The sequence below is a fragment of the Vreelandella glaciei genome (assembly GCF_013415125.1).
Taxonomy (GTDB): Bacteria; Pseudomonadota; Gammaproteobacteria; order Pseudomonadales; family Halomonadaceae; genus Vreelandella; species Vreelandella glaciei.
Map to the genome: position 1 here is coordinate 57672 of NZ_JACCDE010000010.1, position 56843 is coordinate 114514.

The 56843-nt window shown below is 53.7% G+C and carries 57 protein-coding genes, 3 tRNA genes and 2 pseudogenes (2 of these 62 cut by a window edge); 23 read left to right on the plus strand and 39 right to left on the minus strand.

Annotation, left to right across the window (positions count from 1 at the left end; genetic code table 11):
• From rplI to rnr, 6 genes are all read right to left on the minus strand, one after another.
• On the minus strand, window position 1 holds a 1-nt sliver of the coding sequence (gene rplI / locus HZS80_RS08610) for a 50S ribosomal protein L9 (protein ID WP_022522724.1). It extends 446 nt beyond the left edge of the window; just 1 of its 447 coding nucleotides falls inside the window; only part of the start codon is in view: it crosses the left edge, with 1 base visible at window position 1; its stop codon lies off the left edge, out of view.
• Window positions 2-16: 15 nt separating this feature from the next.
• On the minus strand, window positions 17-868 hold the full coding sequence (locus tag HZS80_RS08615; RefSeq protein ID WP_133730237.1) for a hypothetical protein: 852 nt from the start codon (window positions 866-868) through the stop codon (window positions 17-19).
• A gap of 12 nt (window positions 869-880) precedes the next feature.
• Window positions 881-1108 carry a 30S ribosomal protein S18 gene (gene rpsR / locus HZS80_RS08620; protein ID WP_008958980.1) on the minus strand — a complete coding sequence of 76 codons (228 nt, stop codon included), beginning with the start codon at window positions 1106-1108 and terminating at the stop codon, window positions 881-883.
• Window positions 1109-1141: 33 nt separating this feature from the next.
• Window positions 1142-1519: a 30S ribosomal protein S6 gene (rpsF, locus tag HZS80_RS08625; RefSeq protein WP_007113338.1), complete on the minus strand. Its 378-nt coding sequence runs from the start codon at window positions 1517-1519 to the stop codon at window positions 1142-1144.
• 219 nt (window positions 1520-1738) lie between these two features.
• Window positions 1739-2524, minus strand: a complete 786-nt coding sequence (gene rlmB, locus HZS80_RS08630) for a 23S rRNA (guanosine(2251)-2'-O)-methyltransferase RlmB (RefSeq protein ID WP_009287665.1) — start codon at window positions 2522-2524, stop codon at window positions 1739-1741.
• A 2-nt stretch (window positions 2525-2526) separates the two neighbouring features.
• On the minus strand, window positions 2527-4944 hold the full coding sequence (gene rnr / locus HZS80_RS08635) for a ribonuclease R (RefSeq protein ID WP_179915839.1): 2418 nt from the start codon (window positions 4942-4944) through the stop codon (window positions 2527-2529).
• A 249-nt stretch (window positions 4945-5193) separates the two neighbouring features.
• Between rnr and HZS80_RS08640 the strand changes: the two genes are divergently transcribed.
• From HZS80_RS08640 to HZS80_RS08650, 3 genes are all read left to right on the plus strand, one after another.
• Window positions 5194-5280 (plus strand) — tRNA-Leu (locus HZS80_RS08640).
• A 64-nt stretch (window positions 5281-5344) separates the two neighbouring features.
• Window positions 5345-5431: transfer RNA gene (locus HZS80_RS08645), tRNA-Leu, on the plus strand.
• 45 nt (window positions 5432-5476) lie between these two features.
• Window positions 5477-5563 (plus strand) — tRNA-Leu (locus HZS80_RS08650).
• 91 nt (window positions 5564-5654) lie between these two features.
• Here the strand turns inward: HZS80_RS08650 and HZS80_RS08655 are convergent.
• The 6 genes and pseudogenes from HZS80_RS08655 to HZS80_RS08675 all read right to left on the minus strand — a co-directional run bounded on the left by HZS80_RS08655 (window position 5655) and on the right by HZS80_RS08675 (window position 10028).
• Entirely contained in the window at window positions 5655-6515 is an 861-nt protein-coding gene (locus HZS80_RS08655; RefSeq protein WP_246361831.1) for a DNA/RNA non-specific endonuclease, read from the minus strand.
• A gap of 56 nt (window positions 6516-6571) precedes the next feature.
• Window positions 6572-7633, minus strand: coding sequence for a DUF559 domain-containing protein (locus HZS80_RS08660; protein ID WP_179915807.1), 1062 nt, complete (start codon window positions 7631-7633; stop codon window positions 6572-6574).
• A gap of 168 nt (window positions 7634-7801) precedes the next feature.
• Window positions 7802-8289 (minus strand): annotated as a pseudogene (locus HZS80_RS24115) (transposase).
• Between the two features lie 28 nt (window positions 8290-8317).
• The gene (locus HZS80_RS24120; protein WP_339935390.1) at window positions 8318-8542 is read right to left on the minus strand and encodes a helix-turn-helix domain-containing protein; all 225 of its coding nucleotides are present in this window, start codon (window positions 8540-8542) and stop codon (window positions 8318-8320) included.
• Between the two features lie 256 nt (window positions 8543-8798).
• Entirely contained in the window at window positions 8799-9656 is an 858-nt protein-coding gene (locus HZS80_RS08670) for a DNA/RNA non-specific endonuclease (RefSeq protein ID WP_179915840.1), read from the minus strand.
• Window positions 9657-9752: 96 nt separating this feature from the next.
• Window positions 9753-10028, minus strand: coding sequence for an Lrp/AsnC family transcriptional regulator (locus tag HZS80_RS08675; RefSeq protein WP_008958975.1), 276 nt, complete (start codon window positions 10026-10028; stop codon window positions 9753-9755).
• 320 nt (window positions 10029-10348) lie between these two features.
• Between HZS80_RS08675 and HZS80_RS08680 the strand changes: the two genes are divergently transcribed.
• Window positions 10349-10663 (plus strand): high-potential iron-sulfur protein, encoded by a 315-nt coding sequence (locus tag HZS80_RS08680; RefSeq protein WP_022522716.1) that lies wholly within the window; start codon window positions 10349-10351, stop codon window positions 10661-10663.
• A gap of 80 nt (window positions 10664-10743) precedes the next feature.
• On the opposite strand, the gene HZS80_RS08685 is transcribed toward HZS80_RS08680, so the two are convergent.
• The 5 genes from HZS80_RS08685 to HZS80_RS08705 form a co-directional block, all read right to left on the minus strand.
• Window positions 10744-12312, minus strand: coding sequence for a SpoVR family protein (locus HZS80_RS08685; protein ID WP_179915808.1), 1569 nt, complete (start codon window positions 12310-12312; stop codon window positions 10744-10746).
• A gap of 41 nt (window positions 12313-12353) precedes the next feature.
• Window positions 12354-13643, minus strand: a complete 1290-nt coding sequence (locus tag HZS80_RS08690; RefSeq protein WP_179915809.1) for a YeaH/YhbH family protein — start codon at window positions 13641-13643, stop codon at window positions 12354-12356.
• A 35-nt stretch (window positions 13644-13678) separates the two neighbouring features.
• On the minus strand, window positions 13679-15601 hold the full coding sequence (locus tag HZS80_RS08695) for a PrkA family serine protein kinase (protein ID WP_179915810.1): 1923 nt from the start codon (window positions 15599-15601) through the stop codon (window positions 13679-13681).
• 294 nt (window positions 15602-15895) lie between these two features.
• Window positions 15896-16942 carry a threonine aldolase family protein gene (locus HZS80_RS08700; protein WP_008958970.1) on the minus strand — a complete coding sequence of 349 codons (1047 nt, stop codon included), beginning with the start codon at window positions 16940-16942 and terminating at the stop codon, window positions 15896-15898.
• Window positions 16943-17299: 357 nt separating this feature from the next.
• On the minus strand, window positions 17300-19321 hold the full coding sequence (locus HZS80_RS08705) for an NADPH-dependent 2,4-dienoyl-CoA reductase (RefSeq protein WP_179915811.1): 2022 nt from the start codon (window positions 19319-19321) through the stop codon (window positions 17300-17302).
• Window positions 19322-19519: 198 nt separating this feature from the next.
• Between HZS80_RS08705 and HZS80_RS08710 the strand changes: the two genes are divergently transcribed.
• Both HZS80_RS08710 and HZS80_RS08715 read left to right on the plus strand, forming a co-directional pair.
• A complete protein-coding gene (locus HZS80_RS08710; protein WP_035565022.1) occupies window positions 19520-20434 on the plus strand; it encodes a DMT family transporter in 915 nt (304 codons plus the stop codon).
• Window positions 20435-20476: 42 nt separating this feature from the next.
• Window positions 20477-22045, plus strand: a complete 1569-nt coding sequence (locus HZS80_RS08715; RefSeq protein ID WP_179915812.1) for a bifunctional GNAT family N-acetyltransferase/carbon-nitrogen hydrolase family protein — start codon at window positions 20477-20479, stop codon at window positions 22043-22045.
• 95 nt (window positions 22046-22140) lie between these two features.
• Here the strand turns inward: HZS80_RS08715 and HZS80_RS08720 are convergent, their stop codons facing one another.
• From HZS80_RS08720 to HZS80_RS08755, 8 genes are all read right to left on the minus strand, one after another.
• Window positions 22141-22449 carry a hypothetical protein gene (locus HZS80_RS08720; RefSeq protein WP_179915813.1) on the minus strand — a complete coding sequence of 103 codons (309 nt, stop codon included), beginning with the start codon at window positions 22447-22449 and terminating at the stop codon, window positions 22141-22143.
• 376 nt (window positions 22450-22825) lie between these two features.
• Window positions 22826-23578 (minus strand): hypothetical protein, encoded by a 753-nt coding sequence (locus HZS80_RS08725; RefSeq protein ID WP_179915814.1) that lies wholly within the window; start codon window positions 23576-23578, stop codon window positions 22826-22828.
• A 660-nt stretch (window positions 23579-24238) separates the two neighbouring features.
• Window positions 24239-24382: a hypothetical protein gene (locus tag HZS80_RS08730; protein WP_179915815.1), complete on the minus strand. Its 144-nt coding sequence runs from the start codon at window positions 24380-24382 to the stop codon at window positions 24239-24241.
• 132 nt (window positions 24383-24514) lie between these two features.
• Window positions 24515-24664, minus strand: coding sequence for a hypothetical protein (locus HZS80_RS08735; protein WP_179915816.1), 150 nt, complete (start codon window positions 24662-24664; stop codon window positions 24515-24517).
• Window positions 24665-24819: 155 nt separating this feature from the next.
• Window positions 24820-25344 carry a hypothetical protein gene (locus HZS80_RS08740; RefSeq protein ID WP_179915817.1) on the minus strand — a complete coding sequence of 175 codons (525 nt, stop codon included), beginning with the start codon at window positions 25342-25344 and terminating at the stop codon, window positions 24820-24822.
• Between the two features lie 408 nt (window positions 25345-25752).
• Window positions 25753-26052, minus strand: coding sequence for an MGMT family protein (locus tag HZS80_RS08745; protein WP_179915818.1), 300 nt, complete (start codon window positions 26050-26052; stop codon window positions 25753-25755).
• A gap of 50 nt (window positions 26053-26102) precedes the next feature.
• Window positions 26103-26711 (minus strand): FMN-dependent NADH-azoreductase, encoded by a 609-nt coding sequence (locus tag HZS80_RS08750; protein ID WP_179915819.1) that lies wholly within the window; start codon window positions 26709-26711, stop codon window positions 26103-26105.
• Window positions 26712-26900: 189 nt separating this feature from the next.
• Window positions 26901-27767, minus strand: coding sequence for a LysR substrate-binding domain-containing protein (locus HZS80_RS08755; RefSeq protein WP_179915820.1), 867 nt, complete (start codon window positions 27765-27767; stop codon window positions 26901-26903).
• A gap of 153 nt (window positions 27768-27920) precedes the next feature.
• Between HZS80_RS08755 and HZS80_RS08760 the strand changes: the two genes are divergently transcribed.
• From HZS80_RS08760 to HZS80_RS08770, 3 genes are all read left to right on the plus strand, one after another.
• Entirely contained in the window at window positions 27921-29111 is a 1191-nt protein-coding gene (locus HZS80_RS08760; RefSeq protein WP_246361827.1) for a TauD/TfdA family dioxygenase, read from the plus strand.
• A gap of 85 nt (window positions 29112-29196) precedes the next feature.
• Window positions 29197-30135 carry an ABC transporter substrate-binding protein gene (locus HZS80_RS08765; RefSeq protein WP_179915821.1) on the plus strand — a complete coding sequence of 313 codons (939 nt, stop codon included), beginning with the start codon at window positions 29197-29199 and terminating at the stop codon, window positions 30133-30135.
• Window positions 30136-30210: 75 nt separating this feature from the next.
• Window positions 30211-30933: a TVP38/TMEM64 family protein gene (locus HZS80_RS08770; RefSeq protein WP_179915822.1), complete on the plus strand. Its 723-nt coding sequence runs from the start codon at window positions 30211-30213 to the stop codon at window positions 30931-30933.
• Here HZS80_RS08770 and HZS80_RS08775 read toward each other — a convergent pair.
• Window positions 30915-33161, minus strand: coding sequence for a glycosyltransferase (locus tag HZS80_RS08775; protein ID WP_035556770.1), 2247 nt, complete (start codon window positions 33159-33161; stop codon window positions 30915-30917). The two genes, HZS80_RS08770 and HZS80_RS08775, sit on opposite strands and share 19 nt — an antisense overlap.
• A 110-nt stretch (window positions 33162-33271) precedes the next feature.
• On the minus strand, window positions 33272-33700 hold the full coding sequence (locus tag HZS80_RS08780) for a secondary thiamine-phosphate synthase enzyme YjbQ (RefSeq protein WP_035556767.1): 429 nt from the start codon (window positions 33698-33700) through the stop codon (window positions 33272-33274).
• 140 nt (window positions 33701-33840) lie between these two features.
• Here HZS80_RS08780 and HZS80_RS08785 point away from each other — a divergent pair, with 140 nt between their 5' ends.
• Window positions 33841-34377, plus strand: a complete 537-nt coding sequence (locus HZS80_RS08785; RefSeq protein ID WP_035556763.1) for a lipocalin family protein — start codon at window positions 33841-33843, stop codon at window positions 34375-34377.
• On the opposite strand, the gene HZS80_RS08790 is transcribed toward HZS80_RS08785, so the two are convergent.
• The gene (locus HZS80_RS08790; RefSeq protein ID WP_035556761.1) at window positions 34378-35304 is read right to left on the minus strand and encodes a LysR family transcriptional regulator; all 927 of its coding nucleotides are present in this window, start codon (window positions 35302-35304) and stop codon (window positions 34378-34380) included. It abuts the gene before it with no gap.
• Between the two features lie 151 nt (window positions 35305-35455).
• Between HZS80_RS08790 and HZS80_RS08795 the strand changes: the two genes are divergently transcribed.
• Both HZS80_RS08795 and HZS80_RS08800 read left to right on the plus strand, forming a co-directional pair.
• On the plus strand, window positions 35456-36529 hold the full coding sequence (locus HZS80_RS08795) for a tartrate dehydrogenase (protein WP_179915823.1): 1074 nt from the start codon (window positions 35456-35458) through the stop codon (window positions 36527-36529).
• Between the two features lie 158 nt (window positions 36530-36687).
• Entirely contained in the window at window positions 36688-37716 is a 1029-nt protein-coding gene (locus HZS80_RS08800) for an SMP-30/gluconolactonase/LRE family protein (RefSeq protein WP_179915824.1), read from the plus strand.
• A 77-nt stretch (window positions 37717-37793) separates the two neighbouring features.
• Here the strand turns inward: HZS80_RS08800 and wrbA are convergent, their stop codons facing one another.
• On the minus strand, window positions 37794-38393 hold the full coding sequence (gene wrbA, locus HZS80_RS08805; RefSeq protein ID WP_008958954.1) for an NAD(P)H:quinone oxidoreductase: 600 nt from the start codon (window positions 38391-38393) through the stop codon (window positions 37794-37796).
• 216 nt (window positions 38394-38609) lie between these two features.
• Between wrbA and HZS80_RS08810 the strand changes: the two genes are divergently transcribed.
• The 7 genes and pseudogenes from HZS80_RS08810 (at window position 38610) to HZS80_RS08840 (ending at window position 44701) form a co-directional block, all read left to right on the plus strand.
• Window positions 38610-39050 (plus strand): hemerythrin domain-containing protein, encoded by a 441-nt coding sequence (locus HZS80_RS08810; RefSeq protein ID WP_179915825.1) that lies wholly within the window; start codon window positions 38610-38612, stop codon window positions 39048-39050.
• A gap of 199 nt (window positions 39051-39249) precedes the next feature.
• A complete protein-coding gene (locus HZS80_RS08815; protein WP_035556749.1) occupies window positions 39250-40227 on the plus strand; it encodes a succinylglutamate desuccinylase in 978 nt (325 codons plus the stop codon).
• Window positions 40228-40471: 244 nt separating this feature from the next.
• Window positions 40472-41242 carry an ABC transporter ATP-binding protein gene (locus tag HZS80_RS08820; RefSeq protein WP_035556746.1) on the plus strand — a complete coding sequence of 257 codons (771 nt, stop codon included), beginning with the start codon at window positions 40472-40474 and terminating at the stop codon, window positions 41240-41242.
• A 14-nt stretch (window positions 41243-41256) separates the two neighbouring features.
• A complete protein-coding gene (locus HZS80_RS08825) occupies window positions 41257-41958 on the plus strand; it encodes an ABC transporter permease (RefSeq protein WP_035556743.1) in 702 nt (233 codons plus the stop codon).
• 1 nt (window position 41959) lies between these two features.
• The gene (locus HZS80_RS08830; protein WP_035556740.1) at window positions 41960-42691 is read left to right on the plus strand and encodes an ABC transporter permease; all 732 of its coding nucleotides are present in this window, start codon (window positions 41960-41962) and stop codon (window positions 42689-42691) included.
• 143 nt (window positions 42692-42834) lie between these two features.
• The gene (locus tag HZS80_RS08835; RefSeq protein ID WP_035556737.1) at window positions 42835-43614 is read left to right on the plus strand and encodes a transporter substrate-binding domain-containing protein; all 780 of its coding nucleotides are present in this window, start codon (window positions 42835-42837) and stop codon (window positions 43612-43614) included.
• A gap of 269 nt (window positions 43615-43883) precedes the next feature.
• Window positions 43884-44701, plus strand: a pseudogene (locus HZS80_RS08840) (TraX family protein).
• Window positions 44702-44721: 20 nt separating this feature from the next.
• Here HZS80_RS08840 and HZS80_RS08845 read toward each other — a convergent pair.
• The 3 genes from HZS80_RS08845 to purE form a co-directional block, all read right to left on the minus strand.
• The gene (locus HZS80_RS08845; RefSeq protein WP_179915826.1) at window positions 44722-46296 is read right to left on the minus strand and encodes a diguanylate cyclase domain-containing protein; all 1575 of its coding nucleotides are present in this window, start codon (window positions 46294-46296) and stop codon (window positions 44722-44724) included.
• Between the two features lie 177 nt (window positions 46297-46473).
• Entirely contained in the window at window positions 46474-47595 is a 1122-nt protein-coding gene (locus HZS80_RS08850) for a 5-(carboxyamino)imidazole ribonucleotide synthase (protein ID WP_179915827.1), read from the minus strand.
• Between the two features lie 11 nt (window positions 47596-47606).
• Window positions 47607-48122: a 5-(carboxyamino)imidazole ribonucleotide mutase gene (purE, locus tag HZS80_RS08855; protein WP_179915828.1), complete on the minus strand. Its 516-nt coding sequence runs from the start codon at window positions 48120-48122 to the stop codon at window positions 47607-47609.
• 219 nt (window positions 48123-48341) lie between these two features.
• On the opposite strand from purE, the gene HZS80_RS08860 reads away from it, so the two are divergent.
• A complete protein-coding gene (locus tag HZS80_RS08860) occupies window positions 48342-48614 on the plus strand; it encodes an XRE family transcriptional regulator (protein ID WP_035556722.1) in 273 nt (90 codons plus the stop codon).
• Window positions 48615-48718: 104 nt separating this feature from the next.
• Here the strand turns inward: HZS80_RS08860 and HZS80_RS08865 are convergent, their stop codons facing one another.
• The 4 genes from HZS80_RS08865 to ilvD form a co-directional block, all read right to left on the minus strand.
• On the minus strand, window positions 48719-48895 hold the full coding sequence (locus HZS80_RS08865) for a hypothetical protein (protein WP_008958941.1): 177 nt from the start codon (window positions 48893-48895) through the stop codon (window positions 48719-48721).
• A 43-nt stretch (window positions 48896-48938) separates the two neighbouring features.
• Entirely contained in the window at window positions 48939-49172 is a 234-nt protein-coding gene (locus HZS80_RS08870; protein WP_218927646.1) for a metallothionein, read from the minus strand.
• Window positions 49173-49309: 137 nt separating this feature from the next.
• A complete protein-coding gene (gene chrA, locus HZS80_RS08875) occupies window positions 49310-50506 on the minus strand; it encodes a chromate efflux transporter (RefSeq protein ID WP_179915829.1) in 1197 nt (398 codons plus the stop codon).
• Window positions 50507-50594: 88 nt separating this feature from the next.
• Entirely contained in the window at window positions 50595-52277 is a 1683-nt protein-coding gene (gene ilvD, locus HZS80_RS08880) for a dihydroxy-acid dehydratase (RefSeq protein WP_035556720.1), read from the minus strand.
• 199 nt (window positions 52278-52476) lie between these two features.
• Here ilvD and HZS80_RS08885 point away from each other — a divergent pair, with 199 nt between their 5' ends.
• Window positions 52477-52773, plus strand: a complete 297-nt coding sequence (locus tag HZS80_RS08885; protein ID WP_035556854.1) for a type II toxin-antitoxin system RelE/ParE family toxin — start codon at window positions 52477-52479, stop codon at window positions 52771-52773.
• Between the two features lie 4 nt (window positions 52774-52777).
• Window positions 52778-53092: an addiction module antidote protein gene (locus tag HZS80_RS08890; protein WP_035556717.1), complete on the plus strand. Its 315-nt coding sequence runs from the start codon at window positions 52778-52780 to the stop codon at window positions 53090-53092.
• Between the two features lie 78 nt (window positions 53093-53170).
• Here HZS80_RS08890 and HZS80_RS08895 read toward each other — a convergent pair whose 3' ends face one another.
• From HZS80_RS08895 to HZS80_RS08905, 3 genes are all read right to left on the minus strand, one after another.
• Window positions 53171-53461, minus strand: coding sequence for a helix-turn-helix domain-containing protein (locus HZS80_RS08895; RefSeq protein WP_235272531.1), 291 nt, complete (start codon window positions 53459-53461; stop codon window positions 53171-53173).
• A 204-nt stretch (window positions 53462-53665) separates the two neighbouring features.
• On the minus strand, window positions 53666-54184 hold the full coding sequence (locus tag HZS80_RS08900) for an RES family NAD+ phosphorylase (protein ID WP_179915830.1): 519 nt from the start codon (window positions 54182-54184) through the stop codon (window positions 53666-53668).
• Window positions 54181-54612: a DUF2384 domain-containing protein gene (locus tag HZS80_RS08905; RefSeq protein ID WP_008958938.1), complete on the minus strand. Its 432-nt coding sequence runs from the start codon at window positions 54610-54612 to the stop codon at window positions 54181-54183. Before HZS80_RS08905 ends, HZS80_RS08900 begins: the two co-directional genes overlap by 4 nt.
• A gap of 178 nt (window positions 54613-54790) precedes the next feature.
• Here HZS80_RS08905 and recC point away from each other — a divergent pair, with 178 nt between their 5' ends.
• Window positions 54791-56843, plus strand: the 5' portion of a protein-coding gene (gene recC, locus HZS80_RS08910; RefSeq protein ID WP_179915831.1) for an exodeoxyribonuclease V subunit gamma. 1562 nt of this gene lie beyond the right edge of the window; 2053 of the gene's 3615 nt are visible here — the first part of the coding sequence; it begins with the start codon at window positions 54791-54793; its stop codon lies off the right edge, out of view.

Here is a 56843-nt window from a genome sequence, read left to right on the forward strand (position 1 = left end):
TCTCGTAAACCTCTTGTCAGTTGCTGCGGGCAAGGCGTGCGCGAACGTTCGCGAATGTATCAATCAGCCCCAACAGCAGCACAATGAGAATCGTGGGCCAGGTCGTGATCAGTAGCACATAAAATGCTACCAGCCACAGCCCGTTCATCCCCTTTATTCCAATAAACCCGTGCACTAACGCAACGCCAGCTACCAACAGCGGAATCCAACCAAGCATCGCCAGCGCATGAGCGCCTAGCAGCATACCTATCACCCCAATGACGACCAGCACGGCTAGCTCTTTAGGGGTCAAGCGCAGTGCGTGAAACTCTTCGCGAAAGCCACCTGGGTTGTACAACCCAGCTTGCCAACTCCGCGCAAGTGCCAAGCACACTATGGCTGCCAACAGCACCACAAGCCCGGTTACTCCACCCACCACCAGTGCGGCAATGGTTTGAGTATCGTAGCCTTGATTGGCAAATTCCGTGAGCATGCGATCCACTTCTTCTGAACCTTCTCGCAACTGCTCAAGCATTAGCTCAGTGCCACCTGGCGGACTGAAGATGCCGAGTTGAACCATGACGGCGGCGACCAACGTCCCCACAATCAAGGTTTCCCCCCAACGCATCCTCTCGCGCAGGATAACGGCCATCAGCGTAACCAGCAGTAAGCTGGCAAGCGGAATCACATCACCCTGAGCCCACCACCAACCGGCTGGTAGTGCTGCGGCGATGATGACCGGTAGCGCAGGGGCAAAACCTCTGCGCAGCGTCATCAACGCAGCGATGGCTGCTCCTAACCAGAACAGCCAAGGCACTAGCGTTGCCAAGGCCGCCCCGCCTGCAGCGTAAGGCGTGCCCCGCATTAGCCATCGGGCTAGTGCCAGCATCACGTTAAACGCTTACTGGTGGCTATCGGAGTAGGGCAGCAGTGCCAGATAACGCGAACGCTTGATAGCGGTCGCCAACTGACGCTGATAGCGTGCTTTGGTGCCGGTAATACGGCTTGGAACGATCTTGCCGGTTTCGGTGATGTAAGCCTTCAGCGTGTCCAGATCTTTGTAATCGATCTGCTTGATGCCTTCAGCGGTGAAGCGGCAAAACTTACGGCGACGGAAAAAACGTGCCATGGACTAGCTCCTTAAAACGTGCAGTGAATAAAATCAGGCAGTTTCTTCTTCTTCAGCGCGCGGTTTTTCTTCGCGACGCGGACGTTTTTCTTCTGCCGGTTTCATCATCGGGGAAGCTTCAGTAACAGCTTCTTTGCAGCGAACAACCAGGCTGCGGATAATGGCGTCGTTGTAACGGAAGATGTTCTCGATCTCGTCGAGAGTCTCGCCGCTACATTCAACGTTCATCAGCACGTAGTGGGCTTTGTGGATCTTGTTGATTGGGTAAGCCAAGTGACGACGGCCCCAATCTTCTAGACGATGCACAGTGCCGCTGTTTTCGGTAACGATGCTGGTGTAGCGCTCGACCATTGCCGGCACCTGCTCGCTTTGATCCGGGTGGACCATAAACACGATTTCGTAATGACGCATGGGATCTCCTTGCGGTTTGACAGCTTCCTTTGTGTGCCATTGCTTAACGCAATAAACGACGACAGGGAAGCAAGGAGTTAACTGAAGTGCTCCGCCACCGCGCTAGGCGGCCACAGGGGCATCAAACAGAACTTTTCATTTCAGCAAAAGCTAATACTTCAACGACAGCTAACACCCGCTTGCAGACAAACGGGCGCGTGTATCTTAGTAGCACGGCGGTTAACTTGCAAGCTGGCGCTGACGGACAGCCTCGAACAGGCAAATACCAGTAGCCACCGAGACATTAAGGCTAGAGACCTCCCCCGCCATGGGAAGCTTGGCAAGATTATCGCAGGCTTCGCGAGTCAAGCGCCGCATGCCCTTGCCTTCCGCCCCCATCACCAGCGCGGTGGGGCCGGTCATATCAATGTCAAAAACGCTGGCCTCAGCTTCACCAGCCGTACCGGTTATCCAGACACCGGCATCTTTTAGCTTGGCCAGGGTGCGAGCCAAGTTAGTCACTTGATAAACCGGCACCACTTCGGCGGCGCCACAAGCGACTTTACGCACCGTTGCATTGAGCGGTGCGGCTTTATCTTTCGCCACAATCACGCCGTGGGCACCGGCGGCATCCGCGCTACGCAGGCAGGCACCAAAGTTATGCACATCCGTCACGCCATCCAAAATCAGCAACAGCGGTGGTGTATTCGAGGGCCAGGCGCGTAGCTTAAGCCAGAGCGACTCTTCACCTTCAGGAGTTAACGGCGGACAAAACGCCACCACTCCCTGATGAGCCGCCCCCTGGGTTAGCTGATCAAGCAAATCCCGGGGCTGCTCTTTTACTCGAGCACCATGCGCCTGGGCCTGGGTAATCAGCTCTTTTAAGCGGCTCCCTGCCCCCTGCTGCACCCAAAGCTCTCGGGGCGCTTCGCCTCTGTCTAACAAGCTTTGCAATGCATGAACGCCATATACCTGATCCAAACCATCAGGGGTCTTGGGGCCCCGCCGTGAAGACGCCGACTTCATACTCAGCCCTTATTCGGTGATGGTTTGCGTGGGCCATTTCGCGTACGGCGTGGGCCGCGACGCGTAGCAGGCTTCTCGCTATTGGATGGTTTGTTACCAGATGCCTTAGCACCACCACCTTTAGCACCAGCGCCCCCTTCCCCACCGCGGCTCTTACGCGGCTGGCGGCGTGGGCGCGGCTTTTCATCACCCAGCCCAAAGTCAATCTTACGATCGTCCATATCGACACGCGCCACTTGGACGGTAAGACCATCGCCCAAACGGTAGGTCGTGCCGGTGCGCTCACCTTTAAGACGGTGCTTCTCAGCTTCGTAGTGGTAATAATCCGAAGGCAGCGACGTCACGTGAACCAAGCCTTCCACGAAGAACTCATCCAGACGCACAAACAGACCAAACTGAGTGACCGACGCGATGGTACCTTCGAACATCTCGCCAAGCTTGTCAGACATAAACTCACACTTCAGCCAACTCTCTACATCACGGGTGGCTTCATCGGCGCGACGTTCAGTCATTGAGCAGTGTTCACCCAGTTCAAGCATCTGCTCGAAGGTATACGGACACCACTTGCTGGGCGGCTCAACCGGCGCACCCTCCACGCGCAACACCGTGTTGGTCTGGCGCGGACCGCGGATCACCGAACGAATAGCACGGTGTACCAGCAGATCAGGATAGCGGCGAATCGGCGAAGTAAAATGAGCGTAGGCTTGATAAGCTAGGCCAAAGTGACCTTCATTCTGTGGCGAATAGACCGCCTGATTCATCGAACGCAGCATGACTGTTTGGATGATATCGAAGTCAGGGCGATCAGCAATCGCCTCACGCAGCGCCTGATAATCCTGTGGCGTCGGCATATCACCACCGCCAACAGAAAGCCCCAGCTCGTTTAAGAAGAGGCGCAGCTTGTCTAGGCGTTCTGGCGTTGGCCGCTCATGAATTCGGTAGAGCGCAGGCAAATCATGTTTATCCAGAAAGCGAGCAGTCGCCACGTTGGCGGCCAGCATGCACTCTTCAATAAGCTTATGAGCATTGTTACGGCTACGTGGAACGATTTTTTCGATTTTGCGCTCGTCGTTGAAGATGATCGCCGTTTCAGTAGTATCAAAATCAATTGCGCCACGCTCCGCACGTGCTTCGCGCAACAAGTAGTAAAGCTCTTCAAGATTTTTCAGCGGTTTCACTAGCTCGTTATGCTCGGCGCGTAGCGCCTCACCCTCTTCACTCTTCTCATCGAGAATCGCGGCCACCTTGTTGTAGGTAAGGCGGGCGTGGGAATTCATGACGGCTTCGTAGAAGCGGTAGCGGCTAATAGCACCGGTTTGCGAAATATTCATCTCGCACACCAGCACCAGGCGATCCACATGGGGGTTCAGCGAACAGAGCCCGTTAGACAGCAGTTCGGGCAGCATGGGAACGACTTGGCCAGGGAAATAGACAGAGTTACCCCGGGTGCGGCCTTCATTATCCAGCGGCGTGCCTGGGCGAACGTAGTGGGAAACATCCGCGATGGCGACAAGCAGCTTCCAACTACCCGATTTGGTTTTCCAGGCACACACCGCATCGTCAAAGTCTTTGGCGGACTCATCGTCGATGGTAACCAGCGGCACATCGCGCAGATCAACGCGGTGCTGCTTATCCTCTTCCAGCACTTCTGCTGAAATACCGGCGATCTGATCGAGCACTTCAGGCGGAAACTCTGCAGGAATATCGTAACTGCGAATCGCAATATCAATTTCCATACCAGGATCCATACGCTCCCCCAGCACTTCGACCACTTCGCCCACCGGCTGCACTCGGGTGGCCGGCTGCTGGACAATCTTGGCCGAGATCACCTGGCCATCTTTAGCGCCACCGCAGGCGCTATGCGGAATAATCACTTCCTGAGTAATACGCGGGTTTTCCGGTATTAGAATACCAAACTCAGGGGTATTGCTACGGTAAACACCGACGATAGTCTGGGTGTTACGCGCAATCACATCGGCAATGGTCGCTTCATCACGACCACGACGATCACGCCCGCTAACGCGTGCCAACACATGGTCGCCGTGAAAAACGCGCCGCATTTGACGAGGCGGCAGCACCAAATCAGGCTTTTTACCATCATCACGCAGCAGGAAACCAAAGCCATCACGATGGCCAAGCACTTTGCCTTTGACGAGATCGAGCTTGTCGATCAACGCATAGGCACCTCGGCGGTCGCGCAGCACTTGACCATCGCGCTCCATCGCCGCCAAACGGCGACGGACAGCTTCGATCAACTCTTCGTCTTCCAGACCCAGCAGGCGGCTCATATTTTCATGGGTAATCGGCTTGCCATAGCTTTCTAAGGCTGCAAGCAAATACTCCCTGCTTGGCGCCGGGTTGCCATATTTATGCGCCTCGCGCTCGGCGTGCGGATCATCACTTAACGTCCAGTACTTCATGCGATCAACATCCTTGATGGCGTCATTTGCGAGAGGCATAAAAAAGGCGCAAACGCGTTGCGTTGCGGGCTGGATATTTCAACGCTTGATAGGCTGAAATGAATAGGGTTTTGTTTAGTCATAGGCGCAGTATAGCGCTGCACGTTCAATCACCCAACCGTCTTAGACGTAGTTTATACAATTTGCTTTATAAAAAGCGCATAAGGGGTCTTGCATTTAACCATGACCCCGGTATTATACGCGCCACTTGCCCAGATGGCGGAATTGGTAGACGCGCTAGCTTCAGGTGCTAGTGTCCGTATGGACGTGGAGGTTCAAGTCCTCTTCTGGGCACCAAACTGCTTTTATGCTATCTATTGGTATAAGCAGTACGGTGTTAGCCAAGGCAAGGTTTGTGTTCGCCCAGGTGGCGGAATTGGTAGACGCGCTAGCTTCAGGTGCTAGTGTCTGTATGGACGTGGAGGTTCAAGTCCTCTCCTGGGCACCATACGAACACAAACGGTAAGTAGTTAATCCAAGCGTTAGATGATGCGCCCAGGTGGCGGAATTGGTAGACGCGCTAGCTTCAGGTGCTAGTGTCCGTATGGACGTGGAGGTTCAAGTCCTCTCCTGGGCACCATGATTTACATGGGCCATGTCCGCATCATTATTACTATCTCCCCTGATTATACTCCGTTCACTTTACCCCCCTTCTTCTTAGTATCCCCAGCTTATTGATATCGCCCCGGGCGCCTTGCCACTTCGTCAAGTGCCCATCCCTGTATACGCAACTCCCCTTCCAACACAGACTCTACTTCCGTCGCTAACTCTGGGAAGAAGTTAAGCCCTGTGCGCGCCTCAATCTCATCAATGGTCACCAAATAGTCATCCAGCGGCTCATTGCCTCGAACGTCTTGTGGCATGATGAACGACAACGCTAATGGTGCCTCGTTGTGCGGCGCCACTATAATCTTGTAAAAAGCCGAAGGCACTTCGACCAGCCCTACCCGGTTGAACACGTTATCCATAAAGTGTTCTGGGTAAATGGGGCCGGTAATCACCTGCAAGCGGTCAAAACGTGGCGCAAAGTGATCCATCACCGCTTCTTCTAACCGCTGCCAGAGCTGTCGGTTCAGATTGGGCCGTTGCGGAGTCATATTGCTCATTAGGAAGGTATCGACCTGAGCGCTGCGCCCATGCACCGCTGCAATGGCGTAGTTTGGCGCTAAATGGCCCCGGTCGTAGCCGCTACCGGCATAGCTGTCGGTGCCAACTGGCCATAGCGTGCGCCAATCGGCTTGAAAATTTGGCCGCGGGCCAATGCTCGAGTCCTGCACGGCTTCAACTTGATAACTTACCCATAGAGGATTGATTCGCACATCAGACCAGCCTACCAAGTAACCATCATTGCGCAGCACTCGGTGCATTGTGGTGGGGCGAAACTCCTCCCAAGTGGGCACCCCCATCCAGGTATAAGCATCTTTGTGCTGGCGCGCTTGAAATTCCCAAAGACCGGCACCTACAACAACATACAGCAAAACAATACCAAAGCGTCGACCCTGCCAACGCCAGTGCGAAACCAACTTCCCCAACAAACTTAACCCCTCCCAAACAAAAACATTTATCATGCAGTATAATTCACATAATTTTAGTTAATAGTTAGTTGTTCTGGATCCTGCAATTGTATCTGAAAGCTACCTTGATACTCACTTAGTTCACCGGTAACGCACGCTATATTACCAAGGAGATTGAGGGTAATTTTTGGCTCAAACTGAGAGCGATTGTCACCCCAGATCAACAGTGTCAACCTATCAGGGTCAGGAAAAACACTACCAACTTCAATCCAAGTTGGCTTTCCAGTGATATCGGGCCTGTAGTTAATACGTGTTATCGGCCCTTCAACTTTTATAGTTTGACCTAAATGACCCATTACTTCACTCCAATGAACTGCATCAGTACATATTTGTGGTGATGTAACAAAATATGAAAAGGCCAATTGCAACTGCGTCTGAAGCCATAGCGGGTTAAAAAAATAAACACAAGTCAAGAAACCTATCGCTAAAATTATCGGCAAACCAATCTTCTTAAGAGCCCTTATAAAAAAGTAATCTATTTTTTTTTCATCTTTTAGCTTTGAGTATCGTGCTATATCTTTTTGAGCTAAAGCAGATGGCAATGAGCCAATTTTTTGCTCATTTGAAAACGTTGAATATTGGTTAATATTTTTTTCAGTCAACAATACTGAAGCTTTATATTTTTCTTGCAAAGCATGAGCTTTCAGTAAAATCCTAGCTTCGGATCGTCCAGCCTCTTTTTGACGAAGTTTAGTAAGAAGTGCACTAATATTTTTACAACAACGGAGAGGTTCATTAACAACATCACGGTTAGCAAAGCGCAGTACATGCCAGCCCTGTGATGTTAAAGCTGTCTGTCGTCTTTGCCAATCCACGAACTCAGCGTGGGTCATCCCACCTCCAGTACCACGCTTGTCGTAACCATCGACTTCTATCGCGATACGAACCTCTTGACCTTCAGCAATTGTAAAATCACAGTAGCGCTGCTTACCATCGTCATCAATGAAGCCCGTCTGTGCTTGTAGGTAAGAAAAGTTTAGCTCTGCAATATTACTAAGCACATTATCAAAGAATAAGTGCTCAAACTGGCTATCGAGTAAGTCACTATTTTTCTGATACCACAGTTGAGGCGTCATCAAGGCATCCTACTTATAAGGCTTTTTTTCAATAAAAAAGCATTAGAAAAAACGATAAACATCACTAAAAATTGTGATACTTACTAACATTTTACCCCTATTAAGTAGTCATGTAAAAGTTATCGAGTTATTTATTCCATAGTTATTACACACATTTCTGACCACGTTTCAGAGCTTATCGAAGGAACGGCAGGCTGTCAGCGGTAACCATCGATATTTTATTTCACGCCAAAGAATTTCGATCAGGTTCAGCTCCTGTGAATAAGTCGACAGATATACCAGATGAATGCGCTGGAGCGGTGTATTCTGGTGTTGTCCAGCACAACGATAGCGAACGCGTCAGAATCTTTCTGGGCGGCGAACTGATCAAACGCTTCTATCACAATATCCGTCGTCACTGCCTCGGTGGTCATACGATGAAAAAAGTCAACTTTTCTGGAAAGAACCCCTAGTACGTTCAAGCTTTTGCTATGTGAGTAAGCGGTTATTCCCCATGGCTTGCTGATCGGACTCCAGGCATAAGGAAGTGATGATGATGGGTAGAAACCGGCTTCATCAAAGAAGTAGAGATTACACTCGCCGCTATCTTCCCACTCTTTCAAAACATTGATCAGACCTTGTGTATGACGGAAATCCGTTTCGTCACGCCTTGCCATCAATGAGCGTCGTACCCACTTACAGCTGTTACCGTTTTTTTAATGCACGGCGCAGCGTGTCCCGACTGACAATTTTGCCGGTCTGCTCCTGAAATTTCGCATGAAGGACGGGGATCTGCTGGGGATGCACTTCTACCAGTTGCTGTAACACCACAAAGTCGCTTTTATTGAACAGGTTGGGCCAGCCTTCGCGAGGCTTGTCATAAAGACCCTCAATACCCTCGGCTTCCCATTGGGTTAACCAAGTAGACACAGTATCTAGTTTCACCCCGGCAATGTCGCGAACCTAGTTAATCGTATGACCATTAAGGCTAAGCAGGATGGCGTGAGCGCGACGACTTAGCCCTCTTTTTTACCATACTGGTAGACCTCATTGAGCATATGCTGCTGCTCGGATGTCAAACAAAGCGTAGGTGTCGAGACCTGCTACGTCCCTCTTCGGTATTGAGCTTTATCCTTTATACGCCAAAATTTATACAGAGTCACATAACTGACTAATCATTCCACTACTAAAAACGCCCTTGGCGTTTTGACACATCTTCAAGTGCCCAACCCTGTAGTCGTAGCTCCCCTTCTAGTACAGACTCTACTTCCGTCGTTAACTCTGGAAAGAAGTTAAGCCCCGTGCGGGATTCAATTTCATCAATGGTCACTAAGTAGTCATCCAGCGGCTCATTACCACGGACATCCTGCGGCATGATGAACGCCAGCGCTAATGGTGCTTCACTATGCGGGGCGACAATGATCTTGTAAAACGCTTCGGGCACTTCAGCCAGTCCTACCCGATTAAAGACGTTATCCATAAAACGTTCAGGGAATACCGGGCCAGTAATTACCTGCAAGCGATCAAAGCGCGGTGCAAAGTGATCCATCACCACTTCTTCTAAACGCTGCCAGAGCTGACGATTTAGCTCAGGCTGCTGTGGGGTAATATTACTCATTAAAAAAGTATCTACTTGGGCACTTCGCCCATGTACAGCGGCAATCGCGTAATTGGGCGCCATGAGCCCCCGATCATAACCGCTACCGGCATAGCTGTCGGTGCCAACTAGCCATAGCGTGCGCCAATCCGCTTGAAAATTTGGCCGCGGGCCAATACTCGAGTCCTCCACTGCTTCAACCTGATAGCTTACCCACAGCGGATTGACCCGTACATCAGACCATCCCACCAAGTAACCATCATTGCGCAGCACTCGGTGCATCGTAGTGGGGTGGAACGCCTCCCAAGTGGGCACCCCCATCCAGGTGTAGGCATCTTTATGCTGGCGCTCCTGAAACTCCCACAGCCCTGTGCCTACCACAATAAACAGCACGGCGATGCCAAGGCGTCGACCTTGACGACGCCAGCTCGAAAGCGATATTCCCAACACTCTTACTCCCTGGCTAGCGCTTACGAGCGCCTATCGTTTTATGTCACTCTTATAATGAAAATAACTACAGCAAAGGCGATAAAGCTCTTCAGATTACCAGCCTAATGAAAACATCGTTTCGAGATCGTGGCGGGAGTGAACCTGCATGGCATTCAAGGTTTCTGTATCGCTAATCCCTTCCACGGCGTTCAAGCGCTCAGTCACCAATTCGGCCAAGCTTTCAAAATCACGGGTGCGGGCAATTGCCACCAAGTCGTAGCGGCCGCAGGTGGAGTACACCTCGCTAATGCCCTCTACATCGGCCAGACGCTCGGCCACGGCCTTGACCTGACCTTTATCGGTATTGATTAAAATGACTGCGTTTTGCATGGCGCGCCCCTTAAGAGAAAATGGTCATAAAAGTAGTATCAAAGCTGGGCAGAGTATAGCAGCGACGAGGAAGCGAGCGCAGCACCCGGCGACAGCGTGACCAATTGTCGCTATTCAAGCTGCACTATTCGCACAACCCTTATACATCCGCTAGCATGTAGTTGAAGTATAGGAATGAAAAAATATAGCTGGTTGGAAAATATAGCTGATTAAAAGATGCAGCGGAGAGCTCCGGCTAATAAGATGATGCGGAGCACAAAGAGGTGGATAACCACCCGATAACGTGACCAAACGTCAGACCGTGACGATAAGGAGAAATCATGGCTAATAAGAGCCGTCGTGACTTTATGCGCAACAGCATGTTGGGCCTTGCAGCCCTTCCACTGGGAGCGGGCATTCTTTCTAAAACTGCTTTCGCCCAAGAGCTGCCGCGCCTTGATCCTTCCGCAAGCAACGCCCAAGCGCTTAACTATGTAGAAGACGCCAGTGAAGCCAGCGATCACCCCGCTTATGAAGAGGGCGAACGCTGCGATAACTGCATGTTCTTCAATGCAGATACTGAGGGTTGTCAGCTATTTCCGGAAAATAGCGTAGCACCCGCTGGCTGGTGCCAATCCTGGACTGCTCAAGCTTAAGCATTTAAAACCTGATAGTCGTATAAGCACCTCTACCCCGCCATTTGAGCGGGGTAGTTTTGTTTTAAGCACACTCGCAGTTAAGAAGCTGGGCTTTCATCCTCTACCGGCCAATGAAAACGCCGCGTTACCCGTCCCTCTTCCAAAGAGACAAGATGAACAGGGAAGCCCCATAGCTGCTGAAGATGGCGAATCACCGGATAAACACTGCGGCCTAGGGGGCGGCGGCTATCCTGGACGTGATGAAGTGTTAGCGAACGATCCCCACGAATGGCCGCTTCGACCACTTGAATATTGGGTTCGCGGACAGAGAGCGCGTACTGGGTCGCAAGCGCTTCCCGAACCTGGCGGTAGCCCTGTTCATTATGAATTGCTGCGACTTCAAGGGTCTCCACCTGATCGTCATCCACCACCAAAAACAGCTTATGGTCGCGCATTACTTTCGGCGATAAAAACTGCTGGATAAACGACTCATCCTTGAAGTTGCGCATCGCAAACTCCAGCGTTTCCCGCCATGGAGTGCCTGCAATATCAGGGAACCACTCGCGATCCTCATCGGTGGGTGCTTCGCAGATCCGTTTAATATCCATAAAGATTGCAAAGCCAAGGGCATAGGGGTTAATCCCACTGAAGTGAGGATGATCAAACGCTGGCTGGTTAATGACCGCCGCATGAGACTGGAGAAACTCCAGCATTAATCCCTCATCGACATTGCCATCATCGTAGAGCCGGTTCATCAGCGTGTAGTGCCAAAAGCACGCCCAGCCCTCATTCATGACCTGTGTTTGCCGTTGAGGGTAAAAATATTGCGCAAGCTTGCGCACAATGCGCACGATTTCACGCTGCCAGGGCGCCAAAAGCGGGGCGTTTTTCTCAATAAAGTAGAGCAGGTTCTCCTGGGGTTCCGAAGGGTAGCGCCCGCCACTATGCAGCCCGAGCGGATCATCCTCTTCGGGTAATAAACTGCCTGGTAGCCGTTCGCCGTGCTCAGCGTTATCGGGAATCGTACGCCACAGCAAGTTTACCTGGGTTTGCAGGTAGCTTTCGCGCTCATCCTGGCGCTTCGCTTCCTCTTCGGCAGAAATCGGCGAGGGGCGTTTATAACGGTCGACACCGTAGTTTTGCAGTGCATGGCAGGCATCTAGCAGCTGCTCAACGGCCTGCACACCGTGGCGCTCTTCACACTTGGCAATATACTGTCGCGCGAACACTAGGTAATCAACAATTGAAGAGGCGTCGGTCCAGGTGCGGAATAGATAGTTACCCTTAAAAAAAGAGTTGTGACCATAGCAGGCGTGGGCCATCACCAGCACCTGCATCATCAGCGTATTCTCCTCCATCAAGTAGGCGATGCAGGGGTCAGAATTAATCACTAGCTCATAGGCCAGGCCCATTTGGCCACGTTTATAAGCCTGCTCAACGGCCAGGAATTGCTTGCCAAACGACCAGTGATGATAGCCCACCGGCATGCCGACACTGGCGTAGGCGTCCATCATTTGCTCGGTTGTGATGACTTCTATCTGGTTGGGATAGGTGTCCAACCGATACTCATCGGCGAGTCTGGCCAGCTCCGCATCAAAACGCTCCAGCACGCTGAAGTTCCAATCAGAGCCGGTGGCAATCGGCTTACGCTTGCGGGTCGCACTCATAGCCCACTCCTCTGTACACGGTCACTAACCTGTATATAAGGTCACTGGGACTGGCTTAAGCGACGCTTAAACAGTTCACGAAAGACCGGATAAATATCGCCCGCCTCCACGATTTGGCGCATGGCAAAGCGTTCGGGGAACTCTTTCACCACGCTTTCATACTCCTGCCACAGCGACTGATGGTCGTGGGGCGTGATTTCCACGTAGGCGTAGTACTGCAGCTGCGGCATAAGCTGTTTGACCAGTAAGTCGCGGCAGATATTCGAGTCATCGTCCCAGTTGTCGCCATCAGATGCCTGGGCCACATACAGATTCCATTGGCCAACGGGATAGCGCTTTTCGATGATTTTATTCACCAGATTCAGCGCACTGGAAACTATCGTGCCGCCGGTTTCCCTTGAGTAGAAAAACTCCTCCTCGCTAACCTCGCGGGCGGCCGTATGGTGTCGAACAAACACCAACTCGACTTTCTTGTAGTGCTTCTCCAAGAACAGATAGAGCAGCAGGAAAAACCGCTTGGCGATGTCTTTATGGTTTTGGGTCATTGAGCCGGAGACATCCATGACGCAAAACATCACTGCTTGATTGGAGGGCTGCGGCTGGGCGCTTAGTTGGTGGTAGCGCAGGTCGTAGGTGTCAATAAACGGCACCCCGGCGATGCGCTTCTCCAGGCGCTCAATTTCGGCTTTCAGCTCAGTGATGCGGGCAGGGTTGCGCAGCACTGGGTCTTTGCGCTCTTCGGCCTCCAGCGCTTCCTGCGCCTCTTTTAGCGCCCGCTTAATCGGCGCGCGCATGGCAATGCGCCGGGCATAGGCCTCACGCATCGAGCGGGTAATGCTAATTCGAGAGGGTACGCCATCGCGGGAGAGCCCCGCCCGCACCATCTTGACCTCTTCCAGCGATTTTAGCGGCTTGCGCTGCAGATGGGGTAGCTCCAGACCGTCGAATACAAACTCCAAAAACTCTTCGCGGCTAAGCGTAAAGGCGAACTCATCAACGCCTTCGCCCTGATTGGAGGCGCCGCCCTCGCCTGCGCCACTGCCGCCGCCCTGGCCGCTAGGGCGGCGGATTTTATCACCGGCGACAAACTCTTTGTTGCCCGGCGAGACAATATTGCGTGCCCCGCCGGGGCCATGTTGAAACACTGGCTCAGAGATATCCTTAGCCGGTATCGAGATTTTCTCACCGCGCTCCATATCGGTAATCGAGCGGCGGTTAACGGCCTCCTCAACAGAGCGCTTGATATGCTTCCGATAGCGCTCTAAAAAGCGCTGACGATTTACCGCGCTCTTATGCTTAGCGTTAGGCCTGCGATCAATAAAGTAGGTCATACGACCTCCTTAGCTCTTGTCTTAAACGCGGGCCGCTACTGAGACTTGCGCACGCGCAGGTACCATTCGGAAAGTAGCCGAACCTGCTTCTCGGTGTAGCCGCGATCGACCATCCGCGCCACAAAGTCTTCGTGCTTTTTCTGATCCGACCGCGACGCCTTGGCATTAAACGAAATCACCGGCAACAGCTCTTCGGTATTGGCGAACATCTTGTGCTCGATAACGCCTTTGAGCTTTTCATAGGACTGCCAGCTGGGGTTCATACCGTTGTTTTGCGCCCGCGCCCGCAATACAAAGTTGACCACCTCGTGACGGAAATCTTTGGGGTTCGAGATACCCGCGGGTTTCTCGATTTTCTCCAGTTCTTCGTTTAACGACTGGCGGTTTAGCAGCTCGCCGGTTTCGTGGTCGCGGTACTCCTGATCCTGTATCCAGAAATCAGCGTAGGTCACATAGCGGTCGAAGATGTTTTGACCATATTCGCTGTAGGATTCGAGGTAAGCGGTTTGAATTTCCTTACCAATAAAGTCCACGTAGCGGGGCGCCATATACTCTTTGATGAAGCCCAAGTAGCGTTCAAACACTTCTGAGGGCAGCTGTTCACGCTCCAGTGCCTGCTCCAGCACATAAAGTAGATGCACCGGGTTGGCGGCCACTTCGGTGCTATCAAAGTTGAACACTTTGGAAAGAATCTTGAAGGCAAAACGGGTGGAGAGCCCTTGCATACCTTCATCAACCCCCGCCGCATCGCGATACTCCTGAATCGACTTGGCACGCGGGTCGGTGTCTTTCAGGTTTTCACCGTCGTACACGCGCATCTTGGAATAGATATTGGAGTTTTCTGGCGCTTTAAGCCGTGACAGCACCGAGAACTGCGCCAGCATGCGCAGCGTATCCGGCGCGCAGGGCGCGGCGTTTAGTGAAGAGTCCTCTAGTAGTTTTTGATAAATTTTGATCTCTTCGGAGACCCGCAGACAGTAAGGCACCTTGACGATATAGACCCGGTCAAGAAATGCCTCGTTATTGCGGTTATTGCGAAATGCCTGCCATTCGGACTCGTTAGAGTGCGCCAGGATCACCCCATCAAAGGGTATTGCTCCCATGCCTTCGGTGGGGTTGTAGTTGCCCTCCTGCGTCGCGGTGAGCAGTGGATGCAGCACCTTGATCGGCGCCTTGAACATCTCCACAAACTCCATCAACCCCTGGTTGGCACGGCATAAGCCACCAGAGAAGCTGTAGGCATCTGGGTCGTCCTGGGAGTAAAGCTCCAACTGGCGGATATCGACCTTACCCACCAGCGAGGAGATATCCTGGTTGTTCTCATCGCCCGGCTCGGTTTTCGAAATGGCAATTTGATTCAACCGTGAGGGGTACAAACGCACCACCCTAAACTGGGAAATATCACCGCCATACTCTTTGAGCCGCTTCGCCGCCCAGGGCGACATCACACTGCGCAGATAACGCTGAGGAATACCGTACTCTTTCTCTAACAGCTCGCCATCCTCCTCGGGAGAGAATAAACCAAGTGGCGACTCATAAACTGGCGAGCCCTTAATGGCATAGAACGGGATGCGTTCCATCAGTAACTTCAAGCGCTCTGCCAGTGATGACTTACCGCCACCCACTGGCCCCAGCAGGTAGAGGATCTGCTTGCGCTCTTCAAGCCCTTGGGCAGCATGGCGGAAGTAGGCAACGATTTGCTCGATAGCCTCCTCCATACCGTGGAACTCTGCAAAGGCAGGGTAGCGGCGAATCACTTTGTTGGAAAAAATGCGTGACAGACGCGGGTCTTTCGCCGTGTCGATCACTTCAGGCTCGCCTATGGCTTCCAGCATGCGCTCGGCGGCGCTGGCATAAACCTTCGAGTCACGGCGACAAAGCGCCAAGTACTCCTCAAGGCTCATGTCTTCTTGCTGAACGCGGGCAAATCGGTCTTGAACGTGATCAAAGATACTCATGGAATTCTCCTGTGGCCTAACCCCAGGCAGACACCGCCAAACCAAGTGTTTCGCAACGGTGTGCCAAACGAGGTGTCGCTTTTTTTAGCGTAGTCAGCATTAGCAAAAAGTGATGACTAAAACCTTCAACGCAGCGGCGATACAGTTAAGAGAATTATTCAAGGGATTAGTTGCGTTAAATAAAGCAACTGGCTACGAAAGGGAGCGCACTAGAGCAGTTACGCCGCTGCCAGGGCAGCGACGTAACTAGATTGCAGGTGCTAAACAGCGGCAAAAGAGGTGCTGTTTTCGCGCTTAACGCTCAAGCACGGCACGAATATCGGCTAATAACTCATCAAGTAATTCAACGGTGGTGTTCCAGGCACATACAAATCGGGCACCGCCAGCGCCAATAAAAGTATAGAAGGTCCAGCCTTTGGCTTTCAACGCTTCAATTGCCGGGAGTGGCAATTCAACGAAAACGCTGTTGGCCTGGGTAGGGAACATCAGTGAGACACCCGGTAATGCCTGCAGGCCTTCTGAGAGGTAACTCGCCATGGCATTGGCGTGTTGGGCATTGGTTAACCAGGCGCCGCTTTCTAATAACCCTAACCACGGCGCTGAGATAAAGCGCATTTTCGATGCCAACTGGCCTGCTTGCTTGCAGCGGTAGGAGAAATCTTCGGCTAACTCACGGTTAAAAAACAGGATCGCTTCACCAAACGCAAGGCCGTTCTTGGTGCCTGAAAAACATAGCGCATCCACACCCACCTGCCAGGTCAGTTCAGCGGGAGTGGCATTTAGGCTTGCACAGGCGTTGGCAAAGCGAGCACCGTCCATATGCAACCGCAGGTCATGTTTATCAGCAATGGCGCGAATCGCCATCAGCTCTTCGCGGGAATAAAGCGTGCCCACTTCGGTCGCTTGGGTCAGCGAGACCACTTTGGGTTTGGGGTAGTGAATATCGCTGCGCTTGGTGACCAGCGCCTCGATACCTTCCGGGGTAAGCTTGCCATTGGCGCCGGGTGAGGTAAGCAGCTTCGCGCCGTTGGAGAAGAACTCAGGACCACCACATTCGTCGGTTTCGATATGCGCCAGCTCATGACAAATAACGCTGTGGTAGCTACGTCCCATCGCTGAAAGGGCCAGTGAGTTAGCAGCGGTGCCGTTGAAAACGAAGAAGACGTCACAGTCATAGTCAAACATTTCGCGGAAGCGATCTGCGGCACGGGCCGTCCAGGTATCGTTACCGTAAGCCAAATCATCGCTGCGGTTGGCTTCTAAAAGATATTCCATCGCCTCCGGGCAAATACCGGAGGTGTTATCACTGGCTAAAAAACGCGGGCTACACTCCGAGGTCATGACAGTTGTCCTTATATCTGGCGATCTTACGGCACAGGCTGGGTGCCACCAGTGCCTTTAATGCCTAGCTATGCTTAATAGCCAGGCCAAGAAATCCCTTAATAACAGGACATTCAGTCTATCGCCATTAATGGGTAAACGTCACCCGCTCTACTAGCTTGTCTAGAACTATATCAAATACATCGGTGTCGAGAGCAGACTTCCGAGAGGACGCTGTAAACCCATCCATGGGCGCTACTTTCGCCATCTGACCGCCATGGATGGCGGAAATGCCGTCATTGTCAGGAACATTTTCCGGCCATGGCGAAAGACTCTCTCTTCAACCCGCCCTCACACCTAGTGAAAGTTTTGACCCGATTACAGGATAGCGGCCAGACGTGTGCCCTGCTCAATCGCCCGTTTGGCATCCAGTTCGCTGGCTTCATCGGCACCGCCAATAATGTGCACCGCTACTTTTGCCTGCTCCAGCGGCGCCAGTAACTCCCGCACCGACTCTTGCCCGGCGCACACCACCACGCTGTCTACCGCCAACACTTGATCAACGCCCTCGCGGCGAATATGCAGCCCTTGGTCGTCGATTTTGAGGTACTCGCAGCCCGTTAGCGTGGTGACCCCACGGGCTTTAAGCGAGGCGCGGTGCACCCAGCCCGTGGTTTTACCCAGGTTTTTACCCGGTTTGGAGCTTTTACGCTGCAGCATCACGATCTCGCGGGGAACGTCTGGCGGTGTCGGTGTTTTTAAACCGCCGCGTTCGCCCACTGCTAAATCAACGCCCCATTCGTCGCACCAGTCAGCAATATCCAACGCGGGGTGTCCTTGGTGTGTCAGCAGCTCAGAGACATCAAACCCAATCCCCCCCGCGCCGATCACGGCTACTTTACGCCCGACCCGCTCGGGCGACTCAATCGCCTCGGCGTAGCTCAGTACCTTTGAATGGTCGTGGCCCGGCAGGCTTAGTTCGCGGGGTCGAACGCCGGTGGATAGCACCACTTCATCAAAATCGGCAAGCATTTCTGCGGTTGCCGTGGTGTTCAAGCGCACCTCTACCGAATACTTTTCTAGCATCACGCGGTAGTAGCGCAAGGTTTCGTTGAACTCTTCTTTGCCAGGAATTCTACGTGCGTAGTTAAACTGCCCGCCGAGCTCACTGCGCTGTTCAAACAGCACCACGTTATGCCCGCGGCTGGCCGCCGTCACAGCCGTTGCCAGCCCCGCCGGGCCGCCGCCAACCACCGCGACTCGTTTACTCGTTTGCGCAGGCTCTATTACCAGCTCGGTTTCATGACAGGCGCAGGGATTAACCAAACAGGAGGTCAGCTTGCCGGCAAAGGTGTGATCCAGGCAAGCCTGGTTACAGGCAATGCAGGTATTGATCTCGTCTGCTAAGCCTTCCTGGGCTTTACGCACCCAGGCGGGATCAGCCAGAAAAGGCCGCGCCATGGAAACCATGTCGGCGTGGCCCTCTGCCAGCACCCGCTCGGCGACCTCGGGCATGTTGATGCGGTTAGTGGTGATCAATGGAATCGAGAGCGCCGACTTGATGCGCTTAGTCACCTCGGTAAAGGCCGCTCGTGGCACGCTAGTCACAATCGTGGGTACCCGCGCTTCGTGCCAGCCGATACCAGTATTAATGACATTAGCGCCAGCAGCTTCAATCGCTTGCCCAAGCGTAACCACCTCTTCCCAGGTACTGCCCTCTTCAACTAGATCAATCATCGAGAGTCGGAAGATAATCACGAAACGCTCACCTACTGCCTCGCGTACACGACGCACAATCTCCACGGCAAAGCGCATGCGGTTTTCAAACGCCCCGCCCCACTCGTCCTCGCGCTGATTGGTGCGTTGGCAAATAAACTGATTAATCAGATAGCCTTCAGACCCCATCACCTCCACGCCGTCATAGCCTGCCTGCTGGGCCAGAATCGCGCAGCGCACGTAGTCGGCAATTTGCTGCTCCACCTCGTCGCTACTTAGCGCCCGTGGCATAAACGGATTGATCGGGGCCTGTATCGCCGAAGGTGCTACGAGATCCGGTGAGTAGGCGTAGCGTCCGGCGTGCAGAATCTGCATGCATAGGTGGCCGCCTTCAGCGTGCACCGCATCAACCACTTGGCGGTGCTCCGACAGTTGCGCTTCGCCAACAAGCGCGTTGGCCCCCTGAAAAACCGCGCCTTCTGCATTGGGGGCGATACCGCCAGTGACAATCAGGCTAACCCCCTCCCGCGCCCGCTCGGCATAGAAGGCGGCTAGCCGTTCAAAGCCATTCGGCGCCTCTTCCAAATTGGTGTGCATCGAGCCCATTAAGACGCGGTTAGGCAGCGTCAAATGACCAATCGTTAGCGGTCGGAAAAGATGCGGATAGGCGGGCGTCTGGGTCATCACGGGTCTCCTGAATCTTATTAGTAGCGTTGCAAGGCAAATTCAAACAAGCGTATGACATCCTGAGCATCACGTATAGCCCTTAGATCTAGCCCTTCAATCTAGTCCTTCAATCTAGTCCCTCGATCTTTTACCAACCGCTTGCCCAACGCGCGAATCCGCGTCACATTACCCGGCTAACGATAAGGAACAGTTGCTATGCCCTTAATTTACTTTTTGCCGCCGCTCGCCACTGTATTGATATGGTCGGGCAATATGACCATTAATCAGCTTAGCGTAGGCGCCATTGCGCCCAGTAGTATCGCCTTTTTACGCTGGTTATTAGCACTCGCGGTGATGACGCCTTTTGTGCTGCCTGCGGTGTTGCGTCACCGTGACGAGATTCGTCGCCAATGGCCGAAGCTTGCGCTACTCGGGTTACTCGGCATGGGCCTATGGCAGGGGCTTGCCTATGTGGCGGCAGAAACCACCACCGCCACCAATATGGGCATTCTTGCCGCCATGGTGCCGTTGCTAACGGTGCTGCTTAGCGCGCTTATTCTCCGCGAACCACCGACTTTAGGCGGTATTTTGGGCGGGGTGCTGGCGTTTGTGGGCGTCACCGTATTGCTAGGGCGTGGCAATCCGCTTTCGCTACTGCAACTCCAGGTCGCCCTGGGCGATGCACTGATGGTGGTCGCAGCCACCTGCTACGCGCTATATGGCGTGATGCTCAAGCGCTGGTCAATGAACTTACCGCCTTGGGTCATGCTCTACGCCCAAGTCTGTTTCGCCGTCCTATTCTTGTTGCCGCCCTATTTAATGGGGCCAATGACGCCGATTGATGGGCAGAATATCGGCTTGATTCTCTATGCAGGTATTCCCGCCTCAGTCATCACTACGTTTCTATGGATGCGGGCGGTACGTCAAATCGGTGCCAATCAATCGAGTATTTTTATCAACCTGATGCCGCTATTTAGCGCAGTCATTGCCATGATCTTTTTAGGTGAGCGAGTGGCTGGTTTCCACTTTGCAGGCGGGCTACTCATCCTTGCCGGGGTGATCATGGCGCAAACACTGACACGGCCGTTAACCCGCGAGTTAACACCAGATAAGCCGAGCAACGCCCAATAATGCTAGAATGGGCGTTTACTTCTGACGCTGGGAAGCCCTGATATGTCCCTGGAAGAACTGCATCTTAATCTGCGCAACCTAATGAGCGATGACTACGATCAGCTCAAGGCATTGATGGACGCTGTCTATCACGATATCGGTGGAGCTTGGCCAAAGCGCACGATCGACAAATTAATTCAGGAATTCCCTGATGGCCAAATCGCCATTGAGGACGATGGACTGCTGGTGGGCGTGGCGCTCACCGTACAGGTGGATTACGACGAATTTTCCAACCCGCATAAATACGATGACCTGATCGGCCACCGCGAGATCATCCTCAATGATGAGGACGGCGACGCCATGTACGGCTTGGATGTGTTAATTCACCCAGACTACCGTGGTTATCGCTTGGGCCGCCGCCTTTACGAAGCGCGTAAAGAGCTGTGCCGCTCCATGAACCTGCGCGCGATACTGGCCGGTGGGCGAATTCCCGAGTATCACCAGCACGCTGATGAACTCACGCCCGCTCAGTACATTGATAAAGTCTCGCGCAAAGAGATCTACGATCCGATTCTCTCTTTCCAGCAGGCTAATGACTTCCAGGTCAAGCGCCTGCTGCGTAAGTACCTGCCGGAAGATGAGCAGTCGCGGGGTTACGCTACCCTGCTAGAGTGGAACAACATTCTGTTTGAGCCTGCTGCCAGTGTGCTCGACAACAAGCCTACCCAAGTACGGGTAGGTGCTGTGCAGTGGCAAATGCGTGAGTTCTCCTCAGTGGAAGCCGCGCTTCAGCAGATTGAGTACTTTGTTGATGCGCTGTCTGACTACCAGAGCGATTTCGCGGTATTCCCAGAACTGTTTTATGCCCCCTTGATGGGCCTTCAAGACCGCGCCGCCCAGCAGGATCAAATGGGCGCCATTCGCTTTTTGGCAGGTTTCACCGAGCGCTTTAAAGCGGAACTCTCGCGCATGGCGGTCTCCTACAACATCAACATTGTCGGCGGTTCGATGATTGAGGTCGGTGAGGATGACCGCCTCTACAACATCGCGTACCTGTTCCACCGCGACGGCAGCGTTGAGCGCCAGGCCAAGTTGCATATAACACCTCAAGAGCGCCGCGATTGGGTCATTGAGGGTGGCGATGAGCTGCAGGTGTTCGATACCGACGCTGGGCGAGTGGGCATCCTGATCTGCTATGACGTGGAATTCCCAGAGCTTGGTCGTCTGCTGGCCGACCAGGACATGGACATCCTGTTCGTACCCTTCTGGACCGATACCAAAAACGGCTACCTGCGCGTGCGCCACTGCGCTCAGGCGCGGGCAATTGAAAACGAGTGCTACGTGGTGCTGTGCGGCAGCGTCGGCAACTTGCCCTCGATTGAAAACCTGGATATCCAGTACGCGCAATCCGCGGTGTTCTCACCTTCTGATTTCGCTTTCCCCCACGATGCGGTGCTGGCGGAAACCACGCCTAACACCGAGATGATCTTCTTCTCAGACTTGGATCTCACTCGCCTAACGGTAGTACGTGCCGAAGGTTCGGTGACCAACCTTAAAGACCGCCGCAAGGATCTGTTTGACCTACGCTGGCGCGACTGGTCGTGGAAATCGGGTGCTAATTTGGAGGATTGAAGCGCTCAATGTAAGTAGTGAGGTGTAACGCGCTTCACGCACAAGACAAGGCCGCCCCAAATGGGCGGCTTTGGTTTGGCAGAGGAGGTGGGTAATTACATAACTTTGAACAAAACAAATATCGTGATTAAAAAGATAATAACTCCGCCGATCATTTTGCCTACATTATCGGCGCCTTGGTTGCGTCGCTCAGTATCCTCAAGAATCTTTTGGGTATTTGCTTCCACCTCAGCATTCAATGCATCGCTCTCTTGGGCGTAAATCTCAAAAAAGCGCATCTCCTCCTCAATAGTCATGCCTGAAGTATGCTGCTCGACCAAAATATCTTGCTGATCTAATGAAAATTGATGGGCATTTTCGCCTCGCTTAATCGCTTCAACGAGCTCTTCATGATTTTTCTTCACAAGCTCCCTTACGGAGATCGCTCAGTCATCCTTCCCCCTTGTTATTCAAGCGCCTTATGCAAAGCTTCAGTCATTGAAAGCATCTTTCGCACATGGCTCGCATTTATTGGCTTTTCTAGCTTGTAGTCAGCATCAATCCTACACCGCCTAAGGGTATGCATCATATTTCCAGCCGTTTGATGATTGTTGCTTCCTTGTAGCGCCTTTATGACGCCCTCATGGGTATTGCCTGGGCTATGAAGTTTTTCAGATTTTCAGTGATCAAAAGCAATATAAAATACTGAATAATATGAACGACTTACAGCCGTTCTATACGCGACTTCTGTGTTATTCTTATCATAGATCTGCTTGGATAGGTCGAGTAGATTGCGTGGCGTCATGATTGCGGGATGTCCTCGTACAGCTGAGGGTCAACCATAAAGCCGTGAGCCAGGGCTGACGAGTATTTCATCTTGTCGATTGAGGCAATTGCCAGCAATATTTCTCCAAACTCTTCGGGCTCGGCTGGCAGATAGAAATCAACTACCGCCATATCCTCGGAATCCTCTACTGAATGCCACATCGCTAGCGGCTTATTTTTCCCGACCAGCCACGGCTTAACCGCTTGAGCGCACTCTTCAACGTAGCCCTTCACATGACCTTCATCGATAGAGAACTTGTTTAACAATCTAAACAGGGCGGCACTGCCGTGAAACTCTTTAATCACGTCATCGACGCCAGAGGCTTTGTTCATTATTTCCTCCGCGTATTTCGCTGAGAACGTTGAAAAAGCCAACTTCAACGCAATGCCGGCATCGCCCATGGCTATTAGTGTTTTGACTGGAATGCTAGATAAAGCTATTGAGGCATCCATAAAACGGTTTGCTACGTTATAAGCACATGCCGCATCGAGATTGTCTTTATGAGTTTTCAATGGCAGCGGGATAAGTCTAGCCTGGGCCTCGGCTTCGTCCTGATCCCCTATGGCTGCGTAGAGCATGGCAAAGCACACCTGCCTCTGGACTTCGCTAGGAATTTTGGAAATTTCTTCAAAAGCACGCTTGAACTCAAAATTTGAGTAGTTTCCATCCGAATAAATGATTTTATTCAGCAGCCTGCTTGCTGCATCACTATTAGTGATTGGCTTCATTCAGCTCCCCAGCGATGAATTATATTTCGTCAGGATAGCGTGAAGAGGGAGAGAGGCGCTAGCTTGTTAGTTTTTAGATAGCCCCCCAGCGCGTAGGGCCTAGGGGCTTTACCTGGGACTGATAGCCCAATTTCGACACTGTTTGTACAATGCCGATTTTCGGAAGGTCTGATGACATTTACATTTTATTTGCTGCTGGATGCGCCTGCAAATTGCCAACCCTTTCATCGGTACAAATTTTAGTATGGGGTTCAATGGTCATTGAAGAAGATGCGACACGTTAAATATTAGCCCTCGACTTTAGAGCAGCGCTCTAATTTCATCGCTATGCTTTCGCTCTTGAAGGAAACTTTAGCGCGGAAATTAATGATCAGGCTATTTAGCCTTAGCCGAATCGCCCGACTGGTACTCGGCTGACTTGACAGTTCGGCCCCTTAAACGGTCGCGCCTTCGGAAGGTTTGATGACCTCCATCCCCTATAGGTCAGTAAGGATAAGGATGGCCGACCCTCTGTAGAGGGATCAGCTGATGGATATAATAGCTATGTTGACCCTTGTGGTTGCCTGCGTGCATATGTAGCAAGTAAATGACCCCGTCCAGTTCGCTGGACGGGGTTTTAATGCGTAGGTCAAAATCTCATTTTGATGTCTAGCAGCTCACTTACCCATCTTCTAAGCAGTCTTCACACAAGGCTTGGCCGCCTAGGTATTCTATAGAGGGCTTCTCGCCGCAAAAGTCACACTCTTTTTCCTCCGGCGCCTCAAGTTCGTCGTTTGCCAGACTAGTAGCATCAAATTTGGGCATATTATTCCCCTGCTTATTAGTTTTCTAATCGTAGCGCGGATCAGCATCATGGGGTAGGGCACCCAATTGGCGAGGCTTTTTTCCAGGCAATAAAAAAGCCCGCATATGCGGGCTTCTGTAGATCCATTCTGCTCAGCTGGCTTTTTTCAAAACCTGTACAGAGGATGGGAATCGGTTTGCTGCCAGCATGCTGAGATGTTTAACGTCATCTCCAAGCTCTACTAGCTGCTTATAAATTTGTTTTTTTACGTCTTTTTCGACATCAATCATTAATTGGTTCATTTGGGCACCTCACTGGCGGAAGCTAGGAGCTCCCTACACGCGATAGATTGTTGGCTTGCCGAATGGTTCCTTTTCAGCGCCAATCCTTTGTGTTTTTTTAAGGCATATGCTTAACATATGCCTTGCCTCATAATTACACACAATCTGTTAAACAGCTAGATTTTTGAGAATTCAGCCCAATTGCCGTAGACATTGGTGGCTACATTGAGCTGCTCCAGTATGTCAGGGTCTAATGATGCCCATGTTTTTTGAAATAAGCCTAGAGTCACGCTTCCTGATGCATAAAATTTAACTTTTGTTGCGTTCTCGTGGCTTTGCAAGATGTTCATGCCGTGCGTTATGACCTTTGCTATAACTGCGGCGAAACGGTCGCGTGCGGAAAAGAATTCATCCGCTTTTATGCCGCTTAGGTCAATCTGCGGGGCCACCACCATGCTTAAGATTTTAAAATAGCCTTTTGGGGTGCCGAGGTGAATCCCGACTTGATCGAATATCGCATGAATTCGGCCCTCAGAGCAGAACACACCGTAAACCTCTGCCTGCGTGTTGGCTGAGCCGTTCTCTACATCCTCTGCCCATGAAACTGCTTGCTTGAATGAGCTAATGGGTAATTCATCGTTTGCTTCTGCTGCCGGTATCCAATCATCTTTCAATAGCTGGATATCATCGGAATTAAGCATTTTAACTTCGTATACCATTTCTGACCCCGTATGAGACTGCCACCTCTGCCTGGGTGGCTATGGCAAACAGGTTACAGCGAACAGCAAGGGTTACGCCACCTCTATGAGCATGAATCAGGCTAGGCGGCGAGAGGGGTTATGCGGGGTTGGCGGGTTAGGCCTGGACTGACACATTAGGCAGTGACATTTGCAGCTGCTCGAGCCAGTAGCGTGCTCGCGCTTAAAGCAAGTTTTTTTGCCAGCGGTGATTCGCCAACTCACGTCCAGCCATGCTGCCTTTGGATATCTGACTATCTAACTGTGGACTGCCCTGTGTTCTCCGAACACTTCTAGCCTATTATTTTTGGGGTGCAGTTCAATTTTCGGGGTGGCGTTGTTGTTTCTAAAAGTGCTAGAGGTGCTAAAAGCTTAGTCAGGCCAAACAAGGTGCGCTGGCACGCGGCCTTTGGCGTCGAATAGAACCCCCTCATCACGCAACTTACGATGCTGGCGTTCAGCGCCACCGTGATCGGCAAGCTTCAACGACGATGCAATCACGCGATGCCAAGGCAACTGGTGGCCATCCGGCAGGTGGCGCATCGCCGAACCTACCATGCGTGGGGTCGCGCCTTCGGTCATTGCTGCAATGCGACCATAGGTAGTCACACGGCCCGGCGGAATCTGATCGACAATGGTGTAGATCTGCTCGAGTAATTCGGGCCGGGGCATGTGAAATATCCTTTTATTCGTTACGCGTCTTAAAAAGCCTTACCACCTGCTTACAGCCCCTCAACCAATTGATCGATCGCTTGAAAAGCTTCCTTGAGCGCAGCGTCGCGATACTGCTCGCCCATGTTCAAACCTTCAGCATAGACCACCTGGGTATCTTTAATCCCCATCAAGCCGAGCATGGATTTGAGGTGCGGCGTTTGGCTATCCATTTCGGTGCCAGCGTACTGGCCGCCACGGGCAGCCAGGATAATCGCCCGCTTGCCTTCTACCAAGCCTTGAGGCCCTTTTTCGGTATAACGGAATGTTTCTCCAGCCCGCAGCACACGGTCAAACCATGCTTTCAACTGCGAAGGAATACCCAGGTTATACATCGGCACCGCAATCACCAGCACATCATTCGCACGCAGCTCTGCCAGCAGCGTTTCCGAATGAGCAGCCAACTTGTGTTGCTCGGCGCTGCGTTCTGCAGCCGCCACTTGCCAGGCGCCCAACTCGCTGATATCCAGGTGAGGCAGTGTATTTTTCACCACATCACGTTGGGTGACATCGATACCATCGCGAGCGTTAGCTTGCTCGATAAAGCGATTAGCCAGCGCATTGGATTGGCCGTTTTCCGCCAGAATAGAAGAGGTGATTACCAGGGCACGCGTCGTCATTGTAAGCTCCAAAGATCATTAGGTTAATGAGTTGGAAGCTATTCTACGACGCTTTCCGATAAGCAAAAGCGCAACGTTTTCCGACTTGTATTCGATTAAATCGAATTATGCGAGTGTGCTCTGTTTTATTTACATACATTTCACACATTCACCGGTTAAGCCAGCGGGCAGTCGCAGCCGACATGCTCTTCATCCCATCGAGTTGCACAGCCACTGCCAGACCAACCCTGCTTCATCGCTAACGTGGCGGCGGCTTGGCCGTACCAGCCAAAAGCGCTCGTCGCTAGGCACACTAATATCAAAAGGCGCCACCAAATCGCCACGTTGCTCCATTAAACGCCGGTGAGTAAGCGCAATGCCGCCACCTTGGCTGGCAAGTGCCAACGTCATGACTTGGTTATCGCAGGTGAGCGACCAACACTGCGCCTCTACATGGGCAGCACCCGCTTCCTGTAACCAGCCCGGCCACCCCACCCCAAACCCCACGGCGTGCAGCAGCGTATGTCCGGCCAGGTCACTCGGCGCAGAAAGTGTCTCTGCCAAGGCCAGGGAGCACACCGGCAGCAGCTGCTCTTCCCCTAGCGGCTGCATTTCAACGCCGGTCCACTCCCCTTTGCCATAGCGAATCTCGATATCAGCCCCTTCAGGACCAAAGTCATCAGGCCAGATAGCGCTGACCAAACGAATCGCCACCTGCGGGTGAGCGCGGTGGAAGGCAATCAGACGCGGCGCCAGCCACGACTGCTGAATGGCAGGCGTGGCACGCAGTGTGACCGGTTGCTCGGTTGTGCTACCAAAAACTTCCAAGGTTCCTTCGCTGATTCGGACAAAGGCGTCATGAATACTCGGCAGCCACGCTTGCCCCGCTGGGGTTAATGTTAAACTGCGGGCATGGCGCACAAACAACTTCTGCCCGACACGGTCTTCCAGCAACCGAACGCGCTGACTGATCGCCGCCTGGGTTACTCCAAGCTCATTGCCTGCAGCGGTAAAGCTTAATGTACGCGCTGCGGATTCAAAGGCTTGCAGCCATAACAATGGCGGTAACTGACTCATGAAAAAGAGACCTATAAATAAAATGATGTCTTAGGGGCCAGATTAATCGTTTGTCACTGACGCTGCTACTCCCCATCCTGGTTAGCACTTAAGCACACCCCCCTAACGCACAGCCATCTGGCTCTGCCGCAAAGGGAGCGATTCGGAGTCATCATGAATAGCGCGCTACAAACGAAGGCAACGATACCAACGACAAATAACGCTCAAGCCCCAGACATGGGCGAATTAACCCCCTACCAAACCGGCCCCGCACTCACTCAGGCAATGCTCACCCAACACGGTGTTGCACTTGAGTGGCAAGATGGCGAGCAAACCACCCTGCCCCTGCTCTGGCTACGCGATCACTGTGCCTGCCACGCTTGCCGTCATCCGCAGACCCGTGAACGGCTTTACCTGCCGCTTGAAGCGATTTCCGAGCCGCCAACCGTGGCGCTACTGGATGGCCACCTGCATTTGAACTGGCAGGACGGTCACGTTAGTGCATTTCACAGCGGCTGGCTTTATCAGCGCCGGCCAGAGGCGAGCCTTACCTCAGCCGTCCCCAATGCCAAACCGTGGGTCGATAACTTCGCGCCTGAGCGCATAAACCATAGCGACTTCCTCACGCCCCAAGGCGAAAAAGCCTGGTTAACCGCTATGCTGCGCGATGGCCTGGCGCTGATCACCGACGGCCCTTTGGTAGAAGAAGAAGTCAGCCGGCTGGCTGAGCGTATTGGCCCACTGCGCGCCACCAATTTTGGTGCCCGTTTTGATGTGCGCTCTAAGCCCAATCCTAACAATGCGGCGTATACCGCGGTGGGGTTGCCGCTGCATATCGACTTACCCAACTGGTGCCAACCGCCGGACATTCAGCTGCTCTACTGCCTGCAGAACGAAGCCAGCGGCGGCGAATCGCTATTTGCCGATGGAGCGCGGGTTGTCGAAGCGCTGCGTCAGCAAGACCCTGCGGCGTTAGCCATTCTTAGCGAGACACCCATTGATTTTCGCTTTCAGGATGAGACCCACGATATCTCTATGCGGGCACCGGTAATTACGCTGGACAGCGCAGGCAATCTGGTTGAGATGCGCTTGAACAATTGGATCCGCGACGCGCTTCATTTACCGGTAGAGCAGATGGATGCCTGGTATAGCGCCTACGCGCTACTGTGGAAGCTATTTCACAGCGAAGCACACCAGTTGGAGTTCTCCCTTCGCCCTGGGCAGATGATTGCGTTTGATAACCGTCGCGTACTGCACGGACGCCGCGAATTCGACCCCAATAGTGGCGCTCGCCATTTACAAGGCACCTATCTAGACCGCGATATGCTGGCCTCACGCCTTCGCGTGCTAGCCCGCAATGTTTAGCGGCTTTCGAGTTTAAATACCTATCTAGCCACAGCGTTTATCTGACAAGAAAACTTATCTGACAAAAAACTAGCAAGGAGATCGTATGACACATTTTAAACCTCTCGCCTCGGGCATTGCCCTTGCCACCACGGCACTATTGGCCACGAACGTACAAGCTGATGATCAAACCCTAGATTTCGGCGTACCCTCTTGGCCCGGCATTACGGTTAAAACCGCTATTGCTGAGCAGCTATTGAAGCCGCTCGGCTACGAGACCAGCGTCCAGGAAATCGGCCTGCAGGTGATTTATCAGGGTATTGAAAGCGGCGATATAGACGTCTTCCTGGGCGCTTGGCTGCCTGCTCAACGCGAGATGTTCAATCCCCGCAAAGAGTCGGGCGTGCTCATTGATGTGGCGAACAATGTCGATGGCGCACAAATGACTCTGGCGGTTCCCGAATACCTCTTTGATGACGGCCTGCAAAGCTTTGCCGACCTTGATGACTACCGCGACCAGTTGGATGGCGAGATTCATGGTTTCGGTGCTGGCTCGGCGGCCAGCGAGATTCTTAACAACGCCATTGATAACGACACCTGGGGACTCGGCGACTGGCAATTAGTCGATACCAGCGAAGTCGCCATGCTTTCCGCCGCACGCAATGCGATCTCCCGGGAAGAGCCGATTGTCTGGGTGGGCTGGACGCCTCACTGGATGAACCTTGAACTGCCGATGCGCTACCTGGAAGATCCCGAAGATCTGTTCGGTGAGAACAACGGCGAAAGCGACGTATTGACCCTTCTGCGCAGTGACTATGCCGAGGCCAATCCCAACGTCGTGGCGTTCTTTGAGCAATTCACCTTCTCCGCCGAAGAGCAGAGCTGGATGATTCAGGCATTTGGCCAGGAAGAGCGCGATCTTGCCGAGGTAGCCGAGCAGTGGATCAATGATCACCCCGAGCGCATTGAAGCCATGCTGGCTGACGTGACCACCACCGACGGTGAACCCGCCTGGCCGGTGATTGAAGCAGAACTCAACAACTAATCGTTCGCCTAAAGCGCCTTCATCCCATCGCACGGCTAGCGTATGCTAGCGCTTTTTTAGTCGATGGGAATGGGCATGTCGCGAACATTGAGCAAGGGCGTTGGCCTGCTGGTAGCCGTCGTGCTGTTAGGCGTTATGTGGCATTTGCTACAGCGCTATGACCTACTAACCCAGGCGCGCCTGAGCGAGCTGATCGATACCATCCGCCAGTGGCGTAACGCGCCCTGGATGTTTGCGGCGGTGATGGCCGTTTACGCTGGCGCGCTGCTGGTGATGTTCCCACTTAGCCTACTGGTGGTGGTGACAGGCTTACTGTTTGGCCCAGTATGGGGGCTAGCGTACGCCACGCTCGGCACATTGACCTCATCGGTAGTGTCTTATTGGGTAGGTCACTGGCTAGGTCGAGAGGCGCTGATGCACTATGGCGGCCGTCATTTGCGTGGCCTTTCGGGCTATTTATCCAAGCGTGGCATTCGCACCATGACGGTCATTAACCTGCTGCCCCTCGCCCCGTTCACACTGACGAATATGCTGGCAGGCGCTTTCCACCTTAAGTTCCGCGATTATATGATCGGCTCCACCCTCGGCATTGTGCCAGGGCTCGCAGCGGTGATTCTTTTGGGTAGCCAGTTAGGCGCCCTGTTCACCGCGGCCTCCACAAAAGAACTCGTGTTGGCAGGCGCAGGGCTTGCCGCTGGTGTTGGCCTACTTGCCGGGCTTAAGTACTATAACAGTCAGCGTCAAGATGCCAACCGCCGCCAAGCAGCCAAAAAACGGCCTCAGCGTGAAGGGGAGTGATACTTAGCGAGCACTTCGGCGTAAAAGGTGGCTACCGCGGTGGCAAAGTTGGCAATATCAAACTCTTCAGCAAAGTGGCTGGCCTGTTTACCCAACTGCTGGCGTAGCTCTGCGTTATCTTTTAGCTCGACGACTTTTTGCCCCCACGCCTGACGATTTTGCGGCGTCTTGAAGCCGTTCACCCCCTGGCGCACCACATCATCAATACCGCTTGAGCGAACCGCCACCACGGGCAAGCCCGCCGACATCGCCTCTAAAATGACCATCCCCTGGGTTTCCGATGTAGAAGCGAACACAAATATATCGCCTAGGTGATAGTAAAGCGCCATTTGGTCAGGCGGCACCGCGCCCACTAACGTTACCCGTGCAGCCAGTTTTAAGGTATCGATCTGATGTTGAATGGCCTCACGATCTGGCCCATCACCGATGAGCAGCAGATGAAAATCCTCGTGCCCTTGGTTCTGCAGCTCGGCAAGTGCTTCCAGCATAAAGCCAATATTTTTCTCTTTGCTTATCCGCGAGACGCTAATCAATATTTTGCGCGCGGGATCAATCGCTAGCCGCTCACGCAGCGTTTCCAACTCCCCCGCCTCGACATGCGCGAAACGCTCCACATCAATTCCCGTGGGTTGCACCAGCGAGGGCGTTTTAACCCCGATCATGCGTAGATACTCCTCTGCGGAGTAGGTAGGCACGATCACCCCTTGGCAGCGGTTAGAAAAGTGCTTAATCAGAGAGTGCGAGATCAAATTCCGAAAAAGCGCACCAGGTAACGGTACAAAGTGGGCATAGTGCTCCAGGCGGGTGTGATAGGTGTAGACCACCGGCACCTTAAGCCGACGCCCCATAAACAGCCCCATGGAACCAAGCCAGAAAGGATGATGAACATGAATCAAATCGGGCTTAAAGGCACGCAGGCAGCGGCGAAAGCGCACACTGAACGGGTTGGTTAAACGGAACTCCCTCTTTTCACCAAACGCCATCAAAGTCGGGATACGTTTGATCGCTTTATCGTCCTGCCATGCGTCACGATAACGGGGCACTAGCAGTTGAACCGAGTGCCCTAAATCACGTAAACCATTGCGCAAACGGTCCACCGACACCGATACGCCAGACACAAACGGAAAGTAATTATTGGATACCATCGCCACTCGAAGTGATTTACCCAGGAAAGGCGTCGGATCAATATCAAAATCGGGATAATAATGGCGGTCTTCAAAAATCAGCCGATATAAACGCAGCGCTAACAGCGTCAGCAAACCAACAATCAGTAAAAAGCGGGTATAGCTGACGTAAAAGAAGGCGTAAACCGTTGATCCAACGCTACTCACTACCCGCCACCAACCGGGGCTATCCACATTTAAACGCACCGGTGCAATGGCGACATTCTCACCTTCTACGTCGACGATCACGTAGTGATGAAAGCTGCTGTCGGCATCAATCAGGATACCGCCCGCACCGCCCGTGGTGACGTAATCCACCCCATTAATCGTCTGCTCTGAAAAGAGCGTTAGGTTAGCGGAGAACACCGTATCAACATCATACTCCTCCGCCAGCGCCATGATGCCCTCGGCCAGCCGGGGGTCATTGAGATAGTTGTCGGCTTCAAACAGCGGCGCATCGCTCACTACGTTGTGCAGCGGCAAACCAATAAACAAAAACCGATGCTGCGCGTCAGATGCAGCCAGTTCCCTTGAAAGCCAATCAAGCTGCCAGGAGGTAGATGACTTGCCCGTACCGTCCAGGAAGATAAAGTGGCTATCGCCCGCGACGAAGGAGTAAAAATGCGGGCCAAAATATTCATAAAACAAGTAACTACCAAAGTCACTGTCTTCTTTATCACCATAGGTTAGCAAGTAAGGCACATTGAGCTGTTCCAAGCTGTGATAGATCGCCTGATAGCTCTCTTGTCGCCCGCCATTAACGGCGTTACCCGCCGAGATCAGAAAATCGATGCCGCCCTGGTTGATCAGCGGCACAATTTCATCTTGAAAGACGCTCACCGAGTTATTGATATTACCCACCACCGCAAAGCGGTAGTCGGTTCGCTCCGTCAATACCTCGCGAATATCCGCCACCTGAAGCGTATGGACTGACTCAAACTCAGGCTCCGCCACGTATAACCAAATTTGGTGCGCAATGAGCACACCCACCAAGGTAAGATTGAGAAAGAAAAACAGCCGCAACCATCGCTGGCGGGAAAGATGAAAAACGGAGCGTCGTGGCATTTAAAAGCGCTTTTTCCATGGTAAATGCAGAATGAACCGCTACTGCAGCGGCTCAAGCCTTAAAACGCCCTAACTATACAGCAACCCCGCGTTCAGGTGATGCCCCCAGGTTAACCAGCGGCACACCCGTTTAGGGTGGCCAATAAACGCCGCGGCCCGGCTTGATGACGATGCTCCCCCAGCCATATGCCCTGCCAGGTGCCCAGCGCTAGGCGACCGTCACGCACGGCCAAAGTGAGCTGAGTGCCCAGCAGGCTGGCGGCCACGTGGGCTGGCATATCATCAGGGCCTTCCAGCGTATGGCGAAAATAGGGCAAGTCTTCCGGCACCAGACGGCGCAGAAAGGCATCTAAGTCGTGGCGCACATCGGGGTCAGTGTTCTCGTTAAGCGTTAACGAGGCGGAGGTGTGCATCAACTGAAGGTGCAGCGTGCCAATATGAACATCGTTTAAAAACGGCAGCGCCCTGGCCACGTCATCGGTAATAAGATGGAAACCGCGCGCCACCTCGGGTAAATGGATTTCTTGTTGGCACCACATAAACACTCCTGTGTTTGCTATCTCATTAGCGACACGTCATCAGCGTGTCCTTCTTATATGGCAAAATGACGACAGAATGTAACGTCTGATAGTACACAACATAGCCGAACGCCAAAGACTCATCGCCAAGGAGCGCTTCAATGAAACATTTGCTAGGAAGCAGCGTCATCAGTATGGCTTTACTTACCGGCTGCACCGGCATTCCCGAGGGAACCGAGCCGGTTAGTGACTTTGCATTAGATCGCTACCTGGGCCAATGGTACGAGATAGCGCGCCTGGACCACTCATTTGAGCGTGGCCTTGATTGCGTCACCGCCACTTATAGCCTGCGCGATGACGATGGCGTACGCGTCATCAACCGTGGCTACAACCTGGAAGAGCAAGCGTGGGATGAAGCCGAAGGCCGCGCCTACTTTATTGATGATAAAAATGTGGGCCGTTTAAAAGTGAGCTTTTTTGGTCCCTTTTACGGCGGCTATAACATTCTTGAACTTGACGATGACTACCAGTGGGCGCTGGTAGCGGGCCCTAACCGAGACTACCTGTGGATACTGTCGCGCACACCGCAAATGGACAGCGCGACGGAGTCCAGCCTGCGCCAGCGAGCAGCCGAGCTGGACTTCCCCACCGATGAACTGATCGATGTCGCCCAGGGCGAAGCCTGCCCTAATCGCTAGTCAGGAAGACTCCGGCAGCGCCGACACCCGCCCCGCCATCTCCTGCTGAACAAAGGCAATAAAAGCACGCAGCCGGGCGGGCACATGCCTGCGCTGCTCATAGACCGCAAAGAAGTCCGCGCGCACACTCTGCCAGCCAGGCAGCAGTTCAACTAACGCGCCACTGGCAAGGTGCTCGTTTACATCCCACCAAGAGCGCAGCATCACGCCATGGCCGTCCAACGCCAAACGGGTGATCACCTCACCATCATTACTGGCTAACCGGCCACTGACTTTTACCGTTTGCTCCTTTTTGGACGGCTCGCTACGTTCAAAGCGCCATAGCGGAAAATCACTGTCGTTCTCGCGAATGACTAAGCAAGCATGCTGCTGCAAATCAGCCGGTGTCTGAAGGGGCGACGAGTGAGCGATATAGCCAGGCGATGCGCAGAGTATGCGTCGATTCGCTAAAATGCGTCGCGCGACTAAGCGCGACTCCGGGGGCTCACCCACTCGAATGCCAATATCGAAGCCGTGATCGCTCAAATTGAGCGGAAAGTTGGTAAGTTCTAGCCAGCCCTCCACCTCAGGGTGTTCGGCACAAAAACACGACAGTAACGGCGCAATATGGCGGCGACCAAAGCCAAACGTGGCATTAACACGCAACCGACCGCTAAGAGCTTGGTTGGAACGCTCACCCAGGGAGCTCTCCAGCTCGGCAAGCTCATCCAGAATGAGCGTGCCACGGGCAAGGTAGCGCTCGCCCTCCGCCGTCAGCGTCAGCCGCCGAGTGGTACGGGCAGCCAGCTCAACCCCCAAACGCGCTTCTAAAAGTTTCAGCCGCTTACTCACGGCGGAGAGCGATAGCCCCAATTCACGGGCGGTTGCCGTTAAGCTGCCCGCCCGTGCCAGGTGCTGAAAAAACGCCAAATCATCCAGTTGTGCCATACACCCCTTAGCCACTCTCCACTTTTACGCAACAATAGCTTGAATAGTAGCCTGATTATCTCCACCAAAATAGCCGCTACACTCTACTCAGTACTTGCCAGACCCAGTACTTACCAGCAATTGTCAGCCACTAACAAGAGAAGGAAGCACCATGGCTCATCGTATCGCCATTATCGCCGGCGACGGCATTGGTACCGAAGTTATGCCCGAAGGCATTCGTGCCCTTGAGGCAACCGCCAAGCGTTTTAATATCGAGCTTGAGTTCACTACGTTTGAGTTTGGTAGCTGCGACTACTACCTCGAACATGGCAAGATGCTGCCGGATGATTGGTTTGAGCAGTTAAAAGGCTTCGATGCACTGTTTTATGGCGCAGTTGGCTGGCCCGATAAAGTACCCGACCATATTTCCCTATGGGGCTCGCTGCTGCAGTTCCGCCGCCAGTTCGACCAGTACATCAACCTGCGCCCTTGCAAGCTGATGCCCGGCATTAAAAGCCCGTTGGCAGGCCGCGAACCCGGCGATATCGATTTTTATGTGGTGCGTGAGAACACCGAAGGCGAGTACTCAAGCGTTGGCGGCAAAATGTTTGAAGGCACTGACCGTGAAGTGGTGATTCAAGACACGGTCATGACCCGCACCGGCGTGGACCGCGTATTGAAGTACGCCTTTGAACTGGCCCAAACCCGCCCGCGCAAAAAGCTTACTTCTGCTACCAAGTCCAACGGCATTTCCATCACCATGCCTTACTGGGATGAGCGCGTCGTCGAAATGGCAAAAGGCTACCCTGAGATCGCGGTGGATAAATTCCATATCGATATTCTGACTGCCAATTTCGTCCTTCACCCAGACTGGTTCGATGTGGTCGTGGGCAGTAACTTATTCGGCGATATCCTCTCCGACTTGGGCCCCGCCTGTACCGGCACGATCGGCATTGCGCCATCAGCCAACATCAACCCGGAAGGCCACTTTCCCAGCCTGTTTGAGCCGGTACACGGCAGCGCACCGGATATCGCTGGTAAAGGCATCGCCAACCCTATCGGCCAGATCTGGTCAGGTGCCATGATGCTTGAGCACCTTGGCTACAAGGAAGCCGGTGATGCGCTGGTAAGCGCCATTGAGGAAGTGTTGAGCGCAGGCGACAGCCAAGTTCTCACCCGCGATGTGGGTGGCCAAGGCACAACGGAAAGCTTAGGCAAGGCAATTGCTGACGCTATTACACGCTGACGTCATCTGCTATAGCGATTGTCTGCCCAGCTGAGTCCAACCGGGCAGACAATGTATGTTTTTTACACGCTTATGTTCTACATTTGTCCTGAAGGTGAAGAAAACGTCAGTTTCACTTCGCTCATAACAACATCAACAAACAAACTCAGGACAATGCTATGAAACTTGGACGCCGTCAGTTTCTCTCGGCAACGGCCGCTCTGGCCGCAGTCGGCACCTCCCCCCAGCTGTTTGCCATGCAGACCTCGCCAGGGGCCGCTCCCGCTCGCTACCCCATTGATGCCTGGAAAGTTGAGGATCAGCGCTTCAGTGACTACATGATTTTTAATAGCCCGCTGGAGCGCCACTGGAGTGGCGGGCTATGGACAGAGGGGCCGGCCTGGAATGCCGTGGGTCGTTACGTTGTATTCAGCGATATCCCCCGAGCCAAGCAGATGCGTTGGGACGAAGCGACTGGCCAGGTCAGAGTTTTAAGAGACAACGTTGGCCACTCTAACGGTAATACCTTTGATCACCAGGGCCGGCTAATTGCTTGCGAGCACTACCCTTCTCGGGTGTTACGCTACGAATGGGATGGCAGCACCACGGTGCTTGCCGAGCGCTATCAAGGCAAGCCACTCAATGCCCCCAATGACGTGGTGGCGCTTCCGTCGGGTGGTGTAATCTTTACCGATCCCGGTTACGGCGCCCACTTCGACTACGAGGGCAAGAAGCGTGATCTGGAACTTGAAACCGCTATCTATTACGTCGATGACAGCCTCGATGAACCTATCCTACTGACCGACGATATTTTTAAACCCAACGGTATTGTACTAACACCGGATGGCAAGGGTTTCTACGCCAGTGACAGTGCCCCCACCCATTTTGACGAGCCCGCGCGAATCATTCGCTGGTCGCTTGGCGAAGATGGCAAAAGCGTCAGTGACCGCCAAGTGGTCGTTACCAGCGAAGATACCATTTTCGACGGCATGACCTGCGATATGGATGGCAATATCTGGTCGAGCGCCAACGGTGGCGAAGGCATTGATGGCGTCGTGGTTTTCTCGCCGGAAGGCACGCTGTTGGGGCGGGTTTTGCTGCCTGAAGTCTGTTCCAATGTATGTTTTGCTGGTGCGAATCGTAACCGGTTATTTATGACCGCCAGCCAATCCGTTTACACCATTTACACTGCAGCCCGCGGCGCCTAGCGGTGTTGATATCACCCATAAAAAAAGCCTCGCTGGTCAATGCCAGCGAGGCTTTTACGTTATGAACTATCACTTCATCAGCTAGCTAGTTTAGCCGCTGTCTTGGCGACTAGCTCACCCTGGAAACGAGCAATTTTGAGCTCGCGCTCATCGGGCTGGCGAGAGCCATCGCCGCCCGCAAGGGTAGCTGCGCCGTAAGGCGTGCCGCCGCTCACTTTGGAAATATCGAACTGCTCTTCAAGGCCATAACCAATCGGTACAATGATCATGCCGTGGTGAGCCAACGTGGTCCACGTAGAGGTAATGGTCATTTCATCACCACCGCCCGTACCGGTAGACGTAAACACGCTGGCAACTTTGCCACGAAGTGCGCCATTAGCCCATAGGCCGCCAGTTTGATCCAGAAAAGTACGCATTTGCCCGGTCATATTACCAAAGCGGGTTGGCGTACCGAAGATAATTGCATCGTAATCAGCGAGTTCTTGTGGCGTAGCTTCCGGCGTATCGTAATCCTGCTTGCCGCCTGCGTTTTTAAAGGCTTCCGCGGGCATGGTTTCAGGCACTCGCTTAACGGTGACTTCAACGCCGCTGACGCTTTTTGCGCCCTCTGCAACGGCGTGCGCCATCGTATCAATATGACCGTACATGGAGTAATAAAGTACCAGAACCTTTGTCATGGATATCTCCTTAGCGATGTGTGGCTTATAGGTAACCTAGCAGTGCACTGGGCTTTCTCAATAAACAGTACCCACAACATAGCGCACTCAAGCGTAGATAAAAGCGAATGTTTTCGTCCGCGGGCATCGATTTCATCGACGAACGCCAGCTTGCACTTTACGCAAACCCCCACTAGCTTTGGTCTTGCCTACCTAAACGTATCCAAGGAGTCTGGAATGACGATTTTTGAAGCCCTGCGCAAGGATCATGATATTCAGCGTGATCTGCTTGCCCGCTTGATTGAGACTCATGGAGATAGCGACGAGCGCGACTCACTCTACCAGCAAGTGAAAAAAGAGCTGCACGGTCATGCCGCAGCCGAAGAGCGCGCTTTCTATATTCCGCTAATGGAAATGGATTTGACCCAGGAAAAGGCTCGTCACAGCGTGGCCGAACATCATGAAATTGATGAGCTTATAGAACTTCTCGATGAAACCGACTACAGCGCCACTCATTGGCTGACCCATGCTAAACAGCTACAGCATTTAGTGACTCACCACCTCGACGAAGAAGAGCAGGAAGTGTTCCAGCTGGCTGGCCGAGGCCTACCAGACAATCAAAAAACCTCCCTTGCCAGTGAGTATCAGCAGGAAATGGAGCGCCAGCGCTCAGTGTAACCCGACACGCAGCTTGAAAAAGCGCTCATGCGTCGCATGGGCGCTTTTTTTGATGCCGGTTTCCTTATGCTTTTCACGAATACGCTGGGCTTTTACATGCGAACGACCTAGTGTCTTGTGGCAAACGGTTAGCGTGGTAATGCTAGGCTCACTTTTTATAACGACAACGATACTAAAAACAGAGACTAAGGAGCTGACAATGCTAGGGCAATGGCTCGACTGGTCGCTTGACGGGCAGCTCCCGGACCAAAAGCAAGGCGTTTTCCCAAGCGGTAGCTACCACTTGTATGCACCGGGCGTTTTGGAGCTCATACCTAATACGGCAAACCACGCGGCTCACGCGTGCATTTTTTCAGCGGCTATCCACGGTAATGAAACCGCGCCAGTTGAACTGATCGGTGAATGGCTCAGCCGCCTGGAAGCCGGTAGCGCCATACTTGGCGCGCCCGTGCTGGTCATCCTTGGGAACCTACCCGCACTTAAAGCACAGCAGCGTTTCATCACCACTAACCTGAACCGGCTGTTTAAGCGTGAATTACACGCCGAAGGCGAAGAGCCAGAACGCGCCCGAACATTAATGGCCGCCGTGGATGACTTTTACACCCGCCATTCAGGGCTACCCAAACTGCACTACGACCTACACACCGCCATCCGGGATAGCCGTTATCCCCGCTTCGTTGTCGAACCTTTTGCCGACTCCTCTACCGACGCTGAGCAATGGGACTGGCTCGCCGCTGCGGATATGCAGGCGGTGCTACACCAACATCAGCACAGCTGGACATTCTCCCACTACAGCAAGCACTATCACGCCGCCCAGGCCTTCACGTTTGAATTGGGCCGCGTGGCGCCCTTCGGTCAAAACGATATGGCGTCTCTAAAACCTATGTGTGCCCTGCTCACAGCGTTAAGTGAAGGGCACTCCCCGGCCCACCGGCCAGCCTCGCAAATGCAGTTTTTTAAGGTACAGCATGAGCTGATTCGCCACTCAGATGACTTTCAGCTCTGTTTTGCCGAAGACACGGCCAACTTCAACCGTTTTGAGCCTGGCACGCTGCTGGCACAAGATGGAGAAGCTGGAGAATTCCGAGTGGGTGATACGCCCCTTTACGTGGTCTTCCCTAACGCCAGTGTAGAAGTGGGTGCCCGTGCGGCACTGTTGGTGGCACCGGTTACGTAGGGTTCAGCGTTAAGGCCCTCCAAAAGACCACCCTAGCGTTAGAGAGATTGACAATAATAATGGTGAGGCGATAACAGGCTGCTCGGCGTTGATACAACTAACGTCGAGTGTTTAATGTGATAAGTAGGGCGCGCATTATGCGTCCAGCCTGCTAGAATCGCCCCTTTTTTCGCGCCAGCCGCATCACAGCCTGTTGTTGATTGATAACCAGTTGCTGCGGCAACTCTGTACTGGAGCCAATGTTATGGCCGCTACGCCTACTCCCCTTGAAGTGCGTAATATTAAAAAACGCTTTGGCGATACGGAAGTTCTGAAAGGTCTCTCACTGCAAGCCCAAAAGGGCGACGTGATTACCATGATTGGTGCCTCTGGGTCGGGTAAAAGTACTTTTTTGCGCTGCATGAACTTGCTTGAACAGCCCGACGATGGCGACCTCATTGTCCACGGCGAACCGGTTCGCTTTAAAACCACCAAGCACGGCCGCGAACCTGAAGATTGGAAACAGGTAGTACAAATGCGCGCCAAGCTCTCCATGGTGTTTCAAAGCTTCAACCTGTGGGCTCACATGACGCTGCTGGAAAACATCATTGAAGCGCCGATTCATGTACTGAAAAAACCCAAAAAAGAAGCCCTGGAACACGCTCACGCCCTGCTCGATCGTGTGGGTTTAAGTGCCCGCGCCAATGCCTATCCGGCGCAGATGTCCGGCGGGCAGCAGCAGCGTGGCGCCATTGCGCGGGCGCTGGCGATGGACCCTGAGGTTATGCTGTTTGATGAACCCACCTCCGCCCTGGATCCTGAGTTGGTAGGCGATGTGCTGAAGGTCATGCACGGGCTGGCCGAAGAGGGCCGCACCATGGTGGTCGTCACCCACGAGATGAGCTTCGCCCGCGATGTCTCCAGCCAAGTCATCTACCTTCACCAGGGTTTGGTAGAAGAAGCGGGCCCACCGGATCAAGTGCTAGGCAATCCGCAATCACCGCGCCTACAGCAATTTCTGGCTCCCAAATACTGATCCGTGAGGCTCACATGATTGATTTGCAAGGTTATGGCCCCCGACTGATCGAGGGGGCTGGCGTGACTATTCAATTGGCGGTGTTATCGCTGATTTTAGCGATTATTTTGGGACTGCTAACCGCCACCGCGAAGATGTCGCGCAACTGGTTTTTAAGGCGCACGGCTACGGTTTACACCACGCTGATTCGCGGCGTGCCGGATCTCGTGTTGATGATGCTGCTGTTTTTTGGTGGCCAAATCGGCGTCAACGCCATCAGCGATATGCTGTATTACAACTACGACATCGACATCTACATTAACTTCAACGCCTTCGCTGCCGGTGTGCTGACCATTGGCTTTATCTTCGGCGCTTATATGGGCGAAACCTTCCGTGGCGCCTTTATGGCCGTGGATAACGGGCAGATCGAAGCGGGCAAAGCCTATGGCATGAGCAGCAGCTTAGTATTCCGCCGCATTCGATTCCCACAAATGATGCGCCATGCGCTGCCTGGGCTGTCTAACAACTGGATGGTTCTGCTCAAAACTACTGCGCTGGTATCCGTTATCGGCCTCACCGACATGGTGCGCGTCGCCGCTGAAGCCTCCCGCGCCACCCACGAACCGTTTACCTTTTTGCTCCCTGTCGCCGTAGTTTACTTGCTGATCGCCAGCGTCTCCGAGTGGATATTTGCCCGGCTGCAAAAACGCTACGACATCGGCTTTGGAGGTCAGTGATATGCTCGATATTTCCACTTGGTTCAATGACCTACTCGCTGGCAATACCATTTTTACTGCCGATACGCTGGGTTACTACTGGGAAGGCTTGGTCACGACCACCCAGTTGGTGTTCTTATCACTCATCGCAGGGCTAATTCTCGCCGTGCCACTGGCGATCATGCGCAGCTCCAAGCATAAGTGGATTAGCCTGCCGGTCTATTTATACACTTACGTATTTCGCGGCACGCCGCTACTGATTCAGCTCTACATCATCTATTACGGCGTGGTGTTTATTGACGGTATTCAAGAAACCTTTTTATGGCCAGTGCTGCGCGAAGCTTTCTACCCCGCATTAATCGCCTTTACGCTGAATACCGCCGCCTACACCACCGAGATCTTCCGTGGCGCTATCAAAGCTACCGCCCAAGGCGAGATTGAAGCCGCCCGCGCCTATGGCATGTCGCCACGCTTAATGATGCGGCGGATTATTTTACCCAGCGCCTTTCGCCGCGCCCTGCCCGCCTACGGCAATGAAGTGATCTTTATGCTCCACGCCAGCGCGATCGCCAGCGTGGTCACATTGATGGATTTGACCGGTGCCGCTCGCTTTGTCTACGCGCGCTACTACGCTCCGTTTGAAGCGTTTCTATTCGTGGCTGCGATTTATCTGTGTTTAACGTTCGCGATTTTGTTCTTCTTTCGCTATTTGGAGAAAAAGCTGCTGGCACATCTACGCCCACAAGATGCTTAATCATGAAAAAATGATGCAACCGTCAAACAAACGTTGGTTCACTGGCGGGCAAACTCTTTTCGTTAGCGCCAACCTGGGGTAGTTTAATAGCTGTTCAACAAATACTACTCGCCTTATGTATCCGCTTTATACGGAGTAACAATATGAAAAAACTACTATCCCTTTCACTACTAGGCTTGGCCGTCGCTGCCGCATCGTCAGCACAGGCACGTGATTACGATAACGTCCGTATCGGCGTTGACGTTCCTTACGAGCCGATGGAATTTCGCACCGCCGAAGGCGAGCTCACCGGTTTTGATATCGACCTTGGCAATGAGCTGTGCGACCGTATGGGCGTTACCTGCGAATGGGTCGAGCAAGAGTGGGATGGCATCATTCCTGGCCTGATGTCACGCAACTACGACGCCATCATGTCGTCCATGACCATTAACGACGAGCGTCGTGAGCAAGTGCTGTTCTCTGACCCTTACATCACTATGCCCTCTGCATGGTTTGCGGCTAGCGATCTAGGTATTAGCGAAGCCACTGAAGAGACGCTGGAAGGCATGACCATCGGCGTTCAGCGTGGCACCCTGCAAGACAACTATGTGACTGACAACTTCAGCGACGTTGCTGACATCAGCCGCTACTCCACCGCCGATGACATGGTGTTGGATATGGAAGCCGAGCGTCTGGACATCGTGTTCCTCGATTTCCCGATTGGCCAATCCACCCTGCTGGAAAGCGAAGAAGCTGAGTACGTAGTCGTCGGCGAGCGCATCAGCGAGCCGAAAGAGTACTTCGGTGACGGCTTTGGTATTGCCTTCCGCCAGCGTGACGAGGCATTGGCTGAGAAGTTCAATGAAGCCTTAGCTGAAGTGCAAGAAGACGGTACTTACGACGAAATCTACACCCGTTATTTTGGTGAAGAAGACGCAGAGTAATCGCTCTCTCCTCCCCGGCGCTTAGCCGGGGAGGTATTAGATTTCCAATCTTACCAGCATCCTCCCAGGCAGCATCCTGCATTTCTTTTCCCTGAATCACCCCGTCCCGCTTAAGTAACCACTAACTGCAACCACCACCAAGTCGCCACGAAACCGGGTAAACTCCATCGTATAGTGGTCGCGACATTGAGAAACGTTAAGCCAACTCAGCGAACTCGTTTACAAAATGCCGGTCTTTATTTCTCAACGCAGATTTACAAGGAGGTACCATGGTTGAAAAATCAGCCGTCCACTCGGTGGCTCAAGAGGCTGCTGCGACACTGCGTCCTTCTTCTCACTGGACAGGCTGGGGCCAGTGGCTGGCATTGTTCACCATGACCATTGACCACCTCACTCGCTACATATTGCCCGGCGACTGGGATTTGAGCTGGGCCGGGTCTTCCATTGGCCGTATCGCCTTTCCGCTGTTTGCCGCCATGGTGGCTTGGCACGGGCTGTTTAATACCCGCAATCCGCTACGTTACTCGCGGCGGATTTTGATTATCGGTTTGGTCGCCCAGCTTCCCTATATGATGATGCCGCGGACGTCAGACGCCTTCATTCTGAATGTCTGTTTTACTCTCGCCAGCGGCTTGGCCCTGGGCGCGCTCGTGCGCCAAGGTTGGCAGCATATCAGCAACAAACCCTCACCATGCCCTGGCTATTAGCCGGTGCCGCACTAGGCGTTACAGTGTGGTATCTGCTGGGGTTCTGGGTCGAGTATGGCCACAATGGGCTGTTGCTGATTCCGCTATTGATGTTTGCCATGCATGCCTTGAGCCAAGCAGACAGTGACTTTCAGTCGCGCCTGTGGGCCGGGTTAGCAGCGTTTCCGGCACTTTGGATTGCCGGTCAAATGAATGCGTCTGACATGGCCAAGTCATTTACCGTAGGCACTTGTGTGGTGGTGCTGATACTTGCCGCAGGGGCGGCCCAGCGCATCCCTGCCATTAACTTGGCGATGCCGCGGCGTCTATGGTTAGCGTGGTACCCCGGCCACTTTGCATTAATCGCGCTATGGCTATTGCTGAGCGGGCAGATAGCGTAAAAGGTTCTGTCAACGCCGCTTTAATGCATGGCATCCCGCATCCAGGGCTTAAAGCGGCGTAGGCGTGCTCGCCCTTCCGCTTTGGCGCGGTACATCGCAATATCGGCCTGCTTAAGCAATTCTTCATCGTCACAATCAGCGGCCATAAAGCAGGTGTATCCCATGCTGGGTGTTACTTCCACCCAGCGGCTTTCAAGCCGATAAGGTTCAGAGAGTGCCTGCTGAACAGCGCACATATAAACCTCAGCAGCGGCTTCCATATCTACCTCTGCCTCTTCTTCAAGCAGCGCCAGCAGGACAAACTCGTCGCCGCTAAGCCGTGCGGCCATGTCGCCTTCGCGCAAACAGCCTTCTAGGCGGCGGGCTACTTGCACCAGCAAATCATCCCCGGTGGCGTGCCCCCAGGTATCGTTAATCAGCTTGAAGCGATCTAAATCTAAAAACATCAACAAACCGCCCTGCTGTTCAGTTTGCTTCTCATGGCAGAGGGCAGCTAATCGCTCAATAAACAGGCGCCGATTGGGCAAATCAGTGAGTGAGTCATAGTAGGCTTGGCGGTAAATAATCGCGTCGGCGCGCTTACGCTCGGTAAAATCTTCGATAATCGCTACACCGCCAACCATCTCGTTACCCGCGCTATGTACGCCATTGAAGAAGGCACGCAGGGGCGTTCCCGCGCTAGCCTTGGGCAGATAGTAGGTTCCTTCGTAATAGCCAGTGCCTTTGGCTAGTGCGTTGCGCACAGCCTTTGCCACTCTGCTATCCGCCGAATGGGATAACATGCGATAGCCGAGCAGCTGCGCACGGTTAACACCCAGGATATTCAGCAGTTTGCTATTACAGTCCGTTACTTGGCCATGTTCATCAAAATGCAGCACGCCCAGCGGCGAACGTTGAAAGATAGAGCGGTAGCGGTTTTCGCTTTCTTGCAACTGCACTTCGCGAGCAGACATACTCACCCGCAGGGCAATATTGTCGTGAATAATGCGGCTTAGGCGTCGGCTGGTAGTAATTATCAGGCCTAAAAACAGGCTTAGCATGGCGCCAATGAGAATTGCCAGTGATGACCCTAACAACAAAAATTGCACCAGCAAGGGCAGTATAATCGGCAACACAAAGCCAAGCGAAACCCACCATACGGCAGAAAGCGTTGTGATGCCGCCAGCGGCAATACCGGCCAGGACAATCGAAAGCGCGGCTACCTGTCCATGGTTTTCGCCAGCAAATAGAAATACCCCACCAGAACCCCACACGCAGCCAGCCGCAATCGCGCCAATGCTGAACCGGTGTAACCAGCGGCGGCGCTGCTGTTGCTGCGCGGGTAAGCGGCGAAAATAGTAAGCCAAGACAAGGCGAGCCAACGACACAAAGGTCAAGACTGCAAGCCAGGTCAGCAGTATCCAGCTCGGCACTACCGGCCACATGGCAGCCACTAACAACACGCCTGCCAACACACTGCTAAGCACGGGCTGCCATAAGTTATCGTACAGAAGGCGTACTTTCTCGCTGTGTAAACGTTTTACGCTGACATGATGATCGCGCTGGAAACCGCTACGCATCCCCGACGCAGTCCCCGTGGTTGAGGATTGAGACATACCGATTACCTGCCTAATGGAAAAGTGCTATTAGTTTCAGCTTAGTGAGCTGATTTTTTTGTGATTCCTTTTTAGCGCATTTAGGCAATTTTAGCGATATACGTTGCTTACTCGGTCAACCACTGACCCATTAAGTAAGCAAAAAAAGCCGCTTGCTGGGCAGGCGGCTTTGGAGCACTACTGTTTGATTGAAAAGCTGAGATCTGGAGGGGGCGCATCGGGCAACAAAGCGCTACAGGCGCGAACTTTCTCAAGCAGTTCGGCATGGTTGGGTGCCAGGATATTGACGTGGGCGAGTTTGCGCCCGGCACGTTCTGCTTTGTCGTAGCGATGCAGATGCGTGTTTGTAAGCGCCAGGATCGCCGCATTATCCCCCTCACGACCAATCACATTAATCATGCACGTGGGGGCTATCGCCTGGGTATCGCCCAACGGCAAGCCCTGAATAGCACGCAGATGATTCTCAAACTGGCTGGTCACCGCGCCGTCCATCGTCCAGTGGCCGGAGTTATGTACGCGTGGGGCCATTTCATTGGCCAGCAGGCTGCCATCGCGGGTTTGAAACAGCTCAAGCGCCAGCACCCCCACGTAATCCAACTCATCCAACAACGCACGGATATAGCTATCGGCGGTTTGCTGAACGCTAGCATCCAGATCCGGCAGCGGCGCAACGGAGTAACGCAGAATGCCATCCACATGCTGGTTTTCCGCCATGGGGTAGAACACCACTTCGCCATCACGGCCGCGTACGGCAATCATCGAGACTTCGCGCACGAAATCGACAAATGCTTCAACGACTAGCTGCGAATGGCCAATAGCGGCCCATGCATCTGCCGCCTGCTCAGGCTGTTTCAATACTGCCTGGCCTTTACCGTCGTAGCCTTCCGTGACCGATTTAGCCACCACCGGGCAGCCCAGCTCGCGGGCGGCGGCTTCTAGCTGCTCGGCACTTTCCACCACCCGATAGGCAGGTGTCGGAATTCCCAAGCGGTCAAATAGCGTCTTCTCTTCGACCCGGTTTTGGCACACTTCAATGGCGCGGCTACTCGGGTAAACCGGCTTATGCTGCTCGATCTCACGCACCAGTTCCACTGGCAGGTGTTCAAACTCGTAAGTCACCACATCCACCTTGGCTAAAAACTCAGCCAGGTGCTGGTTATTAGGGTCGACAATAACGTCGCCAATGCCTGCACTGGGATTACCCGTGGTATCTAAAAAAGTGAAGCGATTGCCCAGCGGATAACCCGCTAGCGCCAACATACGGCCTAGTTGGCCTGCGCCTAGTACACCGATATTCATAGACAGCCTCCTTATTCTGCTTCTGGATCGGGACGCGGATCCGGATTATCGAGTACTTTCTGGGTCTGCTCAGCGCGAAATGCCTCGACCGCACTGCGCACAGTGGCATCTTGTAAGCCAATAATCTGCGCCGCCAGCAAGCCTGCGTTAGTGGCGCCCGCCTTGCCAATTGCCAGCGTTCCCACGGCAATGCCGCCCGGCATCTGCGCAATCGAAAGCAGCGAATCCAAGCCTTTAAGCGCCTTAGACTCCACCGGCACGCCGAGCACGGGCAGCGGCGTTTGCGAGGCCACCATGCCGGGCAAGTGAGCAGCACCACCAGCACCCGCCACAATCACTTGCAAGCCGCGCTCGGCAGCGCTCTTGGCATAATCGAACAGCAGGTCCGGCGTGCGGTGCGCCGAGACCACGCGGGTTTCATAGGCCACGCCCAAACGCTCCAGCATGGAGACAGCGTGCTCCATGACCGGCCAGTCAGACTTAGAACCCATGATCACGCCCACCTTGGGTGTGCTGTTCGACGACATGCAAAACTCCTCGGCCCAACGGCCTATTAAAGCAATACCAAATTAAAAAAACGGCGTGTACCGGCCTGGGTACACAACAAAATAGGAAGGCGACTAGTTTACCAGAGCTAGCGCGTTTGCGGGCTTTGCAGAAATCGTGAAATTTTCATCAAAATAGGCATTGAAATGCGCACGACTTGGCGGCATTGTGTGATTGTCATTTCAGACTGTTGGAGCCACATGAGCACGGCACGCGCAACTGCCACTGCGGAACATATTGATCCTCCGCGAAGCAGCCCTGACCTCGATGTCAGGGAGCTTGAAAAACGTACGCGACTAATGCGTATTATTACTCGTCTGATCGCTGTATCAGACTTAGGAAGTCGAGACATTGCCCGTCGGGCAGGACTTCCCGTTCAGAAAATTAGTGACCTGCTCGCCGGAAGGCTTGAGCACCTGGGAGTGGATGAACTTCACGCCCTGCGTCGCACCTTAGAGCTGGAGGCGCCATAGCCAATAGCTAATCAACGCCTCGCTCTCGCGAGGCGTTTTTATTTGCTGGGCTAGTTTTGATGGATTTGCTAGCTTTGATGGGCTAGTTAGCTTTGATGGACTAGTTAGTCTTCGCGCTGCTCTAACGCCTCGGCAGCCTGAATCGCCTCTTTCTTAGAGGTGTGCTCGGAAACAACGACTTCGTTTTCAGGCACTGTTTCATCAATCACCAACCATCCGGTGATGGTTTCTTTAAGATCACTGGCTTCAATGACCGGTTCTATACGGGCTTGTCTAGACATTGTGGTCTCCTTGTCAATGTGGGCAGTTACGCTCTGTCTATGGCTAAAACTGCGCGTTACTGAATCCGTCCATTACCTCTTCACCTGCACTTCCTTCACCCTCGGCTGGGCGGTTAAGCTCACTACAGGGGCACCCTTTATGAACACAATCACTTCCCCCAGGATGGCCCGCAGCACAGGCCTTACAGCAATAGGCGCGACCTTCAGTGATGGCCGCCTGCTCGCTGGAGACGTGATGCTCACAGCCAGGACAGGCACAGACGCCCATGTCCGTCATGATAACCCCTCCCTCGTTAGCCATGATTGGCGACATATTTAGCGTAGAAGAGAATGCCGAGGTAGGGAAAATTCAGCGTTAAGGTTATCGACAAAATAGAAGCACCGGTTACGTCACACAGCGCGCTGAAGGAGCATTTAATGCAGAGGAATAAAGATTCCCGCTATCGCTACTAGAGCAACCACCAGCCAAGCAGGCAGTTTCCACACGCTAAGCAGCAAAAAGCCCGTAAGTGCCAGAACAAACTCATACGAGCCAATGATCGCGCTGGTCCATACCGGCTGATAAAGCGCTGCGCCTAAAATACCCACGACCGCCGCATTGGCACCGCGCATTAGCGCCTGAGCGCTGCCCCATCGACGAAATTGGTTCCAAAACGGCAGCACGCCGACCAGCAGCAAGAACCCAGGGATAAAAATTGCCAGCAGTGCCAACAAAGCCCCCACTACCCCGTTCATGCCGGGCAGAAGCGCGCCCAGATAAGCCGCAAAGGTGAATAGCGGACCTGGCACCGCCTGGGCAGCGCCATAGCCTGCCAAGAACTCATCCGGTGTTATCCAGCCTGACTGCACCACTTCGGCTTCTAACAGCGGCAGCACCACATGCCCACCACCAAATACCAACGCACCTGAGCGGTAAAATGCATCGATCACGTTAAGCCAAACAGCACTGCCCGCCATCAGTGGCAGAAGAGCCAGCAGCCCGCCGAACAGCCCCAACGCGACCACGCCTGCTCGGCGGGAAACCGGAAAATGCAGCGGTGCGCTTTCTGCTATGGCGGCACTATTCCGGCACAGCGCCAGCCCGACTAAACCACCCAATACAATCGCGGCGACCTGTCCCAGCGGTCCGCTTACCAGCACCACCGTGAACACAGCGGCCAAGGCGATTCCTGCACGGGTTTTATCCGGGCAAAGGTTGCGTGCCATCCCCCATACCGCGTGGGCCACGATCGCTACCGCGACCACTTTTAAACCGTGAATAATACCGCTGGCGATGGGGCCATCCAGCACCGCAGCCCCCAATGCAAACAGCACCAACACAATGGCTGAAGGCAGCGTAAAGGCCAGCCACGCCATCGCCGCGCCCCACGGGCCAGCACGCATTAAGCCAAGCGCAAAACCCACCTGACTACTCGCAGGCCCCGGCAGAAACTGGCACAGCGCGACCAAATCAGCGTAGGCACTTTCGGTTAACCACTGACGCCGCTCCACAAAGGCGGTACGAAAATACCCCAGGTGCGCCACCGGGCCGCCAAAAGACGTTAAGCCCAGCGCTAAGAATGCCCAAAACACTTCGCCTATGCGCTTGCTTGTCTGCGTTTGCTCTACCATCATGCTCACCATTTACCCAATAAAAAAGCGCAAGGCTTATATGCTAAGCCTTGCGCTTGACGTCTTGATGACACCTGCCGATAAACCGTTACTCTTGGTCTGTCACCGCGCCGGTGCTAGCGGAGCTAACAAGACGTGCATACTTAGCAAGTACACCGCGGGTATAGCGAGGTTCTGGTTGTTTCCACGCCTCGCGACGACGCATCAACTCTTCATCGGACAGATCCACCTCAATGGTATCGGCCTCTGCATCAATGGTGATGATATCGCCATTTTCCACCAACGCCAGCGGGCCACCGTCAAACGCTTCCGGCGATACATGGCCGACCACGAAACCGTGGCTACCACCCGAGAAACGACCGTCGGTAATCAGCGCCACATCGTTACCCAGGCCGCGGCCCATAATGGCAGAAGTGGGCGTGAGCATTTCGCGCATGCCGGGGCCGCCTTTAGGGCCTTCATAACGAATCACCACGACATCACCCGCCACGACGGTGCCGTCGTTAATACGTGCCTGGGCTTCCTCTTCGGAACCAAACACCCGCGCGGAGCCAGAAAAGCGTGTGCCCTCTTTACCGGTAATTTTCGCGACGGCCCCTTCCGGTGCCAGATTGCCGTAAAGCATGCGTAAATGGCTTTCCGCTTTGATCGGGTTGCCCAGCGGGGCAATGATCGGCGGCTCGGCTGGGTAAGGTGCCACTTCAGCCAGGTTCTCTTCCAGCGTTTTTCCGGTCACGGTCAAGCAGTTGCCGTTAAGCAGGCCTGCGTCCAGCAGCATTTTCATCAGCGGCTGAATACCGCCAATCGCCACCAGTTCGCTCATCATGTAGTGGCCGCTAGGGCGCAAATCGGCGAGTACCGGCACGCGCTTACCAATCTCGGTAAAGTCCGCCAGGGTCAGCTCCACACCGATGGTGCGCGCCATCCCAATCAAGTGCAGCACCGCATTGGTAGAGCCGCCCAGCGCGATGGTCACCGTAATGGCGTTTTCAAACGCCTCGCGGGTCATGATATCGGAAGGTTTGATATCGTCCGCCAGCAGCGCCAGCACCGCCTCGCCGGCGGCTTTGCAGTCATCGCGCTTTTCCTGAGAGATAGCATTTTGCGCGGAGCTGCCCGGCAAGCTCATGCCCAATGCCTCAATCGCAGAAGCCATGGTGTTAGCGGTGTACATACCGCCACAGGAACCGGGGCCAGGAATGGCGGTTTCTTCAATGTTTTTAAGTTCGATCAGGTCGATATCACCGCGGGAGTGCGCACCCATCGCCTCGAAGACTGAAACGATATCGGTATGCCCTTTGCCGGGCATAATAGTGCCGCCGTAGACGAACACGCTGGGGCGATTCAAACGCGCCAAGCCCATCAAGCAGCCCGGCATGTTTTTATCGCAGCCACCGATCGCCACCAAACCATCAAAGCCTTCACAGCCCGCCACCGTCTCGATGGAGTCAGCAATCACTTCCCGCGACACCAGTGAATACTTCATACCCTCGGTGCCGTTAGCAATACCATCGGAAATCGTGATGGTATTGAAAATCACACCCTTACCACCGCCAGCATCGGCGCCATCGCGGGCAAACTCGGCCAGCTCATTAATATGGCTATTGCACGGCGTCACCATGCTCCAGGTAGAAGCAATGCCCACCTGAGGCTTTTTGAAATCGGCATCCGTAAAACCTACGGCGCGCAGCATGGCGCGGCTAGCGGCTTTACCTGGGCCATCAACCACAGGCGCAGAGTGGCGGCGGGAGTTTTGCGATGAATCTGACATTAGAAATCTCTCTTAGCGTTGTTCACGGTATCCGCATAGCTTGGCGATATAATCCTCATCTCGCAAGATGATTAACGCTTGGCATCATAGCGTTACCCACCGTTTCGCTTGCTATCAACTATTTGCTTTTGATTATTTACTTTTCAATAAGCGTCAACCAAAGTTGACACTCTCAAAGCTGCCAACTATAGTTATCACCATGATCGAGTTGATTAAAACCGATATCTTCGATGGATGGCTACGCGAGCTTCGTGATATCCGCGCCCGCGCCAAGATTGAAGCCCGCATCCGACGTTTGAGTCTGGGCAACCCTGGCGATGTGAAACCGGTCGGCAAAGGCGTTTCTGAACTGCGAATTCCTTATGGGCCAGGCTACCGCGTCTATTATATTACCAAGGGGCCAGTCATCGTGGTGCTGCTTTGCGGTGGTGATAAAGCCACCCAATCCCACGATATCGAACTAGCCAAAGCCATTGCCGCGCAATGGAAGGAGTAACCCCATGACCGTTCCTACTGTCAAATTCAGCCACTACGATACTGCTGATTATCTTCAAACTGAGGAAGATATTGCGGCCTATCTTGATGCAGTGATGGAGGAAAATGACCCTGCTCTTCTTGCCGCCGCACTTGGTGATATCGCCCGTGCCCGCAACATGAGCCAACTCGCCAAAGACGTAGGCATGAGCCGTGAAGGGCTCTATAAAGCCCTATCCGGGGAAGGCAATCCAGCATTTTCTACCATCAGCAAGGTCGCTAACTCCTTGGGAATGCGCCTATCTATTAAACCGCTATCCCGGCCAGAAGCGGGCAGCTAGGAAGGTCTAGCGAGCATCTCACAGAACGACTCCCTGAAGGCAACATATCGCTGAATGTCGTGGTTCTCACTATTTGCTCTATACAGCCGTTTTGTGCCGCTGAGCTTGGACTGACAACTCAAATCCGCAGGCTTTTGCATAGCGCTGAAGCGTTTTCCAACCGGGATTGCTGTCCCCGCGCTCTAGCCTGCTGATGTTACTTTTTTGAGTATGTAGGCGCTTTGCCAATTCGTCCTGGGTTAAGCCTGCTTGCTGACGCATAGTAATCAGCGTATTGGCCAACTCAAACTCAGGTGCCAAACGGTCATACTCTGCTTTCACCTCAGGATTTTGCAGCGCCTGCTCTTTTAATGCTTTTAAGTTAATCACGACTGCACCTCGCGCTGTCTTGATTGAGCTAACTTTAACGCCTGGGTAAAAACCAACCTACCATTCCACAGCCCCTAAAGTTATCACTTATGATAACCTGAATTCTATAAATGCTCCTAACCTCGATACACACGAGCGGCCTGAACTGATGGCGCCATACACTTAGTCGTTCTGCTATCAATGTGAAGGAGTTTTATAAAACAATTACTGCCAGGAGCGTGCATCACGCGGCAAATCGCCTTTCGGATCATAAACCTCTAGGCTATCGCTTTCTGTTAGCATTTCGGTATAGAGAACGAGATTAGTACCTGAAGCATGTGCCAAAGAAGGAAAAAGTATCCCCTTGACACCCTGTTCAAACGCCATATCGCCTAATAGCCAGCTAGGCGGCTCAATGCGCTGATTAAACCAATACTTACGCCAGTCACAGTTAAGCTCTTGCCATAGGCTATCCCATTTCGAGTGATAGCCTGCTCGAAAATCGACAATATTAGTCACACTCACCGAATAGCTAACAATCAGCCCAGGTGGCATCAATGCTGAAAGCTGCTTGTACTCCGCTAACGCAGTTTGCTCCTCTAGAGAAAGATATAAAGCATCCACACCAACTCGGTTCAGCCGCCCACCATGCTCTCTAGCACCAGCCCCACTGGTAGGCGAAAATGCCCAGCGTGGAACATGTACACGGTATGCCTGAGTTTTCAGCTCCGGCAGTACTATCATCCCACGACACCTGCTTGCAGCGCCTGAACATAGCGCAGAAGATCATCTGCGCGCCCTTCACTGACTAGCTGCTCGGGTGTTTTATAGTCAAATGCGCTAAGCGGCTCGTTGCGAAACCAAAACAGAGCATCATGGAAATCACCATTAATATCCGCCGCTGCACCGAGCACACGAAGTGCATCACGCAGATAACGTTGAAGTTTTTCTGCCCCTTGGGCACGTGAGATCGTCGTACGATGAACATGCGCTTGGCTGGCCAGCGTTTGGATATCGATGCTCAATGCACTGGCAAATAACTTCGGGTTAATCAACGGGTGGCGCTCTTGTCGAGCAACACCCTTTAAGTCAGCCAAAAACCGCTCGAACGAATCAGGTACCAGATACCGATTAGGCTCATTCAATGACTCTTTTACATTACCCACTGCCATTGGCAACCTCCTGCTACGCTTATACAGCCGATATACAACCTATATGCATCATATTTTCATCATAGCAGCTATAAAACTGGACGCTAGGGTTTCAAGCTTAAGAACTAAACTTATGGCACCATACACTTAGCCGCTCCGCCCTGGCCGTGAAGGAAACATCCATTAAGGAACATCGTGCATGTCTGCAAACTCGCTGCTCTCACAAACGCCGTTAACGCCGGGCTTTATGGTCGTGCACGCCAATCGCCTGGAAGACCTGCGCGGTTTGGCGGTGGAGTGGATGCGCCTACACCCGCTCTCGCCGCTGGAGAACGAAACCATTCTGGTGCAGAGCAACGGCATTGGGCAGTGGCTAAAGCTAGCGCTGGCGGAAGACCCGGCCCAGGGCGGTGCGGGCATAGCCGCGGCATTGAACGTCACACTGCCCGCGCGCTTTCTGTGGCAGGCTTACCGCACGGTGCTGACGCAGCTAACAAATGACGACCAAGCGGTACCAGAAACGTCGCCTTTCGATAAGTCGCGGTTGATATGGCGCTTGCTTCGCCTGCTGCCCAGCCTTGCCGAGCAGGAAGCCTTTGCGCCACTGGCGCGCTTTTTAGAGGTCGATCGCGACCAGCGCAAGCACTACCAACTGGCCGAGCGGCTGGCGGATCTGTTCGATCAATACCAGGTGTATCGCGCCGATTGGCTGGACGCCTGGGCCAAGGGAAACGACGTGCTGATCACCGCCCGTGGCGAAGCCCGCCCGTTGGAAGCGCACCAGCTCTGGCAGCCCGAGCTCTGGCGTGCCCTGCGCGACGATGTGGCAATGACGCAAGGCGATGCAGGTCTGAACAGCAGCCGTGCCCAGGTGCACAGCCGCTTTCTAGACGCCGCCGTTCAGCTTGAAGGCCAAGCATGCCCACCCGGCTTGCCCCGACGGCTGATCATTTTTGGCATCTCGTCACTGCCGCAGCAAACCCTCGAAGCCCTGGCCGCTCTCTCGCGCTGCTGTCAGATCGTGCTCTGCGTGCACAACCCCTGCCAGTACTACTGGGCGGATATCATCGAGCACAAAGACCTGCTCCGCGCCAGCCGTTATCGCCAGCGGCGCAAGGCAGGCATGCCCGACGCCCTGGATGTACTCGGCACCGGTGATGCCGACGACGCCCTGCACCTGCACGCACAGCCACTGCTGGCCGCCTGGGGCAAGCAGGGCCGCGACTACCTGCGCCTGCTCGACGAACACGATGATTCCGGCAACTATCAAACGCTATTCGAGCAGCAGGCGCTACGCATCGACATGTTCGAGCCGTTCAGCGACGAACACCCTTGCCTGCTCAGCCAATTGCAGGACGATATCCGCGAGCTGCGGCCGGTAGCAGAAACCCAAACTCACTGGCCCGCGCTCGACCCCGCCAGTGACGACTCCATCGTGTTCCATATCGCCCACGGCCCCCAGCGGGAAGTAGAGATTCTTCACGACCAGCTGCTGGCGGCCTTCAGCGCCGACCCGGATCTGCGCCCGCGGGATATCATCGTCATGGTGCCGGATATTGACCGCTACGCGCCGCATATTGAAGCCGTGTTCGGCCAGTACCGCTCTGCTTACGGTGGCTATCACGCGAACGCGCGACCCGACGACCCGCGCTATATCCCGTATACGCTATCGGATCAGGCCAGCCGCCACCGCCTGCCGTTGATGATTGCGCTGGAAAAACTGCTGCGCCTGCCGGAACTTCGCCTCTCGGTAAGCGACCTGCTGGACCTGCTGGAAGTCCCCGCGCTGCGCGCCCGCTTTGGCATCGATGAACATGACCTGCCCACCCTCAGCCGCTGGATCGAGGGTGCGGGCATCCGCTGGGGGCTCAATGCCGAGCAGCGCACCCGTCTGGATCTACCCGAAGGGCTAACCCAGAACACCTGGGCCTTTGGCCTGCGTCGCCTGCTGCTGGGTTACACCGTAGGCAGTGCCGACGCGTGGCAAGGCATCGAGCCATTCGACGATATTGGCGGGCTGGAAGCATCGCTAGCAGGCCCCCTGGCAAATCTGCTGGAAAAGCTGGAAACCACCTGGGAAACCTTCTGCCAGCCCACCGACACCGCCACCTGGGTGGCCCGGCTGCGCGAGCTGCTGGAAAACTACTTCCTGACCGACGACGCTCAAGAGAGCGTGATGCTCACCAAGCTCGAAACCGCGCTACAGCAGTTGTTGGACAGCACCGAAGAAGCCGCGCTTTATGATCCCCTGC

Coding starts and splice junctions, on each gene's coding strand:
- HZS80_RS08615 (WP_133730237.1), bottom strand. CDS start 868: ATGCTGGCACTAGCCCGATGGCTAATGCGGGGCACGCCTTACGCTGCA.
- rpsR (WP_008958980.1), bottom strand. CDS start 1,108: ATGGCACGTTTTTTCCGTCGCCGTAAGTTTTGCCGCTTCACCGCTGAA.
- rpsF (WP_007113338.1), bottom strand. CDS start 1,519: ATGCGTCATTACGAAATCGTGTTTATGGTCCACCCGGATCAAAGCGAG.
- rlmB (WP_009287665.1), bottom strand. CDS start 2,524: ATGAAGTCGGCGTCTTCACGGCGGGGCCCCAAGACCCCTGATGGTTTG.
- rnr (WP_179915839.1), bottom strand. CDS start 4,944: ATGAAGTACTGGACGTTAAGTGATGATCCGCACGCCGAGCGCGAGGCG.
- HZS80_RS08660 (WP_179915807.1), bottom strand. CDS start 7,633: ATGACGCCTCAACTGTGGTATCAGAAAAATAGTGACTTACTCGATAGC.
- HZS80_RS08675 (WP_008958975.1), bottom strand. CDS start 10,028: ATGCAAAACGCAGTCATTTTAATCAATACCGATAAAGGTCAGGTCAAG.
- HZS80_RS08680 (WP_022522716.1), top strand. CDS start 10,349: ATGGCTAATAAGAGCCGTCGTGACTTTATGCGCAACAGCATGTTGGGC.
- HZS80_RS08685 (WP_179915808.1), bottom strand. CDS start 12,312: ATGAGTGCGACCCGCAAGCGTAAGCCGATTGCCACCGGCTCTGATTGG.
- HZS80_RS08690 (WP_179915809.1), bottom strand. CDS start 13,643: ATGACCTACTTTATTGATCGCAGGCCTAACGCTAAGCATAAGAGCGCG.
- HZS80_RS08695 (WP_179915810.1), bottom strand. CDS start 15,601: ATGAGTATCTTTGATCACGTTCAAGACCGATTTGCCCGCGTTCAGCAA.
- HZS80_RS08700 (WP_008958970.1), bottom strand. CDS start 16,942: ATGACCTCGGAGTGTAGCCCGCGTTTTTTAGCCAGTGATAACACCTCC.
- HZS80_RS08705 (WP_179915811.1), bottom strand. CDS start 19,321: ATGACCCAGACGCCCGCCTATCCGCATCTTTTCCGACCGCTAACGATT.
- HZS80_RS08710 (WP_035565022.1), top strand. CDS start 19,520: ATGCCCTTAATTTACTTTTTGCCGCCGCTCGCCACTGTATTGATATGG.
- HZS80_RS08715 (WP_179915812.1), top strand. CDS start 20,477: ATGTCCCTGGAAGAACTGCATCTTAATCTGCGCAACCTAATGAGCGAT.
- HZS80_RS08725 (WP_179915814.1), bottom strand. CDS start 23,578: ATGAAGCCAATCACTAATAGTGATGCAGCAAGCAGGCTGCTGAATAAA.
- HZS80_RS08730 (WP_179915815.1), bottom strand. CDS start 24,382: ATGCCCAAATTTGATGCTACTAGTCTGGCAAACGACGAACTTGAGGCG.
- HZS80_RS08735 (WP_179915816.1), bottom strand. CDS start 24,664: ATGAACCAATTAATGATTGATGTCGAAAAAGACGTAAAAAAACAAATT.
- HZS80_RS08740 (WP_179915817.1), bottom strand. CDS start 25,344: ATGCTTAATTCCGATGATATCCAGCTATTGAAAGATGATTGGATACCG.
- HZS80_RS08745 (WP_179915818.1), bottom strand. CDS start 26,052: ATGCCCCGGCCCGAATTACTCGAGCAGATCTACACCATTGTCGATCAG.
- HZS80_RS08750 (WP_179915819.1), bottom strand. CDS start 26,711: ATGACGACGCGTGCCCTGGTAATCACCTCTTCTATTCTGGCGGAAAAC.
- HZS80_RS08755 (WP_179915820.1), bottom strand. CDS start 27,767: ATGAGTCAGTTACCGCCATTGTTATGGCTGCAAGCCTTTGAATCCGCA.
- HZS80_RS08760 (WP_246361827.1), top strand. CDS start 27,921: ATGAATAGCGCGCTACAAACGAAGGCAACGATACCAACGACAAATAAC.
- HZS80_RS08765 (WP_179915821.1), top strand. CDS start 29,197: ATGACACATTTTAAACCTCTCGCCTCGGGCATTGCCCTTGCCACCACG.
- HZS80_RS08770 (WP_179915822.1), top strand. CDS start 30,211: ATGTCGCGAACATTGAGCAAGGGCGTTGGCCTGCTGGTAGCCGTCGTG.
- HZS80_RS08775 (WP_035556770.1), bottom strand. CDS start 33,161: ATGCCACGACGCTCCGTTTTTCATCTTTCCCGCCAGCGATGGTTGCGG.
- HZS80_RS08780 (WP_035556767.1), bottom strand. CDS start 33,700: ATGTGGTGCCAACAAGAAATCCATTTACCCGAGGTGGCGCGCGGTTTC.
- HZS80_RS08785 (WP_035556763.1), top strand. CDS start 33,841: ATGAAACATTTGCTAGGAAGCAGCGTCATCAGTATGGCTTTACTTACC.
- HZS80_RS08790 (WP_035556761.1), bottom strand. CDS start 35,304: ATGGCACAACTGGATGATTTGGCGTTTTTTCAGCACCTGGCACGGGCG.
- HZS80_RS08795 (WP_179915823.1), top strand. CDS start 35,456: ATGGCTCATCGTATCGCCATTATCGCCGGCGACGGCATTGGTACCGAA.
- HZS80_RS08800 (WP_179915824.1), top strand. CDS start 36,688: ATGAAACTTGGACGCCGTCAGTTTCTCTCGGCAACGGCCGCTCTGGCC.
- wrbA (WP_008958954.1), bottom strand. CDS start 38,393: ATGACAAAGGTTCTGGTACTTTATTACTCCATGTACGGTCATATTGAT.
- HZS80_RS08810 (WP_179915825.1), top strand. CDS start 38,610: ATGACGATTTTTGAAGCCCTGCGCAAGGATCATGATATTCAGCGTGAT.
- HZS80_RS08815 (WP_035556749.1), top strand. CDS start 39,250: ATGCTAGGGCAATGGCTCGACTGGTCGCTTGACGGGCAGCTCCCGGAC.
- HZS80_RS08820 (WP_035556746.1), top strand. CDS start 40,472: ATGGCCGCTACGCCTACTCCCCTTGAAGTGCGTAATATTAAAAAACGC.
- HZS80_RS08825 (WP_035556743.1), top strand. CDS start 41,257: ATGATTGATTTGCAAGGTTATGGCCCCCGACTGATCGAGGGGGCTGGC.
- HZS80_RS08830 (WP_035556740.1), top strand. CDS start 41,960: ATGCTCGATATTTCCACTTGGTTCAATGACCTACTCGCTGGCAATACC.
- HZS80_RS08835 (WP_035556737.1), top strand. CDS start 42,835: ATGAAAAAACTACTATCCCTTTCACTACTAGGCTTGGCCGTCGCTGCC.
- HZS80_RS08845 (WP_179915826.1), bottom strand. CDS start 46,296: ATGTCTCAATCCTCAACCACGGGGACTGCGTCGGGGATGCGTAGCGGT.
- HZS80_RS08850 (WP_179915827.1), bottom strand. CDS start 47,595: ATGAATATCGGTGTACTAGGCGCAGGCCAACTAGGCCGTATGTTGGCG.
- purE (WP_179915828.1), bottom strand. CDS start 48,122: ATGTCGTCGAACAGCACACCCAAGGTGGGCGTGATCATGGGTTCTAAG.
- HZS80_RS08860 (WP_035556722.1), top strand. CDS start 48,342: ATGAGCACGGCACGCGCAACTGCCACTGCGGAACATATTGATCCTCCG.
- HZS80_RS08865 (WP_008958941.1), bottom strand. CDS start 48,895: ATGTCTAGACAAGCCCGTATAGAACCGGTCATTGAAGCCAGTGATCTT.
- HZS80_RS08870 (WP_218927646.1), bottom strand. CDS start 49,172: ATGACGGACATGGGCGTCTGTGCCTGTCCTGGCTGTGAGCATCACGTC.
- chrA (WP_179915829.1), bottom strand. CDS start 50,506: ATGGTAGAGCAAACGCAGACAAGCAAGCGCATAGGCGAAGTGTTTTGG.
- ilvD (WP_035556720.1), bottom strand. CDS start 52,277: ATGTCAGATTCATCGCAAAACTCCCGCCGCCACTCTGCGCCTGTGGTT.
- HZS80_RS08885 (WP_035556854.1), top strand. CDS start 52,477: ATGATCGAGTTGATTAAAACCGATATCTTCGATGGATGGCTACGCGAG.
- HZS80_RS08890 (WP_035556717.1), top strand. CDS start 52,778: ATGACCGTTCCTACTGTCAAATTCAGCCACTACGATACTGCTGATTAT.
- HZS80_RS08900 (WP_179915830.1), bottom strand. CDS start 54,184: ATGATAGTACTGCCGGAGCTGAAAACTCAGGCATACCGTGTACATGTT.
- HZS80_RS08905 (WP_008958938.1), bottom strand. CDS start 54,612: ATGGCAGTGGGTAATGTAAAAGAGTCATTGAATGAGCCTAATCGGTAT.